Origin of the sequence: Actinomadura sp. NBRC 104425, from assembly GCF_030269545.1 — a bacterium.
GTDB lineage: Bacteria > Actinomycetota > Actinomycetes > Streptosporangiales > Streptosporangiaceae > Spirillospora > Spirillospora keratinilytica.
Map to the genome: position 1 here is coordinate 115,343 of NZ_BSTN01000011.1, position 56,715 is coordinate 172,057.

Sequence of the window (56,715 nt, forward strand, 5' to 3'; positions counted from 1 at the left end):
GGTCGGCGGCGCCGGGCTCGGACGCGGTGTCGTCTTCGTCCGCCGGGGTGCCGGGAGTCGACGCCGCGTCGCCTTCGTCATCGGGAACGGACCGGGACGTGGCCGTGTCCGCCGCGTCGTCGTCCCGTGTCTCGCGTTCGGCCGCGGCCCGGGGCGTTTCACCGTCCGCGGAACCGGCCCTGTCGGCCGTGAGGTCGTCGCCGAGGTCGCCCTGGCTCGGCCCGGCGGGCTCGCTGCCCCCCGGGCGCCTGTCGGTGTCGCTCACTTGCCCCCCGTAATGATTTCGTTACAAACGATACCGGAGGGGAGTGATGGATTACGGCCGGTCACTGTGTGCACTCCCGTTGGCTTTCTCACTACAACGACGATCAAGCGGCGCGGAGGGTTGTCCGATGCCGCCTGACGTGGTCATTGACACATTCCACCGACGGCGGCAAAGCAACGGCGGGGCGCCCTCCGGGGGTGCCCCGCCGTTCGCGCCTTCCGCGCCGTGCGGTCCGCCGCGCTATGCCGTCGCGCGCCGCCTCACCAGAGGGTCACTTGGGAACCGTGCCGAGGATGTCGACGACGAACACCGTGGTGTCGTCGCCCTTGATCCCGGCCGACGGATTGCCGTCCTTGCCGTACCCCTCGTCCGGCGGCAGGACCAGCAGGACCCGGCTGCCGACCTTCTGGCCCTGCAGCCCCTTGAAGAAGCCCTTCATGCCCTCGGTGGTGTTGAGCGGGAACATGGCGGGCGAGCCCTTGCTCCAGCTGTTGTCGAACTCCTTGCCGTCCCGCCAGATCACGCCCTTGTAGTTGACGAACACGGTGTCGTTCTCGGTGGTCTCCGGGCCGGTCCCCTCGATGAGGGTCTTGACCTGCATCTTCTCCGGCGGGTCGGTCTTGGGAATGGTGAGCTTGGGTCCCTTGCCCGCCTCCATGGCGCCCACCGACGGCAGGTCCTTGTCCTTCAGCGGCTTGGCGGTGCCCTTGGCCTCGGCGTTCTTGGGGTACACGGCGAGGACGTCCACCACGAAGACCACCGAGTCGTTCTCGCCGAGCCCCATCTGCGCCGCGGAGTCGCCGAAGCCCTCCTTCGGCGGGACCTGCAGCACCACGCGGCTGCCCGCGGTCTGCCCGACCAGGCCCTTGTCCAGCCCCTTGACCTCGGTCTTGCCGATCGGCATCGGCACCACCTGCTGGCCCGCGGGCAGCTTGAAGGACGACTGCAGCTCCTTGCTGGTGCTCTCGTTGGCCTTGTCGCCGGTGCCCTTGGCCCACTGGTAGAAGACGAACTTGACCAGGGCGGTGTCACCGTTGGCGATCTTGGTGCCGGTGCCCTTGATCTTCTGGGTCACCTTCAGCTCGCCGTCGGGGACAAGGTTCTTGGGGATGGTGACCTTGGGCGTCTTCCCGAACGCGCCGGTGACCTCGATCTGCGGGCCGGGGCGGGTGACGTACCACGTCGTGAAGCCCGCCAGGGCCAGCACCGCCGCCAGCGTCCCCGCGATGCCCAGGCGGCGCCGCCTGCGGGCCTGTGCGGCGGTCAGCGCGGACGGCCGCGGCCCCCGGCCGCGCCCGCCGCTGATGCCGTGCGGGGTGAACTCCGGGCTGCGGATGTTCTTGGCGTGCGGCAGCTTGGCCTTGACCGCCGGTTCGCCCCGGGGCTTGTCATCCTCAGGCATGTTTCCTCACTGGCTCCGGGCTCGACGACACCACGAGACGACCACCTTTCCAGCTCCGGCCTAAGGGCGGCGTGAAAAGCCGGAAAAGGGGGCCGGGTCGCAATCTACCGGCCGCTTCGCGATGCCGGGCCGGTCGCGTGCGAGACCGCGCACCCGCCGCCCGGGCGGCCCTGGCGGACTGCTCGTCTCGGCACGCCAGGCATCCTAGTGCCGCACCGCCTCGGAACCGGGCGACGTCCGGCAGGGCCGCCGCATTTTCACCGGCGGGCCGCCGGGGGCGTTTCAGCGGCGGACGGCCGGGGCCTGCCGATCGATCTCCCGCCCCAGCGCGAGGACCATGTCGTTGAACGCCTCGACGCCGTACCGGGCGCGCAGCGCGGGGTACACGTTCTTGCGGGCTGCCTGGCGCAGCATGCCGCTGAGGGCGGTGTGGTGCACGGGCCGCCCGGACGACAGGTCGTCGTAGGACGTCCGCGCGACCCGCAGCAGCTCGGGATGCCGGGCGGACTCGCTCATGATCATGCGGACGGCGTCGGTGAGCTCCATGCCCAAAGTGTAGGGAAGGCCGGGGGAGCCCCGGCCGTTCTGGCACCCCGGGCAGGATTCGAACCCGCGACCCGCTGCTTAGAAGGCAGCCGCTCTGTCCAACTGAGCTACCGGGGCCTGCTGCTACGGAGGTGAGGGTACTACTCAGCCTGACCTGCGTGCGACAGGCATTTTCCCGCATCGGGCAAGGTCTGGGCGGTGCCGGACCGGCCGGACCGCCGTTCTCCACGGCCGCCGCGGCTCCCGGCGAGCGGACCGCCGCCGCGCGGCCGGATCGGGCCACGGGGCCGGGCCGCCGGACGGCACGCGGCGGCGGCGTCCCAGGCGGCGTCCGCAGTGCCGCGGAGCCGATTCGGCGCGGACGCGCCGCGCCGCGGTGATCATGGCGGCGGCGCGGGACCGGTCGGTTGGACGATTCGCTGATCTGCTGATCGGAACCGGGGGAGCGCCTAAGGTCTTGCCCCGTGGCTGTGAACGTGGAGATGCCGCTCTCCGGCGGGGACGTCACGGAGGGCGTCGTCCGGGTGGGGGACACGGTGCGCCGCCCCATGGGCCCGCACACCCCGGCGGTGCACGGGCTGCTGCGGCATCTGGAGCGCGTGGGGTTCGACGGCGCGCCCCGGGTGCTGGGCGTCGACGAGCGCGGCCGGGAGATCCTGACGTGGATGCCGGGGGAGACGCCGCACCACCCGCTGCCCTGGTACGCGGCCACCCGGGAGGCGCTGGCGGGGGTGGCGCGGCTGCTGCGGCGCTACCACGACGCGGTCGCCTCCTACGAACCGCCGCCCGGGGCGCCCTGGGACGACCGGGCCGTCTCCGCCCTGGACGACGAACCCGAGATCATCGGGCACTGCGACGTGACGCCGGACAACGTGGTGTTCCGCGGCGGCGAGCCCGTCGCGCTCATCGACTTCGACCTGGCGCGTCCGACGACCCGGCTGTACGACGTGGTGACCGCGCTGCGGCACTGGGCGCCGATCGCCGACCCCGCCGACCGGGACGCCCGGCTGTACGGCGCGAACGTGGGCGCCCGGATGCGGCTGTTCTGCGACGCCTACGGCCTGGACCGCGCCGGCAGGCGGCGGCTGCTGCCCGCCGCGCGGCTGCGGTTCGAACGCTCGTATGAGGCGATGCGCTTCAGGGCCGAGCACCTGGGCGGCGGCTGGGCCCGCATCTGGCGGGGCGGCGTCGGGCTGCGCATCCGCCGCGCGCAGGACTGGCTGGAACGCAACTGGGACGACCTCGACGCGCACCTCTGCTAGGGCCATGCCGTAGAGATGTCTCCATGACATCGACATGGGTGGGCCGGGGTTCGCCTGAGGGACTGCTGCTCGGCGTCGCGCTCGACGCGCTGCTGGGCGATCCGCGGCGCGGGCATCCGGTGGCGGCGTTCGGCCGGGCGGCGTCGGCGCTGGAGCGGCGCGTCTACGCCGATTCGCGTGCGCGCGGCGTCCTGTTCAGCGCGGTCCTGGTGGGCGGCGCGGCCGCGATCGGCGTCGCCGCGGAGAAGGCGGCGCGGGGCCGTGCGGCCCGCGCGGCGGTGACGGCGGCGGCGACGTGGGCCGTGCTGGGCGGCACGTCGCTGGGACGGGAGGGCCGCCGGATGGCGCGCCTGCTGGAGGACGGCGACCTGGACGGGGCGCGGCGGCGGCTGCCGCACCTGTGCGCCCGCGACCCGGGCGGGATGGATGGCAAGGCGCTGGCGCGCGCCGCGGTCGAGTCGGTGGCGGAGAACACCTCCGACGCGGCCGTCGCGCCGCTGGTGTGGGGAGCCGTCGCGGGCGTGCCGGGCCTGCTGGCCTACCGCGCGGTCAACACGCTGGACGCGATGGTCGGCTACCGCAACCCGCGCTACCTGCGCTTCGGGTGGGCGTCGGCGCGGCTGGACGACGCGGCCAACTGGGCGCCCGCGCGGCTCACCGGCCTGCTCGCCGTCGCCTGCGCAGCGCCGGGCGGCGGGGCGCGGCGGGCGTGGCGGGCGCTGCGCCGCGACGGGGCGGCGCATCCGAGCCCCAACGCGGGACGCTGCGAGGCGGCATTCGCCGGGGCGCTGGGCGTGCGGCTCGGCGGCGTCAACGTGTACGGGGGGCGGGTCGAGGAGCGTCCCGAACTCGGCGACGGGCGCGCCCCCGAGACGGGCGACATCCACCGGGCCGTGCGGCTGTCCGGGGCCGTCACCCTGGCGGCGGCCGCCGTGGCGGCCGCGGGAGCGGCGGCGCTGCGGGCGGCCGCGGGCGGGAGGAGGCGCTGATGGGCGGCGGAACGCTGCTGGTGGCGGGCACGACGTCGGACGCGGGCAAGAGCCTGGTCACCACGGGGCTGTGCCGCTGGCTGGCCCGGCGCGGGGTGAAGGTCGCGCCGTTCAAGGCGCAGAACATGTCGCTGAACTCGATGGTGACGGCGGACGGCGCGGAGATCGGCCGGGCGCAGTACGCGCAGGCGCAGGCCGCGGGCGTCGAGCCGCGGGCGGTGATGAACCCGGTACTGCTCAAACCGGGCAGCGACCGGCGCAGCCAGGTGGTCGTGCTGGGCCGTCCCGTCGCCGAGGTGGACGCGCTGGAGTACCGGGCGCACAAGAAGCGGCTGCGCGAGGTGGTGCTCGACAGCCTGGCCGAGCTGCGCGCCGAGTACGACGTGGTGGTGTGCGAGGGGGCGGGCAGCCCCGCGGAGATCAACCTGCGCGCCGGGGACATCGTCAACATGGGCCTGGCCAGGGCCGCCGGCATGCCGGTGATCGTCGTGGGGGACATCGACCGGGGCGGGGTGTTCGCGTCCCTCTACGGGACGGTGGCGCTGCTGGACCCCGCCGACCAGGCGCTGATCGCCGGATTCGTCGTCAACAAGTTCCGCGGGGCGGTCGAGCTGCTGGAACCCGGGCTGGCGCGGCTGGCGGAGCTGACCGGGCGGCCGACGCTGGGCGTACTGCCCTGGCGGCCGGGCCTGCACATCGACCCCGAGGACGGCCTTGCGCTGGACGCGCCCCGTCCCGACGCGCGCGCCCCCTACGGGCGGCAGACACTGCGCGTGGCCGTGGTGCGCTTCCCGCGCATCTCCAACTTCACCGACCTGGACGCGCTGGCCTGCGAACCGGGCGTCGTGGTGCGGTACGCGACCAGCCCCGGCGACCTGGCCGACGCCGACCTGGTGGTGCTGCCCGGGTCCCGCGCGACCGTCGCGGACCTGGCGTGGCTGCGCGAGCGCGGGATGGCGGACGAGATCGTCCGGCGGGCGCGGGAGGGGCGGCCGGTGCTCGGCGTCTGCGGCGGCCACCAGATGCTCGCCCGGGAGATCCACGACGACGTCGAGTCGGGCGCCGGACGCGTCGCCGGCCTCGGCCTGCTGCCGACGCGCGTGGTGTTCGCCCCCGACAAGACCCTCGCCCGTCCCGCCGGCACCGCCTACGGGCATCCGGTGCGCGCCTACGAGATCCACCATGGGCGGGTGGAGGTGCAGGGCGGCGAGCCGTTCCTGGACGGCTGCCGCGTGGGCGCCGTGTGGGGGACGACCTGGCACGGCGCGCTGGAGAACGACGGTTTCCGCCGGGCGTTCCTGGCCGACGTCGCCCGGTGCGCGGGCCGCGACTTCACCCCGGCGCCCGACGTGTCGTTCGCCGCGCGGCGCGAGGCCATGTTCGAGGCGGTGGGCGACCTGGTGGAGGAGCATCTGGACACCGACGCGGTGTGGCGGCTCATCGAAGGAGGAGCCCCGCCGCGCCTGCCGGTCCTGCGCGGCGCGCTGACCGAGGGCGGCTGACCGCACGGCAGGGTCAACGGACCCTCCGCGGCAGGTCAGGAAATTCGGCCGCGGCCGCCGGGCGGCGCTATGGTGATCCATTCCGGATCGCGCGAGGGCGCGCGCCCGGTGCCGCGGCCCCGCGCGGACCCGCGCCGCCCCGCGCCAGGCCCGAGCAGGCCCAAGGAGGAAACGACCCGTGACCGAGCCGCGGACCAGTCTCATCGTCCCGCTGATGAAGGCCCGGGTGCCGGCCGAGGTGCAGCTGGAGTTCCCGCTGCCCGCCGAGGAGGAGCCGATCCGCGACCCGCTCGCGGGGGACCTGTACGTCACCTACGCGCTGGAGCTGACCGGGGAGGCCGCCGGCGGCGCGGCCCGGCCCGGCGGCGCGGGCGGCCCGCGGTACGAGCACATCGCGCGGCGGCACTGCGCGGAACTGGGCATCGCGCCGGAGGACCTGCGCCGCCTCGCCGTCGTCAACCTGCGCAACCGGCGCCCCGACCTGGCGCTGAGCTGGTATCCGGACGTGCGGGCCGTCACGGTGTCGCTCGGCGCGGTGCCGGGCGCGGGCGACGCCCCGTCGCGGTTCGGCGGGCTGGAGGCGGGGCTGCTGCTGGACGACGGCTTCCTGGAGAAGCTGGCGCAGGACGTGGAGGGCGACCTGGTCGTCGCCACGCCCGCGCGGGACGTGTTCGTCGCGTCCGGCACCGGCCACCCCGACGGGGTGGACAAGCTGCGCTGGGCCGTCGGGCAGGTGTGGGCCGAGGGCCGCCGCGGCGACGGCGATCCGGCGTGGGACGTCCCGCCCGGGCAGATGCTGTCGTGCGATCTGCTGGTGCGGCGCGGCGGCGCGTGGGAGGTCCTCCCCGCTTGATGCGGCCCCGCCGGCGGGTTTATGTCCCGATTCGGGGCTGTTTGGTAGACCGAAAAGTGGCGAACGACGTGTGTCCGCGTGCCTACCCGGCGTAATCTCCGCGTGTTGCCCCCTAGGCACCACGGAGGTCCGCTATGGATGGCAATGTCGCCACCGCGCTCGCTCAACGGGCGGAGACCTACGGCTGGAGTGACCGCCCGCTGTTCCGTACCGGCAACGGGACGGTGACCCACGGCCAGGCCCACGCCGCCGCCGCCCGCGCGTCCGGCGTCCTGCACGCCGCCGGGGTGCGGCCCGGGCACCGGGTGCTCATCGCGCTCCCCGACTCGCCCGGATACGTCGCGGCCCTGCTCGGCACCCTGCGGCTCGGCGCGGTCGCCGTGCTGACGGGGCCCGAGCAGAGCGAGCGGCAGCACGCCTACGTCGTGTCCGACGCCGAGCCGAGCGCCGTGGTGTGCCCGGCCGGCCTGGCCGCCCGGTTCGCGTCCGTGCACGTCCTGACCCCCGAGGATCTGACGGACGAGCCCGCGTTCGTGCCCGACCCCGTGCCGGTGGCGCCCGGCGCGGCCGCGTACGTCCAGTACACCTCCGGCACCACCGGCGCGCCCAAGGGCGCCGTGCACCGGCACGCCGATCCGGAGATCTACTTCCGGGCGATGGGGCTCGGCGCGCTGGGCGTCACCGCCGACGACGTCATCTTCTCCCTGGCCAAGGCGTGCTACCCGTACGGCCTGGGAGCCACGGTGTTCTTCCCCATGTTCTGCGGCGCATCGTCGGTGCTGTGGCCCGACCAGCCGAGCGTCGAGGGCGCCGCCGAGCAGGCGCGGCTGCACCGCCCCACCCTGCTGTTCACCGCGCCGACGTGGTACGCGCGGCTGGTGAACGCCCCCGACCCCGCGCCGGTGCGGTCGGCGTTCGCCGCGCTGCGCGCCGCCGCCTCGGCGGGGGAGCCGCTGCTGCCGGCGCTGGCCGACCGCATCGAGGAGTTCTTCGGGTGCCCGGTGCTGGACGGGCTGGGCAGCACCGAGGTCGGGCATACGTTCGTCTCCAACACCGTCACGCGGCGGCGCCGGGGCTCCCTGGGCGTCGTCCTCGACCCCTACGAGATCGACGTGCGTGTGGAACGCGCCGCGGGCGGCCCGGTCGGCCGGATCGAGTCGGCGGGGGACCCGGTGGGCGGCGCCGGGAACCGCCGCGGCCGCCGCATCCCCGCGGTGGGGGCGGGAACGCTGTACGTGCGCGGCCCGTCGGTGATGGCCGGGTACCTCGGCAAGCCGGAACGCACGGCCGAGGTGCTGGACGGGGACGGCTGGCTGCGCACCGGCGACCTGGTGCACGTCGACCCGGACGGCTTCGTGCACCACCACGGGCGCGTCCTGGACCAGGTGACGGTCTCGGGCGACCGGTTCTCCCCGCTGGAGGTCGAACGGGTGCTCGGGCAGCACTCGGGGGTCGTCGAGGTCGCCGTCGTCGGTGCGGCGGGCGGGGCGGGCGCGCTGCAGGCGTTCGTCGTGCCGGCCGAGGGCGCGGCTCCGCCGGACGACCTGGCCGGCGAGCTGCTCGCGCTGGCCAGGCGCCGCCTGCCCGCGCACAAGGTGCCGCGCTCGGTGACGTTCATGTCCGAACTGCCGCGCACCGCCGCGGGGAAGATCAGCCGTACCGCCCTCGCCCGGCGCCGCTGAGCGCCCGGGCCCGCGTCGCAGGCGGTGCCCGCCCGGACGCCTACACCTTGATGTTCAGCTTCTCCAGGGCGTCCACCAGCGGGGCCAGCTCGGGCAGCTCGGCGGCCTCGCGCAGCGCCTCGTCCAGGGCCCGGTTGTGGACGGGTACCGCCGCGTCGTGCAGTTCGCGCCCCGCGTCGGTGGCCTCGGCGCAGATGCCCCGCCGGTCCGCCTCCGACAGCACGCGGGTGATCAGGCCGCGCTTCTCCAGCCGGGTCACCAGGCGCGTGGTGGCGCTCTGACTGAGGACGAGCCGGTTCGCCAGCTCCTGCATCCGCACGGGCTCGCCCTCGCCGAGGTGGTGCAGCGCGCAGAACTCGTTGACGCTCAGCCCCACTTCGTCCTGCAGCGCGCGCTCGATGCGGTCCTCGATGCGGGTGCTGAGCGCGGCGAGCGTCCGCCAGCCCTGGGCACGGGACTCGTCGGGGCGTGGCACGGCTCACCCTCCTCGCGTTTGCGACAGAGATACTTGCATGCTGAGATAGCAGGCGTCTGCAAATAACCGGCGTATGCAAATAATGCTTGCGCTCATTACCCGCGTACGCCACTGTCCTACCGGAGGGTACCGGACATGCCCCTGGCCCTGCTGGCGCTGGCACTCGGCGCCTTCGGCATCGGCACCACCGAGTTCGTCATCGCCGGTCTGCTGCCCGACCTGGCCGCCGACTTCGGCACCTCGATCCCCACCGCCGGACTGCTGGTGTCCGGCTACGCCTTCGGCGTCGTGGTCGGCGCCCCGCTGGTCACCGCCCTCGGCGCCCGGCTGCCCCGCAAGGGCATGCTGCTCGGCCTCATGGGGCTGTTCGTCGCCGCGCACGTGCTGTCCGCCCTGGCGCCCGGCTACGGCGCGCTGATGGCCGGACGGATCACCGCGTCCTTCGCGCACGGCGCGTACATGGGCGTCGGCACGGTCGTCGCCGCCGACCTCGTCCGGCCCGAGAAGCGGGCCAGCGCCATCGCCATGATGTTCCTGGGGCTGAGCCTGTCCAACGTGCTCGGCGTGCCGTTCGGCACGTTCGTCGGGCAGCAGCTCGGCTGGCGCACCACCTTCTGGATCATCACCGGCGTCGGCGTGCTGGCGTTCGCCGGAATCGCCGCGCTCATCCCGCGCGGCCCGCGGCCCGACACCGGCCTGCGCCGGGAACTGGCCGTCTTCCGCGACCGCCAGGTCTGGCTCGCGCTGGTCATGACGGCCCTGGGCTGGGCGCCGGTGATGGCCGTCGTCACCTACGTCGCGCCCCTGCTGACCGACGTCACCGGGTTCTCCGCCGGCGCCGTCCCCATGGTCATGGTGCTGCTCGGCCTCGGCATGGTCGTCGGCGGCCCCCTCGGCGGCCGCTACGCCGACCGCGCCCTGATGCCCAGCGTCTACGCGATCCTCACCGCGCTCATCCTGGTGTCGGCCGCGCTGCTGGGCGCCGCGCACCACAAGGCCGCCGCAGTGGCCGCGCTGACCGTGTTCGGCGTCGTCGCCTCGGCCACCATCCCGGCGTTCCAGACCCGTGTCCTCGACAAGGCCGTCGGCGCCCAGGCGCTGGCCTCGGCCGCCAACGTCGCCGCGTTCAACCTCGGCAACGCCGTCGGCCCGTTCCTGGCGGGCCTGGCCATCAGCGCCGGGTACGGCTACACCTCGCCGCTGTGGGTCGCCGCCCTCCTCGGCGTCGCGGGCCTGGCGGTCGCCCTGCTGTCCGGCGCCCTGGACCGCCGCTCTACCGCGCCCGCCCCCGGTGCCGAGGCGCCGCGTCCGCACGCGAGGACGCACTGAGCCCGGCGCGCCCTCGGCCGGCGCGGCGCCGCCGCCTGGGCGCGGACGCCCGGTCAGCTCTCCCGCCAGGACAGCTTGATGAGCATGTTCTTGGCCTCCTCGGCGACCTCGGCGTCGGCGACGACGTCGTAGCGGGCGGCGACGATCTGGCTGTTGGAGGCGAAGTCGCGGCGGCCGCCGGTGAAGGCGTGCGCGATGAAACCGAAGATCGCGCCGAACACGGCGCCGATGACGATGCCGCCGACCAGCAGCGGCGGCACGTCGCCGTGGTTCCTGGTGAACAGGGTCAGCAGCAGTCCGATCAGCAGGCCGAACCAGGCGCCGCTGCCCGCCCCGGCCAGGGCGGCGCGGCCCTTGGTGAGACGCCCGAGGACGGTCTCCACCATCCTCAGGTCGGAGCCGATGATGGCCGTCCGCTGCACCGGGAACTTCTCGTCCGACAGGAAGTCGACCGCCCGCTGGGCCTCCGCGTAGGTCGTGTACGACCCGACGACCGGCCGGTCGGTGTTCGGTATCGGTTGCGTGTTCATGTGCCTCCGTCCACAATGTCCGCCCTATCGCCGCATGCACTACCCACGGCCGCGCGGAGCGCACATGACGAAAGCCCCGAATCGCCGGGGTCAGCGGGCGTGCGGCTGGGGGTGGGAGCCGAAGGCGGTGAGGAAGCGGTCGCGGAAGTCGCTCATCTTCCAGACGGGGGAGCGGGGGGCGGGTTTGAGGCCGTCCTGCCAGCCCCAGGCGGAGATCTGGTCCAGCACCTTGGGGTCGCGGGCGACGATGGTGATCGGGACGTCTCGGCTCGCGTCCTCGCCGGTGATCAGCGGGGCGGGCTGGTGGTCGCCGAGGAAGACCAGCACGACCGGCGTCTCAGCGGCTCGTGATGCACCTCGTGCTGTCACCGGTAATCCGGGTGGCAAGGCACGGCGTGTTCCGGATCGCCGGGGGCTGGACGCTGTCCCTCGAACACCGCCGCGCATGGGGGCGGATGGTCGGCGCCAACCGGCGTGATTCAGCAAGAGAAGAGTGCGACGCGCAAGAGGCCTGCTCACCGAGCTGCCGCACCGCCCGCTTGAGTGCGGAGTGGCAGGAGCGTGCGCACTCGGCGCAGGCGATCACACCGAACATCAACGAGGTGCCGTCAGGGGCATCGCACCTGCGATGACCGGGCTGGTCAGGAAGGCGGCTCCAACGCGGGACCGATGTGCTCTGCCTTGCGCAGGAGAAGATGTGCGGCCGTCATGATGATCGCCGGAGGTCGTATCGTCCGGCTTTGATGTCCGTGCTGAGCGCACGCCAAGCCGCCGAGCCGAGTACGAGCTTGGGGCCGTCGGGATCTTTGGAGTCCCGTACGGCGATCCCCGTGGTCAGGGATGCGGCTTCTACGCAGTTGAATTCCTCGTCGCTGTAGCTCGACTTACGCCAGGAGCTGCGGAGAGCCATGGTCGTCCTCATCTGTCGTAGGCTGCGGCCCCTGCCGTGATGAACATGCATTGGGGGCGGACGGTCAACGCCGTACGGGCTTGGGCTAGCGCGAAGGAGGTGTGGCGACGGGCGGAGCGTGCATGTGCGCGACCTAAACGATCATGTCGAGCATGCCTTTGCACCTGCGCTGATCGTGGCGGTCAGAGACGTGGCTTGGACACGGGATCGATGTGCTCTGTCCTGCACCAGGTCGGACGGGCGGCCGTCATGATGATCGCCGGAGGTCGTATCGTCCGGCTTTGATGTCCGCGTTGAGGATGTGCCAGGCCGTCGGGTCGAGTACGAGCTTGGGGCCGTCGGGGTCTTTGGAGTCGCGCAGGGCCACTGCGCCGGGGAACGATGCGGCCTCGACGCAGTTGTACTCGGGGCCGCTGTGACTGGACTTGCGCCATGTGGTGGCTGAGACGTGCATCCCGAACTCATCTTTCAAAGCTGGTTGCGATCATCCGTATGTATTCGAGTGATCGCTCAGGTGGCAGGGACGTTCTGGTCAAAGTATCGACGTCTGCAACAAATGAGTCCACCTCTGTGGGGCTGTCGATGAAGCTGAGCGAGCGGTTGCCCTCCTGGTGGACGAGAGGGTGAGCCCGTTCGAACTCGAGGATGCTGAATCCGCCGACCAGCGCGGCATGGGCTCCAGTGTGAAAGGGGATCACGCGCACCGTGATGTTCGGGCGTTGAGCGAGACCTGCCAGAACCCGAAGTTGCTCGGCCATCACCGTGGGGCCGCCGACCGGGCGGCGGAGCGCGCTCTCGTCGATGATTGCGATCAGTTTCGGCGGAGCGGGACGGCTCAGGATGGCTTGGCGCCCCAACCTCGTGGCCACGCGGGTCTCGATCTCCAGGGGTGGTATGGCGGCGGCGCGCATGATCGCGCGGGAATACTCTGGGATCTGGAGCAGCCCTGGAATCAGCGCCAGTTCAATGTTGGTGATGCGTACGGCCTGTGACTCGAAGCCGATCAAGGCCTTGAGAGGTGACGGGTAGATCGAGTCGCCGGTCTCCCACCAGCCGGGGGTCTCGGCGTCCCGGGCCAGACTGAGCAAGCGTTCGCGTTCGGCCCCCGTCACGCCATAAGCGCCCAGGATTGTGGCGACCTCCTCGGCGGACGTAGCGCGCAGACCGTTCTCGGTGCGGTTGAGCATGGACGGCGTCCAGCCGATCCGCGCGGCGGCGGCCCTGGTAGTGAGATCGACCTTCTTGCGCAGGTCGCGGAGTTCGGCGCCGAGGCTCCGGCCACGTGCGGTTGCCGCCTTCTTGATCACGACAGCCTCCTCCGAGGGGTCAGCGGCCCGGATGTGCGCTATCCGGACGTCTTTGTTGCATGCCTTGCAACTCGTGGCGGCCATCTCGCCGTCCGTGGAAGTGTCAACGCACAAGGTAATACACAGAGTGATCATTTAGTGATTCTCTGTGAGATTCTTCGATGTGCGTGAGGAAGGGATATGGCGGACGGGTGGGTGCTTGATCGGTCGATGCGGGCGGTGCATCTGACGTGGTTGGCGGAGAGACTCGCGCTGTACTCGTTCGAGGCGGCGGTGGTCGGGCCGCCCGGAGCCGAGGTGCTGCGCCTGGTGACCGGGGGGAGCGGATGCATCCGGTATGTGGTGTGCGTGCCCGCTCCTCAGCTCGGAACGTGGGCATGGCTCTGGTCGAACGGGTGGGCGCTCGTTACCGACCCGAACGCCGTCGCCATGATCGCGGAGGCGATGCGGTCATGATCGCCCGTATCCCGCTGTGGTCGGAGCATCCGGCGGCTCTGCCGGCATCCGACCTGTGGAGGGCGCGGGTGTGGCGGCTGTCGTCTCAGCACGCGGAACGCAAGGCTCGGGCCGTCGTGCGAGACGCGCTGACGCGGGCGGGTGCGTCGGCGGACACGGTGGCCGATATGGAACTCGTGGTCGCGGAGTTGGCCGCCAACGCCGTACAGCACGCCAAGTCCCCGTACGAGCTGCGGATCATCTTCGCGGGCGTCGACTCCCGTGCGGTGTGGTGCGAGGTCGCGGATTGCGACCCGTCCCTTGGACGGATCCCCGAACTGCTGAACGTGGCAGCCGTCCCTGAACCGGACGATGATCTGGACGCCGTGATCGCAAGCCTGACCGTCGGTGGCCGGGGTCTCGCGCTGGTCCACGGCCTGACCGCAGGTCGCTGCGCCGTCTATCCGACGACCGTCTGCTCGCCTCCGCGCCCCGGCAAGGCCATCGGCTTCGCCCTGCTGTGACACCCGCGCCGTCATCGGGTGCAGCAGTTCGCGCGCGAGTAGATGTGTGTGCAGCAGGCGTCCGATGGCCGCGACAACCCGACTCGCTCGTAGCGCGCGTGGCTGTGGACGAGGGGGTTCTATCGCCGGTCCCTGGCCGGAGATAAGCGCACGCTCCTCCTTCCGGCCGGGCAAGGTATTCGGCTGCGTTCTCTTGTGACGTCGATCCGGAGGAGTGTTGCCGCTGTAGCCGTCTTGGGGCGGGCCCTAGAGTGGCGACGCACGCTGTCTGACCGGAGTGGGGGGAGGCCTGGGTGTACGTCTCCAAGGTGGAGATCAAGGGAGTGCGCGGCTTCGATGGCCCCCGCGCAGTCGATTTGGACCTCCCGCGGCGAGCGGACGGCTCCTATGCCGGGTGGACGGTCCTGGCCGGACGCAACGGTTCAGGTAAGAGCACCCTTCTCCAGGCGATCATTCTCGCACTTGCGGGTCCGCTCAACTCTAGGGCGCTCGCGATGGTGAACGGATGGGGTGTCGATGACGTGTCCCGTCATTCTCGGGTCGAACTTCACCTGATTCGTGCGGCAGATTTCGATCCCTATGCTGGGGAGGGGGGCGACGATGCGGTCATTTACTGGGGTATCAAGTCTTCTCTCTGGGATTATCGGGGTTCCCAGGAAGTTCTCGATAAGGGGCCGTGGTCGAATCGGCCTAGCGGATGGCTTTATTTGGGATATGGGCCATTTCGGCGGCACTCTCGACCTGTTGTCGGTGTGCGCGAGCTCGACTCGTCACGAGAAGCAGGGTTTCGGACGCTGTTCGACGAGGACGCGACTCTCGTAGAAGGAGTGAGCTGGCTCATCGGGCAGCATCTTCTTCGGCTTGAGGGCAAGGGCGGCGCTGGTGAAGTGCTGGACGCGGTGCTTCGGCTGATGGGCGACGGGTTGCTGCCGGACGGGTTCCAGGTGTGCAAGGTCGACTCCGAGGGGCTCTGGGTCAGGCGGGCGGACGGCCAGGAATTCCCGCTGCGCCGGATGAGCGACGGATACCGCACCGTGGGTGCGCTCGTCGTTGATATCGTGCGGCGCATGCATCTCGCATATGGGCGCCTTGAGGTCGAGGAGCGGGACGGGGTGCCGACGCTTCCTTACCCGGGTGTGGTGCTCATTGACGAGGTGGACGCCCATCTGCATGTCAGCTGGCAGAAGAAGATCGGGAACTGGCTCAAGGCGCACTTTCCGGAAATCCAGTTCATCGTGACCACGCACAGCCCCTACATCTGCCAGAGCGCCGACCCTGGCGGGCTGATCCGGTTGCCGGGGCCCGACGAGCAGGAGCCGCCGCGGGTGGTCGATGAGGACTTGTATCGCAGGATCGTGTACGGCAGCGGGGACGACGCGGTGCTGTCCGAGCTGTTCGGGTTGGAAACGCCTTACTCGGAGGAGGCGGAGCGGCTGCGCGGGCGGCTCGGCGACCTCGAGGGTAAGGTGCTCGACGGTGCGGCGTCGGAGGATGAGCTCGCCGAGTACGAACGGCTGAGCAAGAAGTTGCAGAGTTCGTTGAGCGCACGAGTGCGTGAGGTCTCCTCGCGGCTTGAAGACGAAGCGTGATCCCGCTGGCACGGCCGCCGCTCGATGACGAACTGGCCGAAGCGCTTGAGCGGCGAACGGACACGTTGGTGCGTGTGCGCGCGGATGTCTCACGGGCTCGCAAGGAATGGAATGCGGCGCGGCCAGAACGCGGGAGACTGCGCGAGATTCTCGCCGGAATGGCGCCGGGCATCGAACGCTGCATGTACTGCGGGGACAGCCTGGGTACCTCGATCGACCACTTCGAGCCGTTGAAGGAGGCGCCGCTCCGTACGTTCGACTGGCTGAACCACCTGCTCGCCTGCTCGATGTGCAACAGCAACCAGAAACGCGACCTTTTCCCGCGGGCGGCGGACGGTACGGCATTGCTGATCGACCCGAGTCGGGACGACCCCTACGATCACCTCCGACTCGTTCTCAACACCGGTCGATACCGGGCCCGCGACCGGCGCGGTGAGGCCACGATCGAGGTTTTCGGGCTCAACCGAGGAGATCTGGTGATGGGGCGGCAGCACGCCGTGCCCCGTACCGAAGCCATGGTCATGGCGCGGCGCGCGGCGCTGGACGCGGGAGACCACCGCCGAGCGGAGCGGCTCATGAATTCCTTGCTGCATCACCCGTTCATCGACGTTCTGTACGCCATGGTGCGCGCGGCCGCGTCGCCGGGGGCGGCGAAGGTGATGGAGCCGGAGGTGGTTCCCTTGCTCGCTGATCCGGTCTTTCAAGGCATGATGCCGGGCTCGCGCCGCTCATAGCGGTGGCCTGAGCCGTGCGCCGCCGTCGGCGATCAGCGGGGGGCGGGGGACGGGGTGGTGGTGGGTTGGGAGCCGAAGGCGGTGAGGAAGCGGTCGCGGAAGTCGCTCATCTTCCAGACGGGGGAGCGGGGGGCGGGTTTGAGGCCGTCCTGCCAGCCCCAGGTGGAGATCTGGTCCAGCACCTTGGGGTCGCGGGCGACGATGGTGATCGGGACGTCTCGGCTCGCGTCCTCGCCGGTGATCAGCGGGGCGGGCTGGTGGTCGCCGAGGAAGACCAGCACGAGATCGTCGTCGCCGTAGGTCTCCGCGTAGGAGATCATGGTGTTCAGGCTGTACTCGATGGACTTGCGGTACTCGGCCCGGATGCGGTCGTTGGGCGGCCAGTCGGCGTCCAGGCCCGCACCGCCCTGGGCCTTGAAGACCGAGCCGTCGCCGACCTGCCGCCAGTCGACCAGGCGGGGAATGGCCGCCCAGGGGGCGTGGCTGGACACCAGCGCGGTCTCGGCCATGACCGGTGTGTCGCGGGCCTCGCGCTCCTTGCGCTGGAAGAACGACAGGACGTACTGGTCGGGCATGGTGGCGTACGCCCAGCGCGGCCCCTGGTACCCCAGGGTCCGGTAGTCGTAGACCTGGTCGTAGCCGAAGAACCGGCCCTCCGGCCAGGCCCGGATGATGGCGGGCATGAGGCCGACCGTCCGCCAGCCCGCCCGGTGGAAGGCCCGGTTGAGGGTCAGCCGGTCGCCGGCGACGAGGTTGCGGTACCGCTGCTGGTTGTTGATCCACAGGCCGGATAGCAGCGTGGCATGGGCCAGCCAGCTTCCCCCGCCCACCGTGGAGGAGGTGAGCCAGGCGCTGCGCGCCCCGATCCCGGCCTTGCGCAGGCGTTCGCTGCCGGCGTCGAGCACCGCCCCCACCTGGGCGGAGAACTCCGGGTCCTCGACGGCGTCGCGTCCGTAGCTCTCGATGAAGGCGACCAGCACGTCCTTGCCGCGCAGGCCGGTCAGCAGCCGGTCGCCCGGTGTGGCGCGGAAGTTGTCCACGGCGGCCTGCCGGGCGAATACCTCCTTGTCGTGCAGGCCCTTGCGCACCGCCAGCACGCGCTTGTAGGCGAGCCGGGTGGTGGTGGACGACGCCACCGGCACCCCGGGGACCAGGTGCACGCTGAACACGGTGCCCACCGTCCACACCGCCCACAGCACCACGGCGGCGCGGGCCGCCCCGCTGTCGTGCCGGGCCGCGACGCCCGCCAGCCGCACCGCCGCCAGCGCCACGACGACGATCACGACGACGGCCAGCAGCACCGCCCCGACCAGCACCGCGACACCACCGGCCCCGCCGTACTCGCCGGTGAAGAACTCCAGGCCCGCGTCGACGAACGCCCAGTCCAGTACCGGGTCCCACGGCCGCACCAGCACCTGGTAGAAGCCCATGTCGACGATCTTCACGACGAGCAGCGCGCCGAGGACGGCGCCGCCGGCCCCCGCCGCGATCCGCCGGGCCCGCCCGCGCAGGGCCAGCACGACGACCACGCCGAGGACCCCTTCGATCGGCACGCGGGCGAACGCGCCCGGGGTGAGCTTGTCGAGCCGGTTCGGCGTGAGCAGGGCGAACGCGACCAGCAGGAACGCCAGGACGGTCAGCGTCCGCGGCCAGACCCGGTGCCGGCGCAGCAGGGCGAGCGCCCTCCGCAGGCGGGACGGGGCGTCTTCCGTCGTCGCGTCGCCGGCCGGCGGCGCCGTCCGAGGGGAAGGCGTGAAGACAGACACCAGAAGGTCCTCCCATACGCAAGCCGGCCCACCACTGTCGCGCACGCCGGCTCACGGGGGAGGCCGGTCCGCGCTGCCACCCTAGGTACGGCGGCTTCGGGGCGCCGGTTCAGGCACGGCTACGATGACGGCCGACGGCAGGGGAGGAACCCGGTGCGAATCCGGGGCTGTCCCGCAACTGTGACCGGGGAGTCCGCCTCCGCACACGGCCACGGCGCACGCGCTGGAAGGCCGGAGGCCACGACGCCGATCCGGGAGCCAGGAGACTCCGCGCCGTCGCGACCTCGTCACCGAGCCGGGGCGCGGACCCCGGAGGAGGCCCTGCCGATGCGTGTCCTGCTGCTGTCCACCGCCGACACCGAACTGCTCGCCGCCCGCGCGGCCGACGCCGGCTACGTGACGGCCAACCCGGTGCGGCTCGCCGTCGAGGAGGCCGAACGGCTCGCCGAGGACGCCGACGTCGTCGTCGTGCGGCTGCTGGGCGGCCGCAAGACCTGGCCGGAGGGCGTCGAGCGGCTGCGGCGCCGCGGCGGCCCGCCCGTGGTGTTCCTCGGCGGCGAGGCCGACCCGGACGCCGAGCTGATGGGCCTGTCCACCGTCCCGGCGGGGGTGGCCGCCGAGGCGCTGGCCTACCTGCGCGAGGGCGGCGTCGCCAACCTGCGGGAACTGGCCCGGTTCCTGTCGGACACCGTGCTGCTGACCGGCGAGGGCTTCGCGCCGCCCGCCGCGATGCCGTCGTACGGGGTGCACGGCTCGTACGCGCACGACCCGGACCGTCCCACGGTCGGCGTCGTCTTCTACCGCGCGCACGAGCTGTCCGGCAACACCGCGTTCGTCGACGTGCTGTGCCGGAAGATCGAGGAGAAGGGCGGCAACGCGCTGCCGGTGTTCTGCGGTTCGCTGCGCGGCGCCGACACCGGCCTGCTCGACCTGCTCGGCAGGGCCGACGCGCTGGTCGCGACCGTGCTGGCGGCGGGCGGGACGGTCGCCTCGCAGGCCGTCGCGGGCGGTGACGAGGACTCCTGGGACGCCGGGGCGCTGGCCGCGCTGGACGTGCCCGTCGTGCAGGGCCTGTGCCTGACCACGCCCCGTGCCGCCTGGCAGGAGTCGGACGGGGCGCTGTCGCCGATGGACGCGGCCATGCAGGTCGCCATCCCCGAGTTCGACGGGCGCCTGATCTCCGTGCCGTTCTCGTTCAAGGAGGAGGGCCCCGACGGCGTCCCCGTGTACGTGGCCGACGAGGAGCGGGCCGCCCGCGTCGCCGGGATCGCCGTGCGGCACGCGCGGCTGAGGCACGTGCCGAACGACCGCAAACGCGTCGCGATCGTGCTGTCGTCGTACCCCACCAAGCACTCGCGGGTCGGCAACGCGGTCGGGCTCGACACGCCCGCCTCGGCCGTGCGGCTGCTGCGCGCCATGGCCGCCGCCGGCTACCGGCTGGGCGACGACGACACGCTGTGGAGCGACCCCGACAGCGGCGACGCGCTCATCCACGCGCTGATCGAGGCGGGCGGCCACGACGTGGAATGGCTCACCGAGGACCAGCTGCGCGCCGCCCCGGCACGGGTGCCCCTCGCCGCCTACCGCCGCTTTTTCGAGGCGCTGCCGGAGCCGCTGCGCGAACGCGTCCGCGAGCACTGGGGCGAACCGCCCGGCGACCTGTACGTGGACGGCGACGACATCGTCCTGGCGTCGCTGCGGTTCGGCAACGCGGTGCTGATGATCCAGCCGCCGCGGGGCTTCGGCGAGAACCCGGTGGCGATCTACCACGACCCGGACCTGCCGCCGTCCCACCACTACCTGGCCGCCTACCGCTGGCTGGACGAGGAGTTCGGCGCCGACGCGGTCGTGCACCTCGGCAAGCACGGCACGCTGGAATGGCTGCCCGGCAAGGGGCTCGGCCTGTCCGCCGAGTGCGCACCCGACGCCGTGCTGGGCGACCTGCCGCTGGTGTACCCGTTCATCGTCAACGACCCGGGCGAGGGCACGCAGGCCAAACGGCGCGGGCACGCCACCGTCGTGGACCACCTCGTCCCGCCCATGGCGCGCGCCGAGACCTACGGCGACCTGGCCAAGCTGGAGCAGCTGCTGGACGAGTACGCCACCGTCGCCGACCTGGACCCGGCCAAACTCCCCGCGGTGCGCGCCCAGATCTGGACGCTGGTGCAGGCCGCGCAGCTGCACCACGACCTGGGCCGGGAGGAGATGCCCGGCGAGGCCGAGTTCGACGACTTCATCCTGCACATCGACGGCTACCTGTGCGAGGTCAAGGACGTGCAGATCCGCGACGGCCTGCACGTTTTGGGGCAGGAGCCGCTCGGCGCGGCCCGCGTCAACCTGGTGCTGGCCGTGCTGCGCGCCGCCCAGGTGTGGGGCGGCGTCGCCGGCGCCATGCCGGGCCTGCGCGCCGCGCTCGCCGCCGCGCACGGCCTGGACGAGAAGGCGCTGCTCGCCGAGCCCGGCTCGGTCGTGGACGCCGACATCGCCGGGGCGCACGCGCGCACCGCCTCCGACGCCGTCGACGTCCTGGAGTCCCTCGCCCGCCGCCTGGTCGAGGGCATGGAGGAACGCGACTGGGACGCCGCCCACGCCCCCGCCGTGTGCCGCGCCGCCCTCGACCGGGAGATCGGGCCCGTCGTCCGGCTGCTGGAGTTCGCCGCGGCCGAGGTGGTGCCGCGGCTGTCGGCCACCCGGGACGAGATCGGCGCGGTGCTGCACGCCCTGTCCGGCGGGTACGTGCCCGCCGGGCCGTCCGGGTCGCCCACCCGAGGGCTGGTCAACGTGCTGCCGACCGGCCGCAACTTCTACTCCGTCGACCCCAAGGCGATCCCGTCCCGCAACTCCTGGGAGGTCGGCGCCGCGCTGGCCGACTCGCTGATCCGGCGGCACCTGGACGACACCGGCGACTACCCGGCGAGCGTGGGCCTGACCGTGTGGGGCACCAGCGCCATGCGCACCCAGGGCGACGACATCGCCGAGGTGCTGGCGCTGATCGGGTGCCGACCGGTGTGGGACGAGGCGTCCCGCCGCGTCACCGGCTTCGAGGTCGTCCCGCTGGAGGAGCTGGGACGCCCCCGCATCGACGTCACGCTGCGCATCTCCGGGTTCTTCCGCGACGCGTTCCCGCACGTCATCGCGTTGCTCGACGACGCCATCGGCGCCGTCGCCGCGCTGGACGAGCCCGCCGACCGCAACTTCGTGCGGCGGCACGCCCTGGCGGACCGTGCCGTGCACGGCGACTGGCGCCGCGCCACCACCCGCATCTTCGGCTCCAAGCCCGGCGCGTACGGCGCGGGCCTGCTGCCGCTCATCGACGCCCGCAACTGGCGCGACGACTCCGACCTGGCCGAGGTGTACGCGGTGTGGGGCGGCTACGCCTACGGCCGGGGGCTGGACGGACGCGAGGCCCGCGCCGACATGGAGGCCTCGTTCCGCCGCATCGCCGTCGCCGCCAAGAACCAGGACACCCGCGAGCACGACATCGTCGACTCCGACGACTACTTCCAGTACCACGGCGGCATGGTCGCCATGGTGCGCTCGCTGACCGGCCGCGCCCCCGCCGCGTATGTGGGCGACTCGGCCCTGCCCGACCAGGTGCGCACCCGCACCCTGGCCGAGGAGACCCGCCGCGTCTTCCGTGCCCGCGTCGTCAACCCCCGGTGGATCGCCGCGATGCGGCGGCACGGCTACAAGGGCGCGTTCGAGCTCGCCGCCACCGTCGACTACCTGTTCGGCTACGACGCGACCGCCGGGGTGGTGGACGACTGGATGTACCAGACCCTGGCCCAGGAGTACGTCTTCGACGCCGAGACCCGCGCGTTCATGGAGCAGTCCAACCCGTGGGCGCTGCGCGGCATCACCGAACGCCTGCTGGAGGCCGCCGACCGGGGGCTGTGGGCCGCCCCCGACCCCGAGACCCTGGACCGGCTCCGCCGGACGTACCTGGAGACGGAAGGCGACCTGGAGGCCGGAGAGGACGAGTAGGCGGGGCGGTCAGGAGTCCTCGGCCCGGCACAGGGTGAAGTCGTCGAACGCCGCCGTGACCCGCTCGCTCGCCCCGGCGTCGTACAGCACGAGCCCGGTGGTGCCCCGCCGCAGCGGGGCACGGGTGTCGGTGTAGTCGAAGACCCTGTCGCCGTTGACCCACAGCGCGATGCGCGGGGCGCCGCCGCGCAGGTCCAGTTCGGCCTGCATCCGGTTGTGGTCGTCCGGCTCGAAGTCGGCGACCCCGCCGGAGGCCGGTTCCGTCCTCTTCCCGCCGACGACCTTGGTCAGCCCGGCCGTGCCGTCCGGCCGCAGCAGCACGTCGTACCGGTCGGCGCCGCCCTTGGCGGCCAGCAGGTGCACGCCCGCGGCCCAGGCGGTGCCGCTCGGGCCCGCAGCCAGCCTGACCTTGACGTCGACGAGGAAGTGCTGCGGCGACGGCATCTGTGCGGACGCCGTGCAGGTCTGCGCGTCCCCGGCGCGCGGGGCGATGTCCAGCACGTAGCCGTCGTCGCGGTAGGCGCCGCACTCGTCGGATCCGTTCGGCCAGCCGCTGCGGGGGTCGTCGAAGTCGTCCTTCAGCAGCACCGCCGCCGATTCGGGCGGATCGTCGGCGCGCGCCTCGGACGTGCCGTCGTCGGGCAGCAGCTGCTGGACGCCCAGCACGGCGGCGATCACCGCGAACGCCCCCGCCCGCACCAGCCAGTCGCGCCGCCGCGTACCGCGCCCTGCCTTGGCGGCCGCCTGCGTCGGTGCCTCGGAGGGGGCGGTTGCCGGGGCCGCGGGGGGTGGCCAGGTGGGCGGGGAGGTTGCTTCGGCGTGTGAGGGGCTGTGCCGGGGCGGCGGCGCCTCGCCCTCGTCTTGTGGCGAAGGCCGCCATCCGCTTTGCGTGGACGGCCGGGAGGGCGTGGTCGCCGGGGTCGAGGGGTGTGGCGCGGAGGCGTCTTGGGCGAGTGGTGCTTCGGCGGGTGACGGGCTGTGCGGCGGTGGCGGCGTTTCGGCCGCGCCTTCCGGCGAAGGCCGCTCTTCGCTGGGCGGGGGCGGTGCGGGAGGTGGCGTGGCGGGCGGTGCTTTGGCGGGGGAGGGGGTGTGTCGGGTCGGCGGTGCCTCGACCTGTGGGACGGGGGGCGGTGCGGGTGGGGGAGCGGCCGGGGCGGCGGCGAGGGGCGGGTGGCCGGTCAGTTCCCGCAGGAGGGCGGCGGTGTCGGGGCGGTCGGCCGGGTCCTTGGCCAGGGCGCGGCTCACCAGGGGGCGCAGGGCCGGGTCCAGTGCGTCCACGGCGGGCGGGGCGGTCAGGACGCGGTGCATGATCTCGTGGACGTTGGTGCCCGGGAACGGGGCGTGGCCGGTGCCGGCGTAGGCGACCACGCAGCCCCAGGAGAAGACGTCGGCGGCCGGGGTCAGGGCGCCGCCCTGCATCAGCTCGGGCGCGACGTAGGCGGGCGTGCCCACGAACTGGCCGGTGCGGGTGGGGCCCTCCGCGGCGTCCAGGGCGCGGGCGATGCCGAAGTCGATCACCCGGGGGCCGGTGGAGGACAGCAGCACGTTGGACGGCTTGAGGTCGCGGTGCACCACCCCGGCGCCGTGGATGGCGCCCAGCGCCGTGGCGATGTTGACCGCCAGGCCCTCCAGGGCGCCCTCGCGCAGCGGGCCCCGCTCGCCGACGGCCTGTTCGAGGGTGGGCCCGTCGACGTACTCGGTCACCACGTACAGCGGGTCGCCGTCCAGGCGGGCGTCCAGCACCGCGGCCGTGCAGAACCGGCGCACCCGGCGCGCGGCGGTCACCTCGCGGCGGAACCGCTCGTGGAACGCGGCGTCGTCGGACAGCTCGGGGTTGATGACCTTGATGGCGACCCGGCGGCTCGCGCCGGTCACGCCGAGGTAGACGGTGCCCATGCCGCCCCGCCCGAGCCTGCCGGCGATGCGGTAGGGGCCGAGGCGTTCGGGATCACCGGGCCGGAGCGGAGTCGTTGGCATGAGTCCTCCCACATTGTGAGATGCGGGAGGACCCCGTCGCGTTCACACGTTCCCGGCGAAGGGCGTGTCCGGCCGGTGGGCGGGCGCCGTCACCTGCGACACCGGCGGGGTCTTGCCGTAGCGGCGGCGCAGCGGGTAGGCCGCGGCGGCGACGGCGAGGCTGACCGTGGAGGCCAGCAGCTGCGACCGCTGCTCGGCCATGAACGCCATCGACACCAGCACCGCCACCAGGGCGGCGACGACCAGCCAGGTCAGGTACGGGTGCGCCCACATCCGGTAGGTGAGGCTGCCGGGGTCCTCGCGCTCCAGCCGGGCGCGCAGGCGAAGCTGCGAGAACGCGACGGACAGGTAGACGAACGCCAGGATGACCCCGATCGAGTTCATCAGGAACTTGAAGACGGCGTCCGGCGAGACGTACGAGGCGACCACCGAGCCCCACGCGGCCACGGTGCCGAGCAGGATCGCCCGCACCGGCACGCCGCGCCGGTTGAGCCGCACCAGGGCGGCGGGGGCGTCGCCGTTGCGGGTCAGGACGTACAGCATCCGGGACGAGACGTAGATCGCCGAGTTCAGCACCGACAGCACCGCGGTCAGGATCACCGCCTGCATGAGCGTGCCCGCCGCGGGCACCCCGATGCGGTCCAGGGCGCTGACGAACGGGCTGGTCAGCACCCTGGCGTCGTTCCACGGCAGGATCGTCACCACCAGCAGGATGGACAGCACGTAGAACAGCGCCACCCGGTACAGCACGTTGCCGGTGGCGCGGGCGACGGCGCGTCCCGGCTCCCGGCTCTCCGCCGCGGCGATCGTGGGGATCTCGGTGCCGCCGAACGCGAACATCACCGCGACGATCGCCGCGAACACCGAGGCCGGGCCGTTCGGCAGGAACCCGCCGTGGCCGGTCAGGTTGCCCAGGCCGCCGGACGCGTCCGGCCACGCGCCCGCCGCGTACAGCACGCCCAGCACCAGAAACACCAGGATGGCCGCCACCTTGATGGAGGCGAACCAGAACTCGAACTCCCCGAACGAGCGGACCGACACCAGGTTGACGGCCGTCATCACCACCAGCAGCGCCGCGGCCAGCGTCCACTGCGGCAGCGGGATCCACTCGCCGAGGATCGCCGCGCCCGCCACCGCCTCGGCGCCGACCAGGACCACGTACAGGTACCAGTACAGCCAGCCGATGGTGAAGCCCGCCCAGGGGCCGAGCGCCATCCGCGCGTACTCGGCCAGGGACCCGGCGACCGGGCGCGCCACCACCATCTCGCCCAGCGCGCGCAGCACGCACAGCACCAGCAGCCCGGCTGCGGCGTACGACAGGACGGCGGCGGGGCCCGCCGTCCTGATCACCGCTCCGCTGCCCACGAACAGGCCCGCTCCCACGGCGCCGCCGATCGCGAGCATGGTCATGTGGCGCCGGCGCAGGCCGGTCCGCAGGGTTTCGGGCATGCCTGGTCGTTCCTGTCGGTGGGTCGGCAACGGGACGCCCATACCCTAGTGGCCGATTCCCATGTTTCGGACGTGATGAAAATGGGGGTTCTGGTGGTGGGGTGCGTCGGCCGTACGCTGGGGCCCATGAAGGCGACGACGGACGTGCTGGGGCCGGAGTACGAGGCCATCGAACTGCCCATGGGCCGCGACGCCGAAGGCGAGGTCGTGGCCACGCTGGTCCGGCGCCGCGGCCAGCGCCCCAGCCGCCGCGCCGTGCTCTACGTGCACGGGTTCGTCGACTACTTCTTCCAGACCCACCTGGCCGACTTCTACGTCGAGCGCGGGTTCGACTTCTACGCCCTGGACCTGCGCAAGTACGGCCGGTCGCTGCGCCCCCACCAGACGCCCAACTACGTCGAGAGCCTCACCGAGTACTTCCCGGAGATCGACGCGGCGGTCCGCATCATCCGGGACGAGGACGGGCACCGGGCCGTGCTGCTCAACGGCCACTCCACCGGCGGGCTGGTCGCCGCGCTGTGGGCCGACCGGGTGCGCGGCCGGGGCCTGGTCGACGGCCTGTTCCTCAACAGCCCGTTCCTGGACATCAACGAGCCGCTGTTGCTGCGCAAGCTCGGCGCCGGGCTCGCCCGGGCGCTGCGGGCCCGGTTCCCCAAGGCGAAGCTGCCCGCCGGCGTCTCCGAGCTGTACCCCCGCAGCATCCACGCCGACCACGACGGCGAATGGGACTTCGACCTGGCGTGGAAGCCCCTGGAGGGCTTCCCGGTGCGGGCCGCGTGGCTGGCGGCCGTCCGGCGTGGGCAGCTGCGGGTGCACCGCGGCCTCGACATCGACGTGCCCGTCCTGGTGATGGCCTCGGCCCGCAGCGTCCGCCCCAAGCCGGGAGCGGCCGACCTGTCTAGCGCCGACGCCGTCCTGGACGTCGAGCACATGGCCCGCTGGGCGCCCCGCCTGGGACGGCACGTCACGCTGGTGCGGATCGACGGCGGCCTGCACGACCTGGTGCTGTCCGCCAAACCCGCCCGCGACCAGATCTTCACCGAGCTGGCCCGCTGGATGGCCGGCTACCTGCCGGACCCCGCCGACGCGTAGGGCGCCCCCGGCGGCCGCCCGCCGCGGCCGGTCACGCGGGCCGGACCCGGGTGCGCAGCAGGCAGAACTCGTTGCCCTCCGGGTCGGCCAGCACGTGCCAGCTCTCCGAGCCGGTCTGGCCGACGTCGGCCGGCCGGGCGCCGAGCGCGAGCAGCCGCTCCAGCTCGGCGTCCTGGTCGCGATCGGTGGGGCTGACGTCGATGTGCAGCCGGAGCTTGCGGGGCCGCGGGTCGCCGCTGGGGCTGAGCACGAGGGTGGGCTGCGGGCCGCCGAAGCCCACCCCGGGCGGTCCGATGTGGATGCTGCCGTCCTCCTCCCGGTGGAACTCGACGTAGCCGAGGACCTCGCTCCAGAAGGCGGCGAGCCGGTCGGGGTCGGCGGCGTCGATGACCAGCTCGCTGATGCGGGATGCCATGCCGGTGAGTGTACGGTGACGGCCCGGAGCCGATCACCGGTCGCGGGCCGGGGCGGGGCGAGGGACGCGCCGCTAGTCGCGGATCTCGTCCATCTCGAAGTCGTCCCAGTCGGTCGTGATCTGTTGGGCCGCGTTGCCGCCGCGCCGGATGACCAGCCCCGCGACGCCGTTGGGCAGCGGCGCGGAGTCGTCGGTGTACTCCAGCGCCAGCTTCCCGTTGACCCACAGCCGCAGGTGGACCTTCTTGCCCTTGTCCTGCTCCTCGCAGGCGATCTGCAGCCGGTTGCGCTTGCCGGGCTTCCAGCCGGGCGCCGAGTCGGCTTCGGTGAGCTGCTTCCTGCCCTGGTCGGGGGACACCTTGCGGATCAAGGCGCCCTTGCCGTCGGCGCGGACCAGGAACCAGTAGCCGGTGTCCTTGTTGGTGTCGTTGCCGGCGTCGCGGCAGTAGAGGCCGAGCTCGGCGTCCGGCTGCGCCTCCACGGACGTCGAGGTGACGCCGACCAGCAGCCGTCCCGGCACGTCGCTCTCCTTGGGCGCCCGCTTCTTCTTCCAGTCGTCGGTGTCCATGCGGTACTGGCCGTTCAGGTAGCCCTCACCGCTGACGTAGGTGCCGCCCGCCCAACCGGACTGGGTGTTGCTGAAGTCGTCGCTGAAGACGGGCGCGGTGTTGTCGGGCGGGGAGTCGCCGCGGAAGACGGAGACGAGCAGGACGACCACCAGCACCGCGCCGACCACGCCGCCGCCGATGAGCGACGTGCGGCGGGACGGGCGGCGGTCGAGCAGGCGGGTGCCCCCCGTGGCGGCGGGCGGCGCGGTCGGCGGCGGGGGCGGGACGGACAGGGGCTGCGAGGACACCGGCCGCGCCGGCTGCCCGGGCAGGGGCGGCGTGGGCGGGGCGTCCTCACGGGTGTCCTCGTCGCCGGGCCGGGGCGGCGCCGTCGCGGCATTCCCGCCGAACCCGGCGTGCCAGCTCGCCTGGACGGTCTCGGCCAGCCGCGCCGGGTCGGGCTGGGAGTTGCCGACCAGGCGGCCGAGCAGGTCCTCGACCGACGGCCGCTTGGCCGGGTCCTTGTCCAGAGTGGCGGCCACCAGCTCGCGCAGCGCCGGGTCGAGCCCGTCCAGCCGCGGCGCCTCGTGCGCGACCCGGTAGAAGATCTCCGGGACGGTGTTGCCCGCGAACGGGGCGCGCCCGGTGCCCGCGAACGCCACCACGCAGCCCCAGGAGAACACGTCCGAGGCGGCCGTGACCGGCTCGCCGCGCAGCAGCTCGGGCGCCAGGTAGTTGGGCGTGCCGACGAACTGCCCGGTGCGCGTCGGGCCGTCGGCCGCGTCCAGGGCGCGGGCGATGCCGAAGTCGATCACCCGCGGGCCGGTCGCCGACAGCAGCACGTTCGCCGGCTTGAGGTCGCGGTGCACGATGCCCGCGCCGTGGATGGCGGCCAGCGCGGTCGCCACCCCGACCGCAAGGCCCTCCAGGTCGGAGCCGGGCAGCGGCCCGCGCTCGGCCACCGCCCGCTCCAGGCTGGGGCCGTCGATGTACTCGGTGACGACGTACAGCGGATCGCGGTCCAGCTCGGCGTCCAGCACCGGCGCGGTGCAGAACCGGCGTACCTGGCGCGCGGCGGTCACCTCGCGCCGGAACCGCTCGCGAAACGCCGACTCGCTGGCGAGCTCGCGGTTGATCACCTTGACTGCGACATGGCGGCCGGGGCCGGACGCCGAAGAGTCCTCGCCGAGGAAGACGGTTCCCATACCGCCACGGCCGAGCCGGGCGACCAGCCGGTACGGTCCGAGCTCCCGGGGGTCCTCGGGCTGCAGGGGATCGGCGTTCTCTCCCGCGTGCGTGGTCATCATTGTCCTGGAGGTCGACATGAACTGGCGGAATCCCACCCTAGTGGGGCCTCACCCGCGATGCGGGCACACTGACGCTCCGTTCACGGAAGCAGCAGAAGTTTGCCCGTTGTACGGCGGCCCTCAAGATCCTCGTGGGCGCGGCGGGCGTCGGCAAGGTCGTAGCGCCCCCCGATGTGCAGGCGCAGCTCGCCCCTGGCGATCCAGCCGTGCACGGCCGCGGCGCGTTCCAGCAGCTCGTCCCGGGTGAGGGTGTAGTGCGCGAGGGTCGGCCGGGTCAAAAACAGCGAGCCGGCGGCGTTGAGGCGCTGCGGGTCGAACGGCGGGACCTGGCCGCTGGCCGCCCCGTACAGCGCCAGCGTCCCGCGCGGGCGCAGGCTCTCCAGGCTGCCGTCGAACGTGGCGGCGCCCACACCGTCGTACACCGCGGCGACGCCCTCCCCGCCGGTCAGGCGCCGCACCTGCGCCGCGAAGCCGTCGTAGCCGACGACCTCGTCGGCGCCGGCCTCGCGCGCCAGCCGCTCCTTCTCCGGCGTCGACACCGTGCCGATCACGCGGGCGCCGCGCAGCTTGGCGATCTGCGTGAGCAAGAGCCCCATGCCGCCCGCGGCCGCGTGCACCAGCACCGTGTCGCCCGGCCTCACCGCGTAGGTGGAGTGCGTCAGGTAGTGCGCCGTCATGCCCTGCAGCAGGGACGCCGCCGCGTCCTCCAGGCTCAGCCCGTCGGGCACCGGGACGGTCCGGTCGGCGGGGACCACGGCGCGCTGGGCGTAGGAGCCGAGCACGCCCTGCCAGGCCACGCGGTCGCCGGGCGCGACGCCGGTCACGCCCTCGCCGACCGCGGCGACCGTGCCCGCGCCCTCCTGGCCCGGCACGAACGGGGGCGCCTGCTTGTAGGCGCCCGTCCGGAAGTACACGTCGATGTAGTTGACGCCGCTGGCGGCCAGGTCGATGAGCACCTCGCCGGGGCCCGGGACGGGGTCCTCGCGTTCGACGGGCTCCAGCACCTCCGGGCCGCCGTGGCGGCTGACGACGATCGCGCGCATGTCGTTGTGTCCTCTCCGGTCCTCGGTGTGCGTCCCCAACGCGCCGGGGCATGACGATCATCCCGCACCGGTGCGGCGTGGTCAGATCCACCCGGGCAGGTCGTCGTGGGCGACCGTGATGATCTCGTCCACCCGCGCCGCGAGGGCGGCCGGGTCCCACACGTCCTGCCGGGCGCAATCTTCGAAGGCCACGCGCGTCGCCCCGGAGAAGAAGGCGACCAGCAGGCGGGGGCGGATGTCGCGAGCCAGGTCCACGCCCTGGCGGCGGGCGATCGCGGCGGCCAGGGTCTCCTCGGTCGCGGCGAACCGCGCCATCTGCGCGGCGGCCAGCGCGGGGGTCCCCTCCACGACCCGCAGGACCCGGCGGAACCGTGCGGCGTCGGCGGGGTCGCCCTCGGCGATGGCGTGCAGCAGGCCGCGCAGCGCCTCGAGCAGCGCGGTGAACGGCCGCTCGCGGGCGGGACGGGCCGCCAGCTCCGCCACCAGGAGGTGGTCGAACTCGCTCATGTAGCCGAACAGCACGTCCTCCTTGGCGGCGAAGTAGCGGAAGAACGTGCGCTGCGACACCTGCACCGCCGCCGAGATCTCGTCGATGGTCGTCTGCTCGTACCCCTGGGCGAGGAACAGGTCGAGCGCGGCGTCGATCAGGGCCATGCGGGTGCGCTGCTTCTTGCGCTCGCGCAGCCCCGCGCGCGCCGGGGCGCCGTGCGGCGCCGCCGTCTCCGGTGGCGCCGTCTCCGGTGGCGCTGTCTCCGGTGGCGGGGCGTCCGGGCGCCGCGCGCTGCCTGTGCCGTCGCCGCCGGCGGGGTCGGCTGCGGTCATCGGCGGGCTCCTTCGGGCCGTTCCGTCGTGTTGGCAGCGGTCTATCACGGGCCGCCTCCGCCGCGGTCGCCGGGAGGGCACCGGTGGGAAACGGCGGGATGCCGTCACGGAACGTAAGGGTGAAGTGGCTCTCTGTTCCGTACCGTCGGCGCCGGGGCGGGGGAGGAAAAAGTCGACCCGAGTTCCCGGTTCTCCGGTGCCGATCTCCGTCGCCGGACATCCTGGGAGCAGTTACCGAAAGTCGCCGCCTGAGTGCTCAGCGTCGCCGGGCGGCGGCCACTTCTACGGTGAGGCGGCTGATCGCGGTGTCCGTTGTCGACGCGCAGAAGATCGCCGAGGTGCGGCGGCATCATCTGGCGGCACTGGCGTACGAGGTCGAGGTGCGCGGGCTGCGCTGGCGGCTGGCCGGTCCCGAGGAGTCGGTGCTGTGCGTGCTGGGCCCGGTGTCCCGGCGGCGCGCCATGGTCGTGGCCACGCCCGCCGCAGACGGATGGTCGTATCTGTGGGCGGGTGGCGGCATCGCCCCGGTGACCCAGGTCGCCGCGGTCGCCGACCGGCTGGTGCGCCTGCTGGCCTGACGCTGTGACCTGCGCTTTCCTGCGGGTGGCCGGATGTTCGCCGCCCGCTTTCGCCTTGCCGGGCGGTCCCCGGCCTCCCTAGACTTGCTGCGAACAGGTGTTCGAACACACCGCATGACTTCCCCCGTGCGGTCATCGCTTTTCTGCAGGCGGGGGAGGGGAATGACACGCGTATTCGGCGACCCGGTCGAGGTCTGGGTGTCCGACGGGCGCCCGGCCCGGTTCGTCTGGCGGGGGCGGCTCTACACCGTACGGCGGATCCTGGAGCACTGGGTCACGACACGGGACTGGTGGCGCGAGCAGCAGCCGGAGGCGGACGTGACCGGCGAACGGGAGTTCTGGCGGGTCGAGGCGACCCCGGACCGGGAGATCGGCGTGTACGAGCTGCGCTACGACGCGGCGTCCGGCGACTGGATGCTGTCCCGGGTGTGGGACTGAAGGCGGCGCACCGTGCACCTGCATGTCGCCTCCGCCTACTCCCTCCGGTACGGGACGGCCCCGCCGCGGGAGCTGGCGGCGCGCGCGGCCGACCTGGGCATGCGGACCCTGGCCCTGACCGACCGCGACGGCCTGTACGGCGCGGTCAAGCACATGCTGGCCTGCCGGGACGCGGGCGTCAGGCCGGTGCTCGGCGTCGACCTCGCCGTCGCCGACCCGGAGGAGTGCGCGTCCGGCGCCCGCCCCTCGCGCCGCCGGCACCCGCACGCCGAGGCCGCGCACCGGATCGTCGTGCTGGCCGACGGGCCCCGCGGCTGGGCGTCGCTGTGCCGCCTGGTCAGCGCCGCCCACGCCCGCGGCGAACGCACCAGGCCGGTCGCCACCCGCGAGCTGGTCGGCGAGCACGCCGACGGGCTGGTCGTGCTGCTCGGCCCCGCCTCCGACGTGGGACGGGCCGTCGCCGAACGCGACCGCGACCTGGCCGCGGCCCGGCTGGCGGCCTGGCGCGCCGCCGCCGAGACGGTCATCGAGATCGTCGATCACCAGGGGCCCGGCGACGGGTTCCGCGCCGCGCGGATGCTCGCCCTGGCCCGGGAGGCCGGGGTGCCGGCGGTGCTCGGCAACGCCGTCCGCTACCTGGACAAGGCCGACCACCCCGTCGCGCAGGTGCTGGACGCGGCGCGGCGGCCGGCCCCGCTGCACCGCCGCCACCTCGACGACACCACCGGCCAGGCCTACCTCAAGCCGATCCCGCAGATGCGGCGCGTCGCCGAGCTGGCCTGCGGCGCGGACGCCGCCGACGAGCTGATGGCCGTCACGCTGCGGCTCGGCGACCGCTGCGCCCTGGACTCGCCCGCCGATCTCGGCATGGGCGCCCTGCACCTGCCCGACGTCGCCGGCGACGCCCAGGCGCTGCTGGCCGCCCGGTGCCGGGAGGGCCTGGCCCGCCGCGGCCTGGAACGCTCCACACGGGCCGCCGACCGGCTCGCCGACGAGCTGGGCGTCATCGCCCGCAAGGGCCTGGCCGCCTACTTCCTCACCGTCGCCGACGCCGCCGCCCTCATCCGCGGCCGCGGCATCCGCTGCGCCATCCGCGGTTCTGGCGCCGGCAGCCTGGTCAACTACCTGCTGGGCATCGGCGACCTGGACCCGCTGCGGCACGACCTGCTGATGGAGCGGTTCCTGGCCGACAGCCGCCCCGGCCTGCCCGACATCGACCTGGACGTGGAGTCGGCGCGCCGCCTGGAGGCCTACGAGGCGCTGTTCGACCGGTTCGGCCGCGGCAACACCGCGTGCGTGTCGATGATGGAGACCTACCGGGCCCGCAGCGCCATCCGCGACGTGGGCAACGCGATCGGCCTGCCCCCGCAGGAGATCGACGCCATCGCCAAGGCGTTCCCGCACATCCGCGCCCGCCAGATCCACGCCGCCCTGCACGACCTGCCCGAACTGCGGCAGAGCAACCTCTCCCAGGGCCGCCTGGAGGTGCTGTTCCGCATCGCCGAACGGCTCGACGGACTGCCCCGCCACATCGCCATGCACCCCTGCGGCGTCCTGCTGTCGAACCGCACGCTGCGCGACCGCAGCCCGATCGAGACCAGCATGCTCGGCTTCCCCATGAGCCAGTTCGACAAGGACGACGTCGAGGCGATGGGCATGCTCAAGCTCGACGTCATCGGGGTGCGGATGCAGTCGGCGATGGCGCACGCGGTCGCCGAGATCGCCCGCGTCGAGGGCACCCGGATCGACCTGGAGGCCGTGCCGCGCGACGACCCCGCCACCTACGAGCTGATCCGCTCCTCCCGCACGCTCGGCTGCTTCCAGATCGAGTCGCCCGGCCAGCGCGAGCTGCTCGGAAAGCTGCAGCCGCGGAACCTGGACGACCTGGTCATCGACATCTCGCTGTTCCGGCCCGGACCGGTCAACTCCGACATGATCACGCCGTTCCTGGAGGCCCGGCACGGCCGCCGCGCCCCGTCCTTCCCGCACCCCGACCTGGCCGGCGCGCTCGGCGAGAACCAGGGCGTGGTGGTGTTCCACGAGCAGGTGCTGCGCGTGCTGGACGTCATGACCGGGTGCGGCCTGTCGCAGGCCGAGCGGGTGCGGCGCGCTCTCGGCGACCAGGAGGGGCAGCGCGAGGCGGCGGCGTGGTTCCGCGCGGCGGCCCTGGCCCGCGGCTATGACGAGGACGTCGTCGAACGGGTCTGGCGGACGCTGACCGCGTTCGGCGCGTTCGGGTTCTGCAAGGCGCACGCCGCCTCGTTCGCCCTGCCCACCTACCAGTCGGCCTGGCTGAAACGCCACCACACGGCCGCGTTCTACGCCGGGGTGCTCACCCACGACCCCGGCATGTACCCCAAGCGCGCCATCCTCGACGACGCCCGCCACTTCGGCGTCCCGATCCTGCCGCTGGACGTCAACCGCTCGGCCGCCGAATGGCGCGTCGAACCGGTCCGCCCGGGCGGACGGCAGGGCGGCCGGCCCGGCGGCTACGGCATCCGCGTCCCGCTGAACGAGGTCCGCGGGATCAGCGCGGCCGAGGTGTCGCGCATCGTCGAACACCGCCCCTACGACTCCCTCGGCGATTTCTGGCACCGCGCCGGGGTGTCTCGTCCCACCGCCGAACGGCTCGTCCTCGCCGGGGCCTTCGACGCCCTCTACGACCTGCGCCCGGCCGCCGCCCCGGCCCCCGCGCCCGCGGCCGTCGGCGCAGGCGCGCCGACCGCTCCGGCAGGCGACCGCGCGCTGGGCGCACCCGCCCCGGCGGGGCGCCGCGCCGCGCTGAACCGGCGCGACCTGCTGTGCCGCGTCGGGGCGCTGGACCGGGCGGTGTCGCGTCCCTCCGACGGGCTGATCGAGGGACAGCTGCCGCTCGGCCACGACCAGGCCGAGGGCGGCCTCGGCGTCGTCGAGCACATCCCGGTGGGGCAGCTGCCGGACATGACGCCCGCCGAGGTGGTCGAGGCCGAACTGGACATCCTCGGCATGGACGTGAGCCGGCACGTGCTGAGCTTCTACGACGAGATGCTGGACGGGCTGGGCGTCGTCCGCTCCGGCGCGCTGGCCGCCCTCCCGGACGGCGACGACGTGCTGGTCGCCGGGGTCAAGGTGGCCACGCAGACGCCCGCGGTGCGGTCCGGCCAGCGGATCATCTTCGCCACCCTCGACGACGCCACCGGCCCCGTGGACCTCACCTTCTTCGAGTCCGTGCAGGACCGCTGCGCCGCGATCCTGTTCAGCTCGTGGCTGCTGGTGGCGCGCGGCCGCGTCCGCCGGGCCCCGGCCGGGCGGCGGCCGGCGTCGCTGACCGCCTACGCGTGCTGGGACCTGGTCGGCCTGTACGAGGCGTGGCAGCGCGGCGGACCCGCCGCCGTCCACGAGGCCATGGCCCGCGAGGGGCGGAACGTCGCCTCCTCCCGCCAGGTCGGCCGCCGCATCGTCTACGCCAACGGCTTCGCCCTGTCCCCGTACGCCGACATCGGCCATGCGGGCGGCGACGTCAAACGCCCCCCGGCCCGCCTCTGGCACGCCAGCGGAGGCAGCTCCGGCCCCACCCTGTGATCAGGGGCCTGACCAAAAAGGCCCTTCTCAGGCGGCCTCCAGTTGCAGCCGGGTGATGTGGAAGACGGTGGCCATGCACAGCACGGCGGCGAGGGCCTGGCAGGCGGCCGCGGCGACGCCCACGTGCACGTAGAAGCGCGCATCGGCCAGCGTGTGGACGCTGCCGCCGGAGAAGACGCGGGCCAGCCCCACGCCGCACAGCACCGACGCCCACCAGGCCGCCACCACCACGGCGGCGGAGTGCCGTTCGGCGGGGCGCATGCGGCGGCGGCTGCCCGCCCACACCTCGTACACGAGCCGCGGCGGCAGCCACAGGTTGACCACGGGGGTGACCCAGCCGAGCAGCACCCAGGCGCGCCGGTACCGGTGCGGGCCCGCCGACTGCCGGCGCGCCCGCCACAGCCACGCCAGATACAGCAGGCCGGTGATCCCGGCCAGGACGGCGCAGACGAGGAACACGTCGGTGTAGGGCGCCAGGGCCCGCGCCGTGGCGGCGGGGTCGTAGGTGTCGTGGGTGGCGGTCCGCAGCGGATCCGCCAGCCGCGCCAGGCTCAGCCCGCAGCCGAGAGCGACGAACGCGTTGAAGCCGAGCAGCATGAACACGGCCATCCCGATCGCACGGAAGTCGCGGCGCCGGGCCCAGGCGCCGCAGGCCGGGCACCGGGGGACCTCCGTCGGGATGATGTCGCCGCACAGCGCACACGGCATGATCCACCTCCGTGGATTTTGCGCTCTCCTGGTCGGATCCTACGGAGATTTGACAGACGCCGCCCGGTGGAGGTTCGCCCACCGGGGTCCGCCCGGTCACGGCGGCAGGACCAGCGCCGTCCCGGCGAGCGCGGCGACCAGGGTGAGCGCAAGCCAGGCGGCCAGGCGGGGCAGGGCGCCCTGCTGGGTGAGCCGCTCGGGCCGCAGCCCGGTCACCGCGGCCAGGGCCCACCATTGCGCGGCGGCCGCGACGGTGACGTGCAGGGCGCCGAAGCCGGCCATCGACGCCCCCAACACCAGGCCCGGCAGCGTCAGGCCGTGCGCCAGCAGCGCGGCGCGGCGGGCCGTGCCCGCCAGGCCGCGGCGCAGTCCCACGGCGATCACCGCCCACCCGGCGGCGGTGGCCAGCCACAGCGCCAGGACGGCGTCCGGTACGCCGTTCAGCGACTCCGGTCCCAGCGCCCTTCCCTTTCCAAAGTTCGTATGCCGTCTCGTCGTGCCCCGGCGTCAGCCCGCAGCGTCAGCGCATCAGGCCGGACTCCCAGGCCCAGACGGCGATCTCGGTGCGGTTGCGCGCGTTCAGCTTGCGCTGGACGCTGCTCAGGTGGGTCTTCACCGTCGACAGCGACACGAACAGCTCCCGGGCGATCTCGTCGTTGGTGCGGCCGCGCGCCACCAGGCGGACGACGTCCAGCTCGCGGTCGGTGAGACCGTCGCGGAGCGGGCGCGGCTCGGCGGGCGGGACGGCCAGGTGCTCCAGCAGCCGCACCGTCACCGACGGCGACACCAGCGCCTCCCCGTTGGCGGCGGCCCGGACGGCCTCCACCAGCAGGGCGGGGCCGCTGTCCTTCAGCAGGAACCCGACCGCGCCGCCGCGCAGCGCCCCGTAGACGTACTCGTCCATGTCGAACGTCGTGACGATCACCACGCGCAGCGGGTCGGCGACGTCCGGCCCGGCCAGCAGGCGGGTCGCCGCCAGCCCGTCCAGCCGGGGCATCCGGATGTCGAACAGGCACACGTCCGGCCGCAGCCGCCGGGCCTGCGCCACGGCCGCCGCGCCGTCGGCCGCCTCGCCCACCACCCGCATGTCGGGCTGCGAATCGATGATCATCCGGAATCCGGTCCGGACCATCTCCTGGTCGTCGGCGATCAGTACGCGGATGGTCACGCGCTCGATTCTCGCAGCACCTGGGCGTACGGAAGCACCGCCACCAGTTCCCAGCCGCCCTCGGGGCGGCGCCCCGCGCGCATCCGGCCGCCCAGCGCCTCGACGCGTTCGGCCAGGCCGACCAGCCCGAACCCGCTCGACGGCAGCCGCCGCCCGCGCCCCTGACCGTTGTCGCGCACGCCGACCTCGATGCCGTCCGGCACCCGGACGATCTCGACCCGGACCTGCGTCGCGTCCGCCGCGTGCTTGCGGGTGTTGGTCAGCGCCTCCTGGACGATGCGGTGCACCGACGTGGCGATCTCGGGCGGCAGGTCGCCCAGGCCGGGGTCGACGGTGAGCGTGACGGGCAGGTCGGTGAACCCCGCGACCAGCTCCTCCACCTGGCTCAGGTCCGCGATGGGACGGGTGGCCGAGCCGCCGCGCCCCGGCCGTCCGGCGGACCCCCGGTCCCGGCCGGTCTCCGCCGGCGCCCCTTGCGCACCCGCGTGCGGCGCCGCGCGATCGGTGTGCTGGGCGTCCCGCAGCAGGCTCACCATGCGGCGCATCGACGTCAGCGCCTCGGTCCCGGCCTTCTCGATTCCGGCGAAGGTGGCGTCGAGCTGCTCGGGGGTCTGCGCCGCCCCCGACTGCGCCGCGAACCGGGCGGCCTGCGCCTGCACGACGATCCCGGTGATGTGGTGGGCGACGAAGTCGTGCAGGTCGCGGGCGAGTTCGAGGCGTTCGTCGCGGCGCGCCTGCAGCACCGCCCGGGCCCGCCGGGCGTCCAGCGCCCGCAGGTACAGCCCGATGCCGATGGCGACGGCCACCAGCACGGCCATCGGCGCGGCCACCACGAGCATGGCGAGCGGCGGGGCCACCGACGCCAGTGTCAGCACCGACACCCGGGCGATGGCCGTCCCGGCCACCAGCGCGGTCGCCGGGACGACCCGGTCGCGCCCGGTGCGCCACACCACCCGCACCGTGAGCACCAGCAGCGCGGTGGCCTCCACCAGCACGCTCGGCTGGTGGACGCCCTCGGGATGGACGGCCAGCAGCGCGGTGGTCGCCGCCGACAGGCTCACCGCGAGCACCGTCCAGCCGGCGGTGAACCGGGCGGGCAGCGTCGCGAACATGACGACGGCGGCGGCGCCGATCGTCCACAGGTCGATCAGGGCATAGTGCGAGCGGATGTGGAGCAGGCAGATCAGCAGGAAGAACCCGCCCATGCCCGCGGCCATGACACGCACCAGGCAGCCGCCCACCCAGTGCACGCGATCCAGCACCGCGCCCGGTTCCCTCATGGGCACGCAGGCTACGACCTCGGCGGTACGGGCGGATCGACCATTCGGCCGATACCGCCCGGCCAGGACCGGACCGCGGTCCGATGCGGTGCACCGCCCCCTTCTCGCAGGCTGGTGGCATGAACGCGATGACCTGGATCTACTTGCCGGTGGCGGTGTCGTTCGGGGCGTTCGTCGTCTACGGCGGCATCGTCATGCCCGCCCGCGAGATCGCCGACTCGGTCCGCCACCGCCGCCGGACCCGGCCGCAGGACGGCGGCGCCGCCCGGCACGGGAAGGCCGCGGCGTGACCGAACCGGTTCTCATCGGGGAGGGCCTGATCAAACGCTTCGGCGCCACGGTCGCGCTGGACGGCGTCGGCCTGGCGGTCGGCCGGGCCGAAACGGTGGCGATCATGGGGCCGAGCGGCTCGGGCAAGTCCACCCTCCTGCACTGCCTCGCCGGGATCATGAAGCCGGACGCGGGACGGGTGCTGCTGCTCGGGCAGCGCGTGGACACCCTCGGCGAGCGGCGCCGCAGCGAGCTGCGCCGCACCCGCTTCGGGTTCGTGTTCCAGTTCGGGCAGCTGCTGCCGGAGCTGCCCGCGGTGGAGAACGTCGCGCTGCCGCTCATGCTCGGCGGCACGCCCCGGCGGGAGGCGGTGGCCGCGTCCCGCGCCTGGTTCGGCCCGCTCGGCCTGGCCGGGATGGAGGACCGCCGCCCGGGCGAGCTGTCCGGCGGGCAGGCGCAGCGGGTGGCGATCGCCCGCGCCCTGGTGACGCGTCCCGCCGTGGTGTTCGCCGACGAGCCGACCGGGGCGCTCGACCAGCGCACCGGGCACGAGACGATGCGGCTGCTGGTCGACGCCACGCGGGGCAACGGCGCCTCGCTCGTCTTGGTCACCCACGACCCGAACGTGGCGCGCTGGTGCGACCGCACCGTGGAGGTCCGGGACGGCCGCCTGCTGACCGCGGGAGCGGTGTGATGCCGGCGACCCTGGGACTCGCCTGGCGGCTGCTGCGCGGCGGCGGCCGCCGGGGCATGCTCGGCGCGCTGCTCACCTTCGCCGCCGTGGCCGTGTCGACCGGGCTGCTGCTGCTTGCCGCCGGTGTCAACCACGGCTTCGCGCAACGCGCCGACGCCGATGCCTGGCGGCACCCCGCCGGGATGTCCGAGGGGAGGGCGACGGCTGTGCAGGCGCTGTCCACCGATTACGTCCGCGGTCGGCCCGTCACCGTCGTCGACCTGGCCGCGGTGGACGGACGCGTGCCCGTGCCGCCCGGCATGCCGCACTTCCCGCGCCCCGGCGAGGTGTGGGCGTCCCCGGCGCTGGCCGACCTCATGCGACGGCTGCCGCCCGACCAGCTCGCCGCCCGGTTCCCGAGCCGGACGCCGGCCGGCGTCCTCGGCCGGGACGCGCTCGTCCACCCCGGCGAACTGGTCGCCGTGGTCGGACGCGCCCCCGGCGACCCCGTGATGACCGCCGGCCGTGACGACCGGTCCGTCAGGGAGACCGCCGCGTCGCCGCAGCGCATCGACCACTACGCCACCGGGGCGGTGTCGCCGGTGCCGCAGGTGTACCAGATGCTCGCCGCCGTCGCGTCGGTGCTGATGGTCGTGCCGCTGCTGGTGTTCGGCGGCGCCGCCGCCCGCCTCACCGTCGCCCGCCGCGACCAGCGGCTGGCCGCGCTGCGCCTGGTCGGTGCCACCCCCGGGCAGGTCGTCGCGATCACCGTCGCCGAGGCGGTGCTGACGGCGGTGGCCGGGGCCGTCGCCGGGGCCCTGCTGTACGCCGCGTCCGTCCCTGCGCTGGCCCGGATCACGATCGGCGGCGGACGCTGGTTCGCCGGAGACCTCTGGCCGGACGCGTTGTGGTCGGCCGGGATCCTGGGGGCGGTGCCCGTGCTCGTTGGGATCAGCGCCGTCGTGGGGCTGCGCCGGGTGGTGGTCAGCCCGCTCGGCGTCGCCCGGCGACAGACCCCGCCGGCGCTGCGGGCGGTGCGCGGGCTGCTGCTCGTCGCCGTGCTCGCCGGGTTCGGCGCGGTGGGCGGAAGCCTCACCGGCATGGGCCGCGCCGGGCTGGTCGTGCTGCTGGTGTTCGTGGCACTGGCCTTCCTGGCGATCAACCTGGTGGGGCCGTGGGTGGTGGCGCTGATCGGCCGCCTCACCGTTGCGACCGCCCGGCGCCCCGCCCGGCTGCTGGCGGGCCGGCGCCTGGTCGACGATCCCCGCGCCGCCTGGCGCACCGTCGCCGGGGTCGCGCTGACCGGCTTCGTCGCGGGCTTTCTGTGCCTGCTCAACCCGTCGCAGGCCGCCCTGGACGGCGGGCCGGCGGACCGGCTGGAACTGGCCGTCCCGCCGGACCGGTCGGCGGCCGTGGCCGCGCGGGTGCGCGAGCGGCTGGCCGGCATGTCGGCGCAGGTCACCGTGCGGCACGCCGAGACTTCCGACGACGGCGCCGACATGGGCGACGGGCCGGCGCGCGACGACGTCGTGGCCGCCGCGGTGCCCGGCGGCGCGGCCGCCGTCGACCGCGCCCGCACCGCGCTGACCGGCGTCGTGCCCGGACAGCCCGCCACCACTCCGGCCGACGACCCGACCGCCCGCCACCTGATGGCCGACCTGCGCACCGGCGCGCTGGCCGTGCTGGCGGTGTCGTTCCTGGTCGCGATGACCAGCGCCGGGATCACCGGGGCGTCCGCCGTGCTGGACCGCCGCCAGACCTACGCGATGCTGCGCCTGGCGGGCACCCCGCTGCCGGTGCTGGACCGGGCGCGCCGCCAGGAGACGCTCATCCCGCTCGTCGTCATGGGCGGCGGCTCCCTGCTGACCGGCATGTTCTTCGCGCTGCCGTTCGCAATGGGCGTCGGGACCGCCGGCCTGCTGACGCTGTCGGCGTTCGCGGCGCTCGGCTTCGCCGGGATCTTCGGTGCGAGCGCGCTGAGCCGTCCGCTGCTGCGCTCGGTCACCGCCGACCCGGCGCCCCGCCCGGACTGACACGGCCGCGATGCGCGTGCACCGCCGGGGCCGCACCCGCAACACTCGGAGGCGTGACCGACTTCTCCTGGCTGGGACCGCCCATCGACGCACGGCACCTGTTCGCGCCCGAACGGCGTGCCCTGCTGACCCTGCTGCGGGATCTGGAGCCGACCGACTGGGCGCGCGAGGCCGTGCCCGGCTGGACGGTCAAGGACGTCGCCGCGCACCTGCTCGGCGACGACTACGGCCGGCTGGCGCACGACCGCGACGGCCAGCAGGGGCCCCGGAGCGCGCCCGAGCCCGGCGAGCGGTTCGAGGCGTTCATCCACCGCGCCAACCAGCAGTGGGTGGACGCCGCCGACCGGCTCAGCACCCGCTCCCTCATCGAGACGCTGGAGATGACCGGACGGCAGATCGCCGACCTGTGGCAGCGGTCCGACCCGCACGGGTCGAGCCGACCGGTGACCTGGGCCGGCGCCGACCCCGCCCCGCTGTGGCTGGACTGCGCCCGCGACTACACCGAGTACTGGACGCACCGGCAGCAGATCCGGCTGGCGGTGGGCCTGGCGGACGAGCGTCCGCCCGAACCGCTGCTCGACACCTTCATGCGGGCGCTGCCGCACACGCTGCGGGACGTCGCGGCGGACGAGGGCGCGCAGGTCCAGATGCGTGTCGACGGCCTGGGCGCGTGGACGGCGACCGCCACCGCCGCGGGCTGGTCGCTGGCCCCGCCGCCCACGGCCGCGCCCGCCGCCGTCGTCCGCCTCGACCCGGGCACCGCCTGGCGGCTGTGCGTGCGGATGGTCCACCCCGACGTGGCCGTGGCGCGGGCCCGGATGGAGGGCGACGCGCGGCTCGGCGCCGCCGCCTGCCGCATCCTGTCCATCATCCGCTGACGGAGCGTCAACGGCTCGGACGCGCGTTCGCGCAAATGTCGGAGGCGGCCGCTAGTTTCAGGTGTGTCCGCCGGGTGAGCAGGGAATACAGGTCGAACCGCTGGGCTTGCGACGTACGTATCCACCTGTGACGCCCATTGGCGCGTGGCTTGCTCGACCCTCCGGGCAGCAGGAAGGGGAAGTGGCAGTGAGCGATCCGGCCCGCACGTTCCATCTCACCCGCCCGTGGCTGTACGGCCCCGCCGAACGAACCCTGATCGAGCCCTGGCTGACCACGCTGTCCGGCCAGGTGCTCAACGCCTACGACGAGGTGGACGAGCCCGTCGTCGTCCCGATGCCGGACCGGTCCGACACCGTGCGGGTGCTCGTCCCCACCCGCCTGCTCCGTCCCGAGGAGTACGCGCTGGTGGAGGCGGTGGCCGCCTGATCTCATCTCACATATCAAGACGCATTTCTCAGTACTTGGGCAAGCGGTCTAGGGTGGGGCCTCCGACGACGCAGGAGGCCCCATGTCCGCATCCGGCGCTTACACGCACGGGCACCACCCGACCGTGCTGAGCTCCCACCGGTGGCGCACCGTCGAGAACTCCGCCGCCTACCTGGTGGAGCATCTGCGTCCCGGAGCCCGCGTGCTCGACGTGGGCTGCGGGCCCGGCACCATCACCGTCGGCATGGCCGAACTGGTGGCGCCCGGACACGTCACCGGGCTGGACGCCGCCGAGGAGGTGGTGCGGGAGGCCGGCCGGTTCGCCGCCGAACGCCAGGTCGGCAACGTCACCTTCGTGACCGGCGACGTCTACGCGCTCGACTTCCCCGACGACACGTTCGACATCGTCCACGCCCACCAGGTGCTGCAGCACCTCGCCGACCCGGTGCGCGCGCTGCGCGAGATGCGCCGGGTGTGCCGGCCCGGCGGCGTGGTGGCCGCCCGCGACGCCGACTTCGGCACCATGGCCTGGTACCCCGAGCCGCCCGGCATGGCCGCCTGGCTGCCCGTCTACTACGCGGTGGCGCGCGGCAACGGCGGCGAGCCGGACGCCGGGCGGCGCCTGGTGTCCTGGGCCCGGCAGGCCGGCCTGACCGACATCACCGCCACCGCGTCCGGCTGGTGCTTCGCCACTGCCGAGGAGCGCCGGTGGTGGAGCGAGTCGTGGGGCGGGCGCATGCTCCGCTCGTCGGTCGCCGACACCGCCGTCGCCCGGGGCCACGCCACCCGCGACGACCTGCACCGCATCCATCAGGGCTGGCAGGAGTGGGCCGGCGCCGAAGACGGCTGGTTCGCCGTCACCCACGGGGAGATCGTCTGCCGCGTCGGCTGACGGTCACCGGCGGCGGCGCGGCGTCATGACGCGGCCGATCGCCTTGCGGGCCACCGCGAACGCCGCCGCCACCGCCGGATCGGGATGGTTGCGGCCCTTGCGCCAGTACCGCTGGGCGAGCCGCCGGTTGCCGGACGAGGCGTAGACGCGCCCCAGATGCGCGTACGCGGCCCCGACCATCTCCGGCGTCGCGGCGTCGGAGGCGAGCACCCGGTGCAGGGCGTCCTCGGCGTCCTCCGGCGGCTGCACCAGGCACCCGAGATGGAACGCCGCCTCCACCGCCACCGCCGGATCATCCGCATCGAGCGCCGCCTCATAGGCGTCGAGCGCGGCGCGCATGTCGAGGAACCGCCCGGCCAGCCCGCCGAGCACCAGCGCCGCGCGCGGCGCGTGCTCGGGATGGCCGATATCGATGACGCGCTGGAACGCCCGCGCCGCCGACACCGCCGAGAACCGCTGCGAATGGACGATGCCGGCCTCGTACCAGGCCCGCGACGCCACCTCCGCGTCTCCGAGCTCGGCCGCCAGCTCCCACAGCGCCAGCGCCGAGCGCCCCTCGCCGCACACCTCGCTGGCGACCACGCCGAGGTTGAAGGCGATCTGCGCCGCCTGGGGGCCGCCGCGCTGGACATGGTCGAGGCACGCCTCGCGCACCCGCTCGACGAGGTCGTCGCGTCCGATCCGGCACAGGAACCGGGCCGCGGGGACCACGGCCTCGGCCACCCCCTCCTCGGCGACATCGGCGACGGCCTCGTCCTCGAACACCCCGACGCAGGCGTTCACGTACCGGTCCAGTTCGGCGTCGGTCTGGGCGAGCCTGACGAGCTTGGCCGCCGCCAGCACGGCGTAGCGGGGCGCGCGCCCGGCCAGCGCGCCGACGTAGGCAGACACCGCCGCCTCCTCGTCCCCGGCCTGCTCGGAGATCAGCCCGGCGCAGTAGGCCGCCCACTCGCGCGTCGGGCTGGCGGCCTCGTTCATCAGATGCCGCATGAGCGGTCCGACGCCCGGTATCGCCCACGGCCCGCCCGGCCGCATCCCGTCCCCGATCGCCACGGCGATCAGGTGGGCGGCCTGGCGGGTCACCGGGTCGGGGCTGCGCAGCACCTCCGCGAACAGCCGGGCGGCCTCGTCGTCGTCCCCGCGGGCGATTGCGAACTGCGCCTGCAGGACGTGCGCCTGCGCCATGTCCTGCGGCTGCAGCCCGACCGGATGCCGCCTGGCCTCGTCCAGCAGCGCCTGCGCCGCCTCCTCGTCGCCGCGCGCCAGCCGCACCCGGGCCAGCTGGAGCTTCAGCCGCGGCGCGAACAGGTACTCGCGCTCGATCGCCTCGGTCAGCAGCCGCTCGGCCTCCTCCAGCTCGCCCCGCAGCGCGAACAGCACCGACAGCTCCACCACGGCGTCGGCCGTGTGGAACGGCGAGTCCCACGCGATGATCCGTTTGAGCACGCGCTCGGCCTCGCCGGTCTCGCCGGCGCGCCGCAGCAGCCCGGCCAGCGCCAGCCCGTCGTAGGGCGCGGTCAGCGCGTCCCCCCACTCGAAGGCGATCCGCATGGCCTCGATGACGCCCTGTTCGTCGCCGAGGCGTTCGCGCAGCCCCGCCAGCTTGTGCGCGGCCCGCGCCGTCACCTCGCGGTGGCCCGCGGCGACCGCCTTCTCCAGCAGGGCGCGCGCCCGGTCGGGGGCCTGCTCGCGGCACAGGTCGGCCAGCGCCAGCATCGCCCGCGGCGCGGTCGCGAAGTGGTCCTCGCGCAGGATCCGCTCCAGCGCGGCGCGCGCCGCCGGCACGTCGCCGTCCTGCAGCAGCGCCTCGGCCAGGTACCAGCGGGCCACGGCCGCCGCGTCGGCGTCGTCGCTGTGCGCGGCCTGCCGCCAGGCCCGCCGGGCCAGCTCCCTGTCGCCGCGCCGGGCGTACCACGCCGTCTTGCCGATCGCCACCGCCTCCAGCGGTGTCACCCGCGCCAGGCGCTCGGCGCCCTCGTCGGCCGTCGGCAGCGCCGGCAGCAGCACCCGGCCGACCTGGTCGGCGAGCGCGTAGCGCCCCGGGCCGTCGGGGACCAGCAGCGCCGGTTCGGTGCACGCCTCGTCCAGCGCCTCGGCGAACTCTTCTCGGGTCAGCGCCGGATGCGGCCGCAGCGCGGCCATGCGCCGCGCCGCCTGCGGATAGAGCCTGTCGGCGGGGACCGACGTGCCTGCCGCCTGCCACCAGTCGAACATCGCCATCACCGTGGCGTAGCAGGCGGGGCACTCGGTCAGGGCCGCGTCGAGCCGCCGCCTGAGCCTGCCCGCCAGTTCGAGCTCGTCCTCGTACTGCCGGAGCGGATCGCTCCACATGTCCCCGCCGGTTCCCATGGCAGCTCCTTCGGAGAACGCTACGTGACCAGAGAGATGCTCTCCGCATCGACGCTACGCCGCGCCGCCGCCGCCCGCGGCGTGATCCGCCGAACCGGTCGCGGTGAACGCGGCGTTTTCTTCCCGCCCGCCCGCACCGTGCGATAGTGACAAAAGGGGCTTATCGGGCAAACCTTGGACCTGGCGGGCGGCGACGTGCTGCCCGCACGGAGGGGTGGGCGGTCCGGGAGGCGGCCGACCGGAGCGGTGCCGGTGGGCCCTGCCGGTGGACGCTGCTAGTGGACGAGGTCGCGCAGGGCGCGGAGGGTGGGCTCGTCGCGGACGCCGGCGATCAGCAGGGTGGTCACGGGGCTGTCGCGCCACAGCTGGAGGCGTTCCTTGATGCGGCCGATGGGGCCGAGCAGGGAGATCGCGTCGGCCAGCTCGTCCGGCACGGCCTTGACCGCCTCGTCGCGGCGGCCGTCCAGGAACAGCTCCTGGACGCGGGCGGCCTGCTCGGCGTAGCCCAGCCGGCCGATCAGGTCGAGGTGGAAGTTGCGGTCGCGGGCGCCCATGCCGCCGATGTAGAACGCCAGCGGCACCTTGGCGAACTCCAGTGCCGCGGGCAGGTCGTCGGTGACGATCGTGGTGACGGTGGCGGCGATCTCGAAGCCCGGCGGGCGGCCCGCCAGCGACGCGCCGAACAGCGGTTCGATCTTGGCCGGGTCGACGAACAGCGGCAGCCAGCCCTGGGCGAGCTCGGCGGCGAGCGCGACGTTCTTCGGGCCCTCGGCGCCGAGGTAGACGGGGATGTCGGGACGCACCGGGTGCACGATCGACTTCAGCGGCTTGCCCAGCCCGGCGCCGCCCGGGTAGGGCAGCGGGTAGTGCGGGCCCGGGCTGGTCACGGGGGCCTCGCGGCGCCAGACCTGGCGCATGATGCCGATGTACTCGCGGGTGCGCGCGAGCGGCTTGGGGAACGGGGCCCCGTACCAGCCCTCCACGACCTGCGGTCCGGACGCGCCCACGCCCAGGATCAGCCGCCCGCCCGACAGGGCGTCGAGGGTGAGGGCGTGCATGGCGGTCGCGACGGGGGTGCGCGCCGACAGCTGCGCCACGGCGGTGCCCAGTTTGATCCGCTTGGTGCGGGCGGCGTACCAGGTCAGCGGGGTGAAGGCGTCCGAGCCGTACGCCTCGGCGGTGAACACCGCGTGGTAGCCGAGCCGGTCGGCGGCCTGCACCGTCTCGGTCTGGTCGTCGGGGTCGCGCTGCCAGTAGCCGACGTTGATGCCGAGCTTGAGGTCCGCGGTCACAGTGGCACCCTCCGGGGTCGTTGGCGCACCGCGATACTAGAACAGGTTCTACTTTGCGGGGAAGGCGGCTCCGGGCAGCGGCCGGGGCCGCGACCGGCGGCCGCGGCCCCGGACGACGGCGCGTCGGCGGGCCCGGGCAGGGCGGGCGGACGGACGCGCCGGGCGGACTATGCGGTGCGTGCGGTGCCGAGCAGGGCCTGCCAGCCCTTCGCGGACAGGATCAGCGCCGGACCGGACGGGTCCTTGGAGTCGCGTACCGCATGCAGGCCGTCCGACAGCGCGGCCACTTCGACGCACTGGTCTCCGCTGCCGCTGTATGAGGACGTGCGCCAGTGGGCGCGGGCGAGTTCGCGTTGCAGGTTGTTCACAGGCTGCTCCCTGCTGCCTCGATGATGAGGTGCGCGGAATCCTCGGGGGACAATGCCGCCTCGACGATGCGGTCGAAGCGACGCCTGTGTACGCCTGTTTCCTCTGCGCTTTCAACGTAAACGTCACCCATGGTGCCTTCGACGTAGGCGATATCGGGGTCTGCCGGGTCCGGAAAGGACAGGATCGTGAACCGCCCGTCAAGCCCCGCGTGCTCACCCGCGGCGTACGGCAGCACCTGCACCGTGACGTTGGGTCGCTCCGACATGACGGCCAGTTTCCTGAGCTGGGCGTTCATCACCGAAGCCCCGCCGAGCGGCCGGTGCAGCACCGCCTCGTCCAGCACCACGTGCAGCAGCGGCGCGTCCTTACGGTCGAGCAAGTTTTGCCGTACCTTGCGCGCGGCGATGCGGCGCTCGATCTCCGTCTGCCCGGGCAGCATCCGCCCGGCGGTGATGACCGCGCGGGCGTACTCCTCGGTCTGCAGCAGCCCGTGCACCAGCTGCGGGTCCCAGGTGCGGATGGCGGACGCCGAGTCCTCCAGCGCGACGTAACTTCCGGCGAAAACGTCGGCGTAAGCGGTCCACCAGCCGCGCTGGCCCGCATCGCGCGCCAGCGTGATCAGGGCGTCCCGTTCGGGGCTGGGCACCCCGTACAGCTCCAGCATGCGGGCGACGTCGGCGACTTTCGGCCGGGTCTGCCCCGTCTCCACCCGCGACACCGTGGCCCGCGACCAGTCGAGCCGGTCCGCCACGTCCTGCAACGTCAGGCCCAGGTTCTCGCGCAGCCGGCGCAGCTCCCGGGCCAGCCGACGACCTCGTACGGTCGGCCGATATGTCATGAGGGCAGAGTCTGTCGTTTCGGTCGGCACCTCTCAACGCAATTGCCGAAGCCGGTAAGGGCAATCTCGCCAAGGGTGTTGCGCGAATGAGATTCTCACGCGAGGCTCATGGAAGAGTAACCGCGGGGGGACCCACAGTAACGGGACGATTGATGACCGCGTAGTCGGCCGACACCTCTTTTGATCGCGGGAGGGCCCGTGCACAGGACGACAGAACTCATTCACGACATTTCGCCGCCGTGTGCGGTGCCGGGCGGGGAGCCCGGCATCCGCGAGGGCTGGGCCTGGTCCCTGCCGCGCGGCCCGGCGTGCGCCCGCCATGCCCGGGCGCTCCTGGCCGAGACGCTCGCCGACCTGGGAGTGCCCCGCGACCCGATCGCCGACGCCAAGCTGATGGTGAGCGAGCTGGCCACCAACGCCTACCAGCACGCCGCCGACTACGGCCCGCACGAACTGTGGCTGGCGGTCGACGGCGACGCGCAGCCGCCCGCGGAGATCCGCTGCGCGGTGTTCGACGCCTACGCCGACGCCCGGCTGCCCGGCTACTCGTGGACGTCCGGCGACTGCGGCCGGGGCCTGAGCATCGTCGCCCAGATGTCGCAGGGCCGCTGGGGCCTGGTGCACACGCTGTCGCGCCTGGGCACGCCCGTGCCGGGCAAGGCCGTGTGGTTCGCCGTGCGCACCCGCGCCGCCTGACGCCCCGGCCCCCGGGCGTCTCGGGCCCCTCGGCGCCCAGGCCGTCCCGCGACCCGACGTAGGGCATTTCACGTGGTCGCCGCTTGGGCGGTTCAGGGGGTATGTCATGCTGTGCAGTCGACGGACGCGGAGGAACCCGGTGTGAATCCGGGGCTGTGCCCGCAACTGTGACCGGGGAGTTCTCCCCCGCGCACGGCCACGGCGGCGACGCTGGAAGGCCGGGGGAGCGGTGCCGACCCTGACGGGGCCGGCGCCGGAACGTCGATCCGGGAGCCAGGAGACTCCGGCCGTCGCAGCCGACCGCCACGGGCGTGGACACCCGAGGGGAAAGGATGACGACGCATGCCCCGTCTGATGGGCCGATGAGCCGCCCGGCCGCCGAAGAAGAGACGGCCCCCCGCACCCCCCGCTACCCGTTCTCCGCCGTCGTCGGGATGGCCGACCTCAAGCTCGCGCTGCTGGTCAACGCGGTGTCACCGGGAGTGGGCGGGGTGCTGGTGCGCGGCGAGAAGGGCACCGCCAAGTCGACGATCGTGCGGGCGCTCGCCGGGCTGCTGCCGCCGGTGCGGGTGGTGGACGGCTGCCGGTTCTCCTGCGACCCGGACGCCCCCGACCCCGCCTGCCCCGACGGCCCGCACACCGGGCACGGCGCGCGGCGCCGGCCCGCCCGCCTGGTGGAGCTGCCCGTCGGCGCGTCCGACGACCGGCTCACCGGCTCGCTCGACGTCGAACGGGCCCTCACCGAGGGCGTGAAGGCGTTCGAGCCGGGCCTGCTGGCCGCCGCGCACCGCGGGGTGCTGTACGTCGACGAGGTGAACCTGCTGCACGACCACCTGGTCGACCTGCTGCTGGACGCCGCCGCGATGGGCGAGTCGCACGTCGAGCGCGAGGGCGTGTCGGTGCGGCACGCGGCGCGGTTCCTGCTGGTCGGCACCATGAACCCGGAGGAGGGCGAGCTGCGCCCGCAGCTGCTGGACCGCTTCGGGCTCACCGTCGAGGTCGCCGCCACCCGCGACCCGGACGAGCGCGCCGAGGTGGTGCGGCGCCGGCTGCGCTACGAGCAGTCCCCGGCCGACTTCGCCGCCGCGTGGGCCGCGGAGGAGGAGGCGCTGGCCGCCCGCATCGCCGCCGCGCGCGACCGGCTGCCCCGGGTGGAGCTGACCGACGCGGCGCTGCGCCAGATCACCGCCGTGTGCGCCGCGTTCGAGGTGGACGGGCTGCGCGCCGACCTGGTGACCGCGCGGGCCGCGATCGCGCTGGCCGCCTGGCACGGCCGCACGCAGGTGAGCACCGAGGACGTGCGCACGGCGGCGCGGCTGGCCCTGCCGCACCGGCGCCGCCGCGACCCGTTCGACGCCCCCGGCCTCGACACCCGCAAGCTGGACGAGGTGCTCGACGCGCACGACGACCGGCCGCCCGAACCCCCCGACGGCGACGGGCCGCCCCCGCCCGGCGGGCCCGGCGGCGGGCCGTCCGGCACGTCACCGGACGCCCCGTCCGCCGACGCCCCGCAGGCGGGCGGCGCCGGCGGCGAGCCTGACACCGGCGACCCGGACGCCGGCGGCTCGGGTGGGGCCGGTGCGCGGCGCGAGGACGAGCCCGCGCCCGCCGACGCCGCCTACCGGCCGCGCCTGTTCACCGTCCCCGGCACCGGCACCGGCGCGCCCGGCCGCCGCTCCAAGGCGCGCAGCCCGCACGGCCGCGTCAGCGGCGCCCGCCCCGGCTCCCGCGGCCTGCACCTGACCGCCACGCTGCGCGCCGCCGCACCGCACCAGCGCGCCCGCGGCCGCACCGGGCCCGGCCTGGTCGTCGCCGCCGAGGACCTGCGCGAGGCGGTGCGGGACGGACGCGAGGGCAACCTCGTGCTGTTCGTCGTCGACGCCAGCGGGTCGATGGCCGCGCGGCAGCGGATGCGCGCGGTGAAGGGGGCGGTGCTCAGCCTGCTGCTGGACGCCTACCAGCGCCGCGACAAGGTCGGCCTGATCACCTTCCGGGGGCGGGACGCCGCGCTGGTGCTGCCGCCGACCTCGTCGGTCGAGGCGGGCGCGCGCCGCCTGGAGCGGCTGCCCACCGGCGGCCGCACCCCGCTGACCGCCGGGCTGCTGCGCGCCGCCGAGGTGCTGCGCGTCGAGCGGCTGCGCGACCCGTCCCGGCGTCCGCTGCTGGTCGTGGTGACCGACGGCCGCGCCACCCACGGACCCGATCCGTCCGCCGCCGCGGCCCGGCTCGCCGGCGTGGCCTGCGTCGTGGTCGACTGCGAGACGGGGCCGGTGCGCCTGGGGCTGGCGGCCGAGCTGGGCGGGCGGCTGGGCGCGCAGGTGGTCCGGCTGGACGAGCTGGCCGCCGGGTCCCTCGCCGGAATCGTCCGGGACGCCCGGACGGCGCCCGCCCGCATGAGAAGGGGGGCCTAGGCGATGCCGCAGGGGAAGCCGGTTCAGGTGCCCGACGACGGGCTGACGACGCGGCAGCGCCGCAACCGGCCGCTGGTGATCGTGCACACCGGGCCCGGCAAGGGCAAGTCCACCGCCGCGTTCGGGCTGGCGCTGCGGGCCTGGAACCAGGGCTGGCCGATCGGGGTGTTCCAGTTCGTCAAGTCCGCCAAGTGGCGCATCGGCGAGGAGCGGGCGCTGCGCGTGCTCGGCGACAGCGGCGAGGGCGGCCCGGTGACCTGGCACAAGATGGGCGAGGGCTGGTCGTGGATCCGCCGCCCCGGCACCGAGGCCGACCACGCGGCCGATGCGCGCGAGGGCTGGGAGCAGATCAAACGCGACCTGGCCGCCGAGACCTACCGGCTGTACGTGCTGGACGAGTTCACCTACCCGATGAAGTGGGGCTGGGTGGACGTCGACGACGTCATCGCCGCGCTCCGCAAGCGGCCGGGGCGGCAGCACGTGGTCATCACCGGGCGGGACGCCGATCCGCGGCTGGTGGAGTTCGCCGACCTGGTCACCGAGATGGGCAAGGTCAAGCACCCGATGGACCGCGGCCAGAAGGGCCAGAAGGGCATCGAATGGTGAGCGCGCCCGCGGGGGGTGCGGCATGAGCGTCCCCCGTCTGGTGGTCGCGGCGCCCGCCTCGGGGAGCGGCAAGACGACCGTCGCCACGGGGCTGATGGCGGCGCTGGCGGCACGGGGCCTGGCGGTGTCCCCCCACAAGGTGGGGCCGGACTACATCGACCCGGGGTACCACGCGTTGGCGACCGGACGTCCCGGCCGCAACCTCGACCCCTGGCTGACGTCCGAGGAGCTCGTCGCGCCGCTGCTGCTGCACGGCGCGGCAGGGGCGGACGTGGCGGTCATCGAGGGCGTCATGGGCCTGTACGACGGTTTCGCCGGCGCCGGCGTGGACGACTCCGGGGGAGACTTCGCCTCCACCGCCCACGTCGCCGCGCTGCTGGACGCGCCCGTCGTGCTGGTGGTGGACGCGGCGGCGGCGTCGGGCCGCTCCGTGGCGGCCACCGTGCACGGCTTCCGCACGTTCGGCAACGTGCGGTTCGGCGGGGTCGTCCTCAACCGGGTCGGGTCGGACGCGCACGAGCGGATGTGCCGCGACGCCCTCGCCGACGTCGGCCTGCCCGTGCTGGGCGCGCTGCGGCGGCACGACGACATCGCCACCCCGTCCCGGCACCTGGGGCTCGTCCCGGCGGCGGAACGCGACGCCGACGCGGTCGCCACGGTGCGGCGCATGGGGGAGCTGGTCGCCGAATCCTGCGACCTGGACGCCGTCCTGGCGGTGGCGCGTTCCGCCCCGCCGCTGGCCGCCGCCCCCTGGGAGCCCCCGGCCGCGGAGCAGGTGCCGGGGCGTCGGCCGAGGATCGCGGTCGCCGGAGGCCCGGCGTTCACGTTCGGCTACGCCGAGAACGAGGAGCTGCTGGAGGCGGCGGGCGCGGAGGTCGTCCGGTTCGACCCGCTGCGCGACGAGCACCTGCCGCCCGGCACCCGGGGCGTGGTGATCGGCGGCGGGTTCCCCGAGATGTACGCCGCGGAGCTGTCGGCCAACGAGCCGCTGCGCCGCGAGCTGGCGTCGTTCACCGGCCCCGTCTACGCCGAGTGCGCGGGCCTGCTGTACCTGGCGCGCGAGCTGGACGGCGCGCCCATGTGCGGGGTGCTGGGGGACGTGACCGCGACGATGGCCCCGCGGCTGACGCTGGGCTACCGGTCGGCGGTCGCGGTGTCGGACTCGGTGGTGGCGCGCACGGGCGAGCGGGTGCGCGGGCACGAGTTCCACCGCACCGTCACCGACCCCGGCCACGGCCCCACCCCGGCGTGGCAGTGGTCGCCGTCCGGGCCGGAGGGGTTCGTGCAGGGGGCGTGCGTCGCGTCCTACCTGCACCTGCACTGGGCCGGAGCGCCGCACTTGGCGCGGAGGATGGTGGACTCGTGCCGATGACGTCGATCAGCGGGAGCGGACCGGTGAAAAGCGCCTTCCGCCAACCCGTCCGCCTCGAAGGGGAGCGGGTGGTGGTGCGTCCGTTCGAGCCGGACGACGCCGCCGCCCTCATCGACGTGGTCAGGGCGGGCGAGGACATCCTGCCGCCGACCTTCCCGCGCGAGCCGAACCCCGACACCCTGGCCCCGTGGCCGGACGGACAAGTGCACCTTCCCCAGCGGGAGGGCACCGGCGTCCACTTCGCGGTGACCGACCGCGCCACCGGCGGTTTCGCCGGGACGATCGGGCTGTTCCGCGTGGACTGGTCGCAGCTCACCTGCGAGGTCGGCTACGGCATGCGCCCGTCCTGGCGCGGACGCGGCTACGCCACCGAGGCGCTGACCCTCGTCTCGCGGTGGGCGCTGCGCACCTGCGGCCTGCACCGGATCGAGCTGCGCGCCCCGACCGCCGACCGCGGCTCCCTGCGCGTGGCCGAGAAAAGCGGCTTCCGGCGCGAGGGAGTCGCGCGCGGCGCCGAGCGCGGCATTGACGGCGAGCAGCGGGACCAGGCCGTCTACGCCCTCCTGCGCCCCGACCTGGACGACGCGCCGCCCGGGCACCCGCCACGCCTGGTCGGCCTGGGAGTCGGGCCGGGCGACCCGGAGCTGGTCACCGCCAAGGCGGTGCGGATCCTGGGCGAGGCCGACGTGGTGCTGGTCCCGGTGATGTCGCTGGACGAGGAGGGCCGCGCCGAATCGGTCGTCCGCGCCTACACCGGCAAGGCCGAACGGGTCGTGTTCGCGCTGAACGACCGCGGCGGCGTCACCGGACGGCGGGCGGCGGCCTGGGATGGGGCGGCCGACCGCGTCCTGCGCGCCTTCGCCGACGGCGCGCGCACGGTCGCGTTCGCCACCATCGGCGACCCCAACGTCTACTCCACCTTCACCTACCTCGCCCAGACGGTGCGCGAGCGGCGTCCGGACACGGTCGTGGAGACCGTCCCCGGCATCACCGCCATGCAGGACCTGGCGGCGCGTTCGGGCACCGTGCTCGCCGAGGGCGCCGAGTCGGTGGGGCTGGTGCCGCTGACCGGTGGCGTGGCCGCGTTCCGCGCCGCCCTGGACGCCTGCGACACCGTCGTGGCCTACAAGTTCGGCTCGGTCGCCGACGAGGTGATCGGCGCGCTCAAGGACGCGGGACGGCTGGACGACGCCGTCTACGGCGCGCGGCTCGGCCTGCCCGGCGAGGACGTGCGGCCCGCACGCGACCTCGACGGGCCCGTCCCGTACCTGTCCACGCTGATCGTGCCGGGCCGCCGCACCACCCGAGGAGGAAAGATCGCATGACGGGCCCACGGGTGACCGGACGGGTGCTGTTCGTGGGCGCCGGGCCGGGCGCCGCCGACCTGCTGACGTTCCGCGCGGCCCGCGCCATCGCCGCCGCCGACGTGGTGATCTGGGCGGCCAGCCTGGTGCACCCGGACGTGCTGGAGCACGCCCGCCCGGACGCGGAGATCGTCGACTCGGCGCGGCTGCCGATGGAGGGCGTCCTGCCGTACTACGAGCGCGCCGCCGCCGAGGGCCTCACCGTCGCCCGCGTCCACTCCGGCGATCCGGCGCTGTGGGGCGCGCTGCAGGAGCAGCTCGACCGCTGCCGCGAACTGGGCCTGGAGACCGAGGTGATCCCGGGCGTGTCCAGCTTCAGCGCGGTCGCGGCGGCCGTGCAGCGCGAGCTGACCGTCCCGGAGGTGGCGCAGTCGGTGATCCTGACCCGGCTGGGCGGAGGCAAGACGCCGATGCCGCCGGGGGAGGAGGTCCGCGAGTTCGCCCGGCACGGCGCGACCATGGCGCTGTTTCTGTCGGCGGCCCGGTCCGGGCAGCTGCAGGACGAGCTGCTGGAGGGCGGCTACCCCGAGGACACCCCCTGCGTGGTGGCCTACCGCTGCACCTGGCCGGACGAGCTGGTGCTCCGCTGCACGCTGGGCGAGCTGGCCGCCACCGTCAAGGCGCACAAGCTGTGGAAGCACACGCTGGTGCTGGTCGGCCCCGCCCTGGCCGCCGAGGGCACCCGCTCGCACCTGTACCACCCCGGTCATTTCCACGGTTTCCGGCGCGCCGAGCCCGCGGCCCGCCGCCGGCTCCGAGAGGCTCGACGCCCATGATCTGCGGAGGGCGGCCATGAGCGACGACGGCAGGGAGCTTCGGGAACCGGACCTGCCGCGCACGATGAAGGCGCGGCGGAAGGCGCTGCGGACGGGCTGGACGACCGGCACGTGCGCGTCGGCGGCGGCCAAGGCGGCGACGCGGCTGCTGCGCGGCGGGGATCCGCCCGGGTACGTGGAGGTCGCGCTGCCGTCCGGCAACCGGGTCACGTTCCGGGTGGAGGAGGCCGGCGTGGACGCCGGGCGCGGCCGGGCGCGGGCGGTGGTGGTCAAGGACGCCGGCGACGACCCAGACGTCACGCACGGCGCGCACATCACCGCGGACGTGTCGTGGCGGGGCGAGCCGGGCCTGGACCTGGACGGCGGCGAGGGCGTCGGCGTGGTCACCAAACCGGGCCTGGGCCTGGAGCTCGGCGGCCCGGCGATCAACCCCGTCCCGCGCAAGATGATCACGCAGGCGGTGGCGGAGGCGCTGGCCGGCGCGCCGCTGGACGGCCCGCCCGACCCGCGCGCGGTCGCCGACCCCGCGACCGGGCGGGGCGTCCGCGTGGTGATCTCGGTGCCCGAAGGGGAGCGGATGGCGCGCAAGACCACCAACCGGCGCCTGGGCATCCTCGGCGGCATCTCCATCCTCGGCACGACCGGCATCGTCCGGCCGTTCTCCACCGCGTCGTGGCGGGCCAGCGTCGAGCAGGCGGTGTCGGTCATGGCGGCGCAGGGCGAGACGACGCTGGTGCTGTGCACGGGCGGCCGCACCGAGAAGGGCGCGATGAGGCTGCTGCCGCGCCTGCCCGAGGTGTGCTTCGTGGAGGTCGGCGACTTCACCGGGGCGGCGCTGCGCCGCGCGGTCGAGCACGGGCTGACGCAGGTGGTGTTCGTCGGCATGGCGGGCAAGCTCACCAAGCTCGCCTCCGGGGTGCTGATGACGCACTACACGCGCTCGCGCATCGACACCGGCCTGCTCGGCGAGATCACCGCGGCGATGGGCGGGCCGCCGGAA

The 56,715-nt window shown here is 73.9% G+C and carries 51 protein-coding genes, 1 tRNA gene and 2 riboswitches (2 of these 54 only partly in view); of the genes, 27 read left to right on the plus strand and 25 right to left on the minus strand.

Annotated features, from left to right (window positions below; all coding sequences use genetic code 11):
- The 4 genes from QSK22_RS18490 to QSK22_RS18505 all read right to left on the minus strand — a co-directional run.
- Nucleotides 1-265: the start of a transglycosylase domain-containing protein gene (locus tag QSK22_RS18490; protein ID WP_285495457.1), read on the minus strand. 3,083 nt of this gene lie to the left of the window's left edge; 265 of the gene's 3,348 nt are visible here — the first part of the coding sequence; the start codon lies at nt 263-265; its stop codon lies off the left edge, out of view.
- Nucleotides 266-536: 271 nt separating this feature from the next.
- Nucleotides 537-1,667 (minus strand): FKBP-type peptidyl-prolyl cis-trans isomerase, encoded by a 1,131-nt coding sequence (locus QSK22_RS18495; protein ID WP_285495458.1) that lies wholly within the window; start codon nt 1,665-1,667, stop codon nt 537-539.
- A 282-nt stretch (nt 1,668-1,949) separates the two neighbouring features.
- Entirely contained in the window at nt 1,950-2,213 is a 264-nt protein-coding gene (locus tag QSK22_RS18500; RefSeq protein ID WP_285495459.1) for a hypothetical protein, read from the minus strand.
- Nucleotides 2,214-2,253: 40 nt separating this feature from the next.
- Nucleotides 2,254-2,330, minus strand: a tRNA-Arg gene (locus QSK22_RS18505).
- 347 nt (nt 2,331-2,677) lie between these two features.
- On the opposite strand from QSK22_RS18505, the gene QSK22_RS18510 reads away from it, so the two are divergent.
- The 5 genes from QSK22_RS18510 (at nt 2,678) to QSK22_RS18530 (ending at nt 8,501) form a co-directional block, all read left to right on the plus strand.
- Complete coding sequence (locus QSK22_RS18510) at nt 2,678-3,475, plus strand: phosphotransferase enzyme family protein (protein ID WP_285495460.1); 798 nt, start codon at nt 2,678-2,680, stop codon at nt 3,473-3,475.
- A gap of 23 nt (nt 3,476-3,498) precedes the next feature.
- Nucleotides 3,499-4,464 (plus strand): cobalamin biosynthesis protein, encoded by a 966-nt coding sequence (locus QSK22_RS18515; RefSeq protein WP_285495461.1) that lies wholly within the window; start codon nt 3,499-3,501, stop codon nt 4,462-4,464.
- Entirely contained in the window at nt 4,464-5,966 is a 1,503-nt protein-coding gene (locus QSK22_RS18520) for a cobyric acid synthase (protein WP_285495462.1), read from the plus strand. Before QSK22_RS18515 ends, QSK22_RS18520 begins: the two co-directional genes overlap by 1 nt.
- Before the next feature lie 178 nt (nt 5,967-6,144).
- Nucleotides 6,145-6,819, plus strand: coding sequence for a DUF1444 domain-containing protein (locus tag QSK22_RS18525; RefSeq protein ID WP_285495463.1), 675 nt, complete (start codon nt 6,145-6,147; stop codon nt 6,817-6,819).
- A gap of 134 nt (nt 6,820-6,953) precedes the next feature.
- A complete protein-coding gene (locus QSK22_RS18530; RefSeq protein ID WP_285495464.1) occupies nt 6,954-8,501 on the plus strand; it encodes an AMP-binding protein in 1,548 nt (515 codons plus the stop codon).
- A 40-nt stretch (nt 8,502-8,541) separates the two neighbouring features.
- Here the strand turns inward: QSK22_RS18530 and QSK22_RS18535 are convergent, their stop codons facing one another.
- Entirely contained in the window at nt 8,542-8,976 is a 435-nt protein-coding gene (locus tag QSK22_RS18535) for a MarR family winged helix-turn-helix transcriptional regulator (RefSeq protein ID WP_285495465.1), read from the minus strand.
- A gap of 135 nt (nt 8,977-9,111) precedes the next feature.
- Here QSK22_RS18535 and QSK22_RS18540 point away from each other — a divergent pair, with 135 nt between their 5' ends.
- Nucleotides 9,112-10,305 (plus strand): MFS transporter, encoded by a 1,194-nt coding sequence (locus tag QSK22_RS18540; RefSeq protein WP_285495466.1) that lies wholly within the window; start codon nt 9,112-9,114, stop codon nt 10,303-10,305.
- Between the two features lie 53 nt (nt 10,306-10,358).
- Here the strand turns inward: QSK22_RS18540 and QSK22_RS18545 are convergent, their stop codons facing one another.
- The 5 genes from QSK22_RS18545 to QSK22_RS18565 all read right to left on the minus strand — a co-directional run bounded on the left by QSK22_RS18545 (nt 10,359) and on the right by QSK22_RS18565 (nt 13,052).
- Complete coding sequence (locus QSK22_RS18545; RefSeq protein WP_285495467.1) at nt 10,359-10,835, minus strand: YflT domain-containing protein; 477 nt, start codon at nt 10,833-10,835, stop codon at nt 10,359-10,361.
- 90 nt (nt 10,836-10,925) lie between these two features.
- On the minus strand, nt 10,926-11,204 hold the full coding sequence (locus tag QSK22_RS18550; protein WP_285495468.1) for a hypothetical protein: 279 nt from the start codon (nt 11,202-11,204) through the stop codon (nt 10,926-10,928).
- A 337-nt stretch (nt 11,205-11,541) separates the two neighbouring features.
- On the minus strand, nt 11,542-11,796 hold the full coding sequence (locus QSK22_RS18555; protein ID WP_352231458.1) for a DUF397 domain-containing protein: 255 nt from the start codon (nt 11,794-11,796) through the stop codon (nt 11,542-11,544).
- Nucleotides 11,797-11,992: 196 nt separating this feature from the next.
- Nucleotides 11,993-12,199, minus strand: coding sequence for a DUF397 domain-containing protein (locus QSK22_RS18560; protein WP_285495470.1), 207 nt, complete (start codon nt 12,197-12,199; stop codon nt 11,993-11,995).
- A 7-nt stretch (nt 12,200-12,206) separates the two neighbouring features.
- Nucleotides 12,207-13,052, minus strand: a complete 846-nt coding sequence (locus QSK22_RS18565; protein WP_285495471.1) for a helix-turn-helix domain-containing protein — start codon at nt 13,050-13,052, stop codon at nt 12,207-12,209.
- A gap of 377 nt (nt 13,053-13,429) precedes the next feature.
- Between QSK22_RS18565 and QSK22_RS18570 the strand changes: the two genes are divergently transcribed.
- From QSK22_RS18570 to QSK22_RS18580, 3 genes are all read left to right on the plus strand, one after another.
- Complete coding sequence (locus tag QSK22_RS18570) at nt 13,430-14,011, plus strand: ATP-binding protein (protein WP_285495472.1); 582 nt, start codon at nt 13,430-13,432, stop codon at nt 14,009-14,011.
- 293 nt (nt 14,012-14,304) lie between these two features.
- Nucleotides 14,305-15,600 (plus strand): AAA family ATPase, encoded by a 1,296-nt coding sequence (locus QSK22_RS18575; RefSeq protein ID WP_285495473.1) that lies wholly within the window; start codon nt 14,305-14,307, stop codon nt 15,598-15,600.
- Nucleotides 15,597-16,334: an HNH endonuclease family protein gene (locus QSK22_RS18580; protein WP_285495474.1), complete on the plus strand. Its 738-nt coding sequence runs from the start codon at nt 15,597-15,599 to the stop codon at nt 16,332-16,334. The genes QSK22_RS18575 and QSK22_RS18580 overlap by 4 nt, the downstream gene beginning before the upstream one ends.
- 32 nt (nt 16,335-16,366) lie before the next feature.
- Here the strand turns inward: QSK22_RS18580 and QSK22_RS18585 are convergent, their stop codons facing one another.
- Nucleotides 16,367-18,100, minus strand: coding sequence for an alkaline phosphatase family protein (locus tag QSK22_RS18585; RefSeq protein WP_285495475.1), 1,734 nt, complete (start codon nt 18,098-18,100; stop codon nt 16,367-16,369).
- 144 nt (nt 18,101-18,244) lie between these two features.
- A riboswitch (cobalamin riboswitch) is annotated at nt 18,245-18,368 on the plus strand.
- A gap of 59 nt (nt 18,369-18,427) precedes the next feature.
- Here QSK22_RS18585 and cobN point away from each other — a divergent pair.
- Nucleotides 18,428-22,084 (plus strand): cobaltochelatase subunit CobN, encoded by a 3,657-nt coding sequence (cobN, locus tag QSK22_RS18590; RefSeq protein WP_285495476.1) that lies wholly within the window; start codon nt 18,428-18,430, stop codon nt 22,082-22,084.
- A gap of 9 nt (nt 22,085-22,093) precedes the next feature.
- Here cobN and QSK22_RS18595 read toward each other — a convergent pair whose 3' ends face one another.
- Together QSK22_RS18595 and QSK22_RS18600 are read right to left on the minus strand one after the other, a co-directional pair.
- The gene (locus QSK22_RS18595; protein WP_285495477.1) at nt 22,094-24,061 is read right to left on the minus strand and encodes a serine/threonine-protein kinase; all 1,968 of its coding nucleotides are present in this window, start codon (nt 24,059-24,061) and stop codon (nt 22,094-22,096) included.
- A 42-nt stretch (nt 24,062-24,103) separates the two neighbouring features.
- Nucleotides 24,104-25,510, minus strand: a complete 1,407-nt coding sequence (locus QSK22_RS18600) for an amino acid permease (RefSeq protein WP_285495478.1) — start codon at nt 25,508-25,510, stop codon at nt 24,104-24,106.
- A gap of 126 nt (nt 25,511-25,636) precedes the next feature.
- Here QSK22_RS18600 and QSK22_RS18605 point away from each other — a divergent pair, with 126 nt between their 5' ends.
- Nucleotides 25,637-26,602: an alpha/beta hydrolase gene (locus tag QSK22_RS18605; RefSeq protein WP_285495479.1), complete on the plus strand. Its 966-nt coding sequence runs from the start codon at nt 25,637-25,639 to the stop codon at nt 26,600-26,602.
- A gap of 31 nt (nt 26,603-26,633) precedes the next feature.
- Here the strand turns inward: QSK22_RS18605 and QSK22_RS18610 are convergent, their stop codons facing one another.
- The 4 genes from QSK22_RS18610 to QSK22_RS18625 all read right to left on the minus strand — a co-directional run bounded on the left by QSK22_RS18610 (nt 26,634) and on the right by QSK22_RS18625 (nt 30,736).
- Nucleotides 26,634-27,017, minus strand: coding sequence for a VOC family protein (locus tag QSK22_RS18610; RefSeq protein WP_285495480.1), 384 nt, complete (start codon nt 27,015-27,017; stop codon nt 26,634-26,636).
- 72 nt (nt 27,018-27,089) lie between these two features.
- Nucleotides 27,090-28,868, minus strand: a complete 1,779-nt coding sequence (locus QSK22_RS18615; protein WP_285495481.1) for a serine/threonine-protein kinase — start codon at nt 28,866-28,868, stop codon at nt 27,090-27,092.
- Between the two features lie 83 nt (nt 28,869-28,951).
- Entirely contained in the window at nt 28,952-29,914 is a 963-nt protein-coding gene (locus QSK22_RS18620) for a quinone oxidoreductase family protein (protein ID WP_285495482.1), read from the minus strand.
- A gap of 81 nt (nt 29,915-29,995) precedes the next feature.
- Nucleotides 29,996-30,736, minus strand: a complete 741-nt coding sequence (locus QSK22_RS18625; RefSeq protein ID WP_285495483.1) for a TetR family transcriptional regulator — start codon at nt 30,734-30,736, stop codon at nt 29,996-29,998.
- Nucleotides 30,737-31,023: 287 nt separating this feature from the next.
- Here QSK22_RS18625 and QSK22_RS18630 point away from each other — a divergent pair, with 287 nt between their 5' ends.
- From QSK22_RS18630 to QSK22_RS18640, 3 genes are all read left to right on the plus strand, one after another.
- A complete protein-coding gene (locus tag QSK22_RS18630; RefSeq protein ID WP_285495485.1) occupies nt 31,024-31,314 on the plus strand; it encodes a hypothetical protein in 291 nt (96 codons plus the stop codon).
- Between the two features lie 162 nt (nt 31,315-31,476).
- Entirely contained in the window at nt 31,477-31,752 is a 276-nt protein-coding gene (locus QSK22_RS18635; RefSeq protein WP_285495486.1) for a DUF6504 family protein, read from the plus strand.
- Nucleotides 31,753-31,764: 12 nt separating this feature from the next.
- A complete protein-coding gene (locus QSK22_RS18640; RefSeq protein WP_285495487.1) occupies nt 31,765-35,313 on the plus strand; it encodes a DNA polymerase III subunit alpha in 3,549 nt (1,182 codons plus the stop codon).
- Nucleotides 35,314-35,340: 27 nt separating this feature from the next.
- On the opposite strand, the gene QSK22_RS18645 is transcribed toward QSK22_RS18640, so the two are convergent.
- The 4 genes from QSK22_RS18645 to QSK22_RS18660 form a co-directional block, all read right to left on the minus strand.
- Nucleotides 35,341-36,021, minus strand: coding sequence for a DUF4328 domain-containing protein (locus QSK22_RS18645; RefSeq protein ID WP_285495488.1), 681 nt, complete (start codon nt 36,019-36,021; stop codon nt 35,341-35,343).
- A 96-nt stretch (nt 36,022-36,117) separates the two neighbouring features.
- On the minus strand, nt 36,118-36,405 hold the full coding sequence (locus tag QSK22_RS18650) for a hypothetical protein (protein WP_285495489.1): 288 nt from the start codon (nt 36,403-36,405) through the stop codon (nt 36,118-36,120).
- Between the two features lie 136 nt (nt 36,406-36,541).
- A complete protein-coding gene (locus tag QSK22_RS18655) occupies nt 36,542-37,189 on the minus strand; it encodes a response regulator (RefSeq protein WP_285495490.1) in 648 nt (215 codons plus the stop codon).
- Nucleotides 37,186-38,469, minus strand: a complete 1,284-nt coding sequence (locus QSK22_RS18660) for a sensor histidine kinase (protein WP_285495491.1) — start codon at nt 38,467-38,469, stop codon at nt 37,186-37,188. Before QSK22_RS18660 ends, QSK22_RS18655 begins: the two co-directional genes overlap by 4 nt.
- Nucleotides 38,470-38,588: 119 nt before the next feature.
- Between QSK22_RS18660 and QSK22_RS18665 the strand changes: the two genes are divergently transcribed.
- The 6 genes from QSK22_RS18665 (at nt 38,589) to QSK22_RS18690 (ending at nt 43,642) form a co-directional block, all read left to right on the plus strand.
- Nucleotides 38,589-38,759: a hypothetical protein gene (locus tag QSK22_RS18665; RefSeq protein ID WP_285495492.1), complete on the plus strand. Its 171-nt coding sequence runs from the start codon at nt 38,589-38,591 to the stop codon at nt 38,757-38,759.
- Complete coding sequence (locus QSK22_RS18670; protein ID WP_285495493.1) at nt 38,756-39,433, plus strand: ABC transporter ATP-binding protein; 678 nt, start codon at nt 38,756-38,758, stop codon at nt 39,431-39,433. The genes QSK22_RS18665 and QSK22_RS18670 overlap by 4 nt, the downstream gene beginning before the upstream one ends.
- Nucleotides 39,433-41,445 (plus strand): ABC transporter permease family protein, encoded by a 2,013-nt coding sequence (locus tag QSK22_RS18675; RefSeq protein ID WP_285495494.1) that lies wholly within the window; start codon nt 39,433-39,435, stop codon nt 41,443-41,445. The genes QSK22_RS18670 and QSK22_RS18675 overlap by 1 nt, the downstream gene beginning before the upstream one ends.
- Nucleotides 41,446-41,498: 53 nt before the next feature.
- Nucleotides 41,499-42,323 carry a maleylpyruvate isomerase family mycothiol-dependent enzyme gene (locus QSK22_RS18680; protein WP_285495495.1) on the plus strand — a complete coding sequence of 275 codons (825 nt, stop codon included), beginning with the start codon at nt 41,499-41,501 and terminating at the stop codon, nt 42,321-42,323.
- A gap of 187 nt (nt 42,324-42,510) precedes the next feature.
- Nucleotides 42,511-42,750: a hypothetical protein gene (locus QSK22_RS18685; protein WP_285495496.1), complete on the plus strand. Its 240-nt coding sequence runs from the start codon at nt 42,511-42,513 to the stop codon at nt 42,748-42,750.
- Between the two features lie 82 nt (nt 42,751-42,832).
- Nucleotides 42,833-43,642: a methyltransferase domain-containing protein gene (locus QSK22_RS18690; RefSeq protein WP_285495497.1), complete on the plus strand. Its 810-nt coding sequence runs from the start codon at nt 42,833-42,835 to the stop codon at nt 43,640-43,642.
- 3 nt (nt 43,643-43,645) lie between these two features.
- Here QSK22_RS18690 and QSK22_RS18695 read toward each other — a convergent pair whose 3' ends face one another.
- The 4 genes from QSK22_RS18695 to QSK22_RS18710 form a co-directional block, all read right to left on the minus strand.
- Nucleotides 43,646-45,991 carry a tetratricopeptide repeat protein gene (locus tag QSK22_RS18695; protein ID WP_285495498.1) on the minus strand — a complete coding sequence of 782 codons (2,346 nt, stop codon included), beginning with the start codon at nt 45,989-45,991 and terminating at the stop codon, nt 43,646-43,648.
- Nucleotides 45,992-46,266: 275 nt separating this feature from the next.
- Nucleotides 46,267-47,283 carry an LLM class F420-dependent oxidoreductase gene (locus QSK22_RS18700; protein ID WP_285495499.1) on the minus strand — a complete coding sequence of 339 codons (1,017 nt, stop codon included), beginning with the start codon at nt 47,281-47,283 and terminating at the stop codon, nt 46,267-46,269.
- 167 nt (nt 47,284-47,450) lie between these two features.
- Nucleotides 47,451-47,651, minus strand: coding sequence for a DUF397 domain-containing protein (locus QSK22_RS18705; protein ID WP_285495500.1), 201 nt, complete (start codon nt 47,649-47,651; stop codon nt 47,451-47,453).
- Nucleotides 47,648-48,520, minus strand: coding sequence for a helix-turn-helix domain-containing protein (locus QSK22_RS18710; RefSeq protein ID WP_285495502.1), 873 nt, complete (start codon nt 48,518-48,520; stop codon nt 47,648-47,650). Before QSK22_RS18710 ends, QSK22_RS18705 begins: the two co-directional genes overlap by 4 nt.
- A gap of 168 nt (nt 48,521-48,688) precedes the next feature.
- On the opposite strand from QSK22_RS18710, the gene QSK22_RS18715 reads away from it, so the two are divergent.
- The 7 genes from QSK22_RS18715 to QSK22_RS18745 form a co-directional block, all read left to right on the plus strand.
- Nucleotides 48,689-49,186 (plus strand): ATP-binding protein, encoded by a 498-nt coding sequence (locus QSK22_RS18715; protein ID WP_285495503.1) that lies wholly within the window; start codon nt 48,689-48,691, stop codon nt 49,184-49,186.
- A 130-nt stretch (nt 49,187-49,316) separates the two neighbouring features.
- Nucleotides 49,317-49,469, plus strand: a riboswitch (cobalamin riboswitch).
- A 79-nt stretch (nt 49,470-49,548) separates the two neighbouring features.
- Nucleotides 49,549-51,597 carry a putative cobaltochelatase gene (locus tag QSK22_RS18720; protein WP_285495504.1) on the plus strand — a complete coding sequence of 683 codons (2,049 nt, stop codon included), beginning with the start codon at nt 49,549-49,551 and terminating at the stop codon, nt 51,595-51,597.
- Between the two features lie 3 nt (nt 51,598-51,600).
- Nucleotides 51,601-52,203 (plus strand): cob(I)yrinic acid a,c-diamide adenosyltransferase, encoded by a 603-nt coding sequence (cobO, locus tag QSK22_RS18725; RefSeq protein WP_285495505.1) that lies wholly within the window; start codon nt 51,601-51,603, stop codon nt 52,201-52,203.
- Nucleotides 52,204-52,225: 22 nt separating this feature from the next.
- Complete coding sequence (locus QSK22_RS18730; protein WP_285495506.1) at nt 52,226-53,575, plus strand: cobyrinic acid a,c-diamide synthase CobB; 1,350 nt, start codon at nt 52,226-52,228, stop codon at nt 53,573-53,575.
- 23 nt (nt 53,576-53,598) lie between these two features.
- Nucleotides 53,599-54,900, plus strand: coding sequence for a precorrin-2 C(20)-methyltransferase (gene cobI, locus QSK22_RS18735; RefSeq protein ID WP_285495507.1), 1,302 nt, complete (start codon nt 53,599-53,601; stop codon nt 54,898-54,900).
- Complete coding sequence (gene cobM, locus QSK22_RS18740; RefSeq protein ID WP_285495508.1) at nt 54,897-55,715, plus strand: precorrin-4 C(11)-methyltransferase; 819 nt, start codon at nt 54,897-54,899, stop codon at nt 55,713-55,715. Before cobI ends, cobM begins: the two co-directional genes overlap by 4 nt.
- Before the next feature lie 16 nt (nt 55,716-55,731).
- A protein-coding gene (locus QSK22_RS18745) for a cobalt-precorrin-5B (C(1))-methyltransferase (protein WP_285495510.1) crosses the window boundary here: on the plus strand, nt 55,732-56,715 show its 5' portion. It continues 240 nt past the right edge of the window; 984 of the gene's 1,224 nt are visible here — the first part of the coding sequence; it begins with the start codon at nt 55,732-55,734; its stop codon lies off the right edge, out of view.

What these genes read in the sequence shown, in the direction of transcription:
- QSK22_RS18495 (WP_285495458.1), bottom strand. Translation starts at nt 1,667, where the DNA reads ATGCCTGAGGATGACAAGCCCCGGGGCGAACCGGCGGTCAAGGCCAAG.
- QSK22_RS18500 (WP_285495459.1), bottom strand. Translation starts at nt 2,213, where the DNA reads ATGGAGCTCACCGACGCCGTCCGCATGATCATGAGCGAGTCCGCCCGG.
- QSK22_RS18515 (WP_285495461.1), top strand. Translation starts at nt 3,499, where the DNA reads ATGACATCGACATGGGTGGGCCGGGGTTCGCCTGAGGGACTGCTGCTC.
- QSK22_RS18520 (WP_285495462.1), top strand. Translation starts at nt 4,464, where the DNA reads ATGGGCGGCGGAACGCTGCTGGTGGCGGGCACGACGTCGGACGCGGGC.
- QSK22_RS18530 (WP_285495464.1), top strand. Translation starts at nt 6,954, where the DNA reads ATGGATGGCAATGTCGCCACCGCGCTCGCTCAACGGGCGGAGACCTAC.
- QSK22_RS18540 (WP_285495466.1), top strand. Translation starts at nt 9,112, where the DNA reads ATGCCCCTGGCCCTGCTGGCGCTGGCACTCGGCGCCTTCGGCATCGGC.
- QSK22_RS18545 (WP_285495467.1), bottom strand. Translation starts at nt 10,835, where the DNA reads ATGAACACGCAACCGATACCGAACACCGACCGGCCGGTCGTCGGGTCG.
- QSK22_RS18555 (WP_352231458.1), bottom strand. Translation starts at nt 11,796, where the DNA reads ATGCATGTTCATCACGGCAGGGGCCGCAGCCTACGACAGATGAGGACG.
- QSK22_RS18560 (WP_285495470.1), bottom strand. Translation starts at nt 12,199, where the DNA reads ATGCACGTCTCAGCCACCACATGGCGCAAGTCCAGTCACAGCGGCCCC.
- QSK22_RS18570 (WP_285495472.1), top strand. Translation starts at nt 13,430, where the DNA reads ATGGCTCTGGTCGAACGGGTGGGCGCTCGTTACCGACCCGAACGCCGT.
- cobN (WP_285495476.1), top strand. Translation starts at nt 18,428, where the DNA reads ATGCGTGTCCTGCTGCTGTCCACCGCCGACACCGAACTGCTCGCCGCC.
- QSK22_RS18595 (WP_285495477.1), bottom strand. Translation starts at nt 24,061, where the DNA reads ATGCCAACGACTCCGCTCCGGCCCGGTGATCCCGAACGCCTCGGCCCC.
- QSK22_RS18600 (WP_285495478.1), bottom strand. Translation starts at nt 25,510, where the DNA reads ATGCCCGAAACCCTGCGGACCGGCCTGCGCCGGCGCCACATGACCATG.
- QSK22_RS18605 (WP_285495479.1), top strand. Translation starts at nt 25,637, where the DNA reads ATGAAGGCGACGACGGACGTGCTGGGGCCGGAGTACGAGGCCATCGAA.
- QSK22_RS18610 (WP_285495480.1), bottom strand. Translation starts at nt 27,017, where the DNA reads ATGGCATCCCGCATCAGCGAGCTGGTCATCGACGCCGCCGACCCCGAC.
- QSK22_RS18615 (WP_285495481.1), bottom strand. Translation starts at nt 28,868, where the DNA reads ATGACCACGCACGCGGGAGAGAACGCCGATCCCCTGCAGCCCGAGGAC.
- QSK22_RS18620 (WP_285495482.1), bottom strand. Translation starts at nt 29,914, where the DNA reads ATGCGCGCGATCGTCGTCAGCCGCCACGGCGGCCCGGAGGTGCTGGAG.
- QSK22_RS18625 (WP_285495483.1), bottom strand. Translation starts at nt 30,736, where the DNA reads ATGACCGCAGCCGACCCCGCCGGCGGCGACGGCACAGGCAGCGCGCGG.
- QSK22_RS18635 (WP_285495486.1), top strand. Translation starts at nt 31,477, where the DNA reads ATGACACGCGTATTCGGCGACCCGGTCGAGGTCTGGGTGTCCGACGGG.
- QSK22_RS18645 (WP_285495488.1), bottom strand. Translation starts at nt 36,021, where the DNA reads ATGCCGTGTGCGCTGTGCGGCGACATCATCCCGACGGAGGTCCCCCGG.
- QSK22_RS18660 (WP_285495491.1), bottom strand. Translation starts at nt 38,469, where the DNA reads ATGAGGGAACCGGGCGCGGTGCTGGATCGCGTGCACTGGGTGGGCGGC.
- QSK22_RS18665 (WP_285495492.1), top strand. Translation starts at nt 38,589, where the DNA reads ATGAACGCGATGACCTGGATCTACTTGCCGGTGGCGGTGTCGTTCGGG.
- QSK22_RS18675 (WP_285495494.1), top strand. Translation starts at nt 39,433, where the DNA reads ATGCCGGCGACCCTGGGACTCGCCTGGCGGCTGCTGCGCGGCGGCGGC.
- QSK22_RS18690 (WP_285495497.1), top strand. Translation starts at nt 42,833, where the DNA reads ATGTCCGCATCCGGCGCTTACACGCACGGGCACCACCCGACCGTGCTG.
- QSK22_RS18695 (WP_285495498.1), bottom strand. Translation starts at nt 45,991, where the DNA reads ATGGGAACCGGCGGGGACATGTGGAGCGATCCGCTCCGGCAGTACGAG.
- QSK22_RS18720 (WP_285495504.1), top strand. Translation starts at nt 49,549, where the DNA reads ATGAGCCGCCCGGCCGCCGAAGAAGAGACGGCCCCCCGCACCCCCCGC.
- cobO (WP_285495505.1), top strand. Translation starts at nt 51,601, where the DNA reads ATGCCGCAGGGGAAGCCGGTTCAGGTGCCCGACGACGGGCTGACGACG.
- QSK22_RS18730 (WP_285495506.1), top strand. Translation starts at nt 52,226, where the DNA reads ATGAGCGTCCCCCGTCTGGTGGTCGCGGCGCCCGCCTCGGGGAGCGGC.
- cobM (WP_285495508.1), top strand. Translation starts at nt 54,897, where the DNA reads ATGACGGGCCCACGGGTGACCGGACGGGTGCTGTTCGTGGGCGCCGGG.